We start from the raw sequence: 54428 nt of genomic DNA, 5'->3' as shown, positions 1-54428 counted from the left end.
ACCAAATCCGTCGAACAGTCGATCAAGGACACCGACGAGCCCGACTCCAAGCTCCGCAAGGACCTGACCGCGTGGGACCTCACCGTCTTCGGCGTGGCGGTGGTGATCGGCGCGGGCATCTTCACCCTCACCGCGCGGACCGCGGGCAACGTCGCCGGACCGTCGGTGTCGCTGGCGTTCGTCTTCGCGGCGATCGCCTGCGGGCTCACCGCGCTCTGCTACGCCGAGTTCGCCTCCACGGTGCCGGTGGCGGGCAGCGCGTACACCTTCTCCTATGCCACCTTCGGTGAACTCGTCGCGTGGATCATCGGCTGGGACCTGATCCTCGAGTTCGCGCTCGCCACCTCCGTGGTGGCCAAGGGCTGGTCGCAGTACCTCGGCGAGGTGATGGGCACGACGCCGATCGTGCACTTCGGCTCGGTGTCGTTCGACTGGGGCGCCGTACTGCTGATCGCGGTGCTCGGCGTGCTGCTCGCCACCGGAACCAAGGTCTCCTCGCGGGTGTCGGCCGTGGCCGTCGCGATCAAGCTGAGCGTGATCGCGCTGGTGCTGATCGTCGGCGTCACCTACTTCAAGTCGGAGAACCTGACGCCTTACGTGCCGCCGTCCCAGCCGGGGGCGGAAGGAGAGGGGCTGCGCCAGTCGCTGTTCTCTTTCCTGACCGGCGCCGGGCACAGCACCTTCGGCTGGTACGGCCTGCTCGCCGCGGCCAGCCTGGTGTTCTTCGCGTTCATCGGTTTCGACGTCGTCGCGACCACCGCCGAAGAAACCAAGAACCCGCAGAAGGCGGTGCCGCGCGGCATCCTCGGCTCGCTGCTCATCGTCACCATCCTCTACGTCGCGGTCTCGCTGGTGCTCACCGGCATGGTGTCCTACACCGAGTTGTCCGGTGAGAACGCCACTCTGGCAACGGCTTTCGCGATCCACGGCGATACCTGGGTGAAGAACATCATCTCGGTCGGCGCCCTCGCCGGGCTCACCACCGTGGTCATGGTGATGTTCCTCGGGCAGACCCGGGTGCTGTTCGCGATGTCGCGCGACGGGCTGATGCCGCGCAAGCTGGCGCACACCGGCAGCAAGGGCACGCCGGTGCGGATCACCGCGATCGTCGGCGTGGTCTGCGCGGTGCTGGCCGGCTTCGTCGACTTCGGCACGCTCGAGGAAATGGTCAACATCGGCACGCTGTTCGCGTTCGTGCTGGTCTCGATCGGCGTGCTCGTGCTGCGGCGCACCCGGCCCGACCTGCCGCGTGGTTTCCGCGTCCCGCTGGTTCCGGTGATCCCGGTGCTCGCCGTGCTGGCCTGCCTGTGGCTGATGCTGAACCTGTCCGTGGAGACCTGGCTGCGGTTCCTCGTCTGGATGGCACTGGGCTTCGTCATCTATTTCGCCTACAGCCGCAGGCACTCCCTGCTCGGCAACCCGCCTGCCGAATAGTCCGCCGAGTGGCGCGGGCCTGCGCCCGTGCCACTCCACGACTGGCGAACAAGTAGCGTGACACGGGTGTCGCAGCGGGAGCTCGTAGTGCTCGGTACCGCCAGCCAGGTGCCGACCAAGCAGCGCAATCACAACGGGTATCTGCTGCGCTGGGACGACGAAGGCGTGCTGTTCGACCCGGGCGAGGGGACGCAGCGGCAGATGACCTACGCCGGTGTCTCGGCCACCGACCTCACCCGGATCGCGATCACCCACTTCCACGGTGATCACAGCCTCGGGCTGGCCGGGGTGGTGCAGCGGATCAATCTCGACCGGGTGCCGCATCCGGTGGACGTATGCTTTCCCGCCTCCGGGACCGAGTATTACGACCGCCTCGTCAACGCCACCTCCTACTATCACCGGGCCGAGTTGCGGCCGCGTCCGATCGATCGGGCCGGTACCGTCGACTTTCCCGGCGCGCCGTTCGCGGTCACGGCGGTGCCGCTCGCGCACCCCGTCGACACCTTCGGCTATCGGCTCACCGAGCCGGACGGCCGGCGCATCCTGCCCGACCGGCTGCAGCACTTCGGGCTGCGCGGACCCGTCATCGCGCGGTTGCAACAGCAGGGCAGCGTCGAATCGGCCGGGCGCACCGTGACTCTCGACGAGGTCAGCGAGCCGCGCCGGGGTCAGAGCTTCGCCTTCGTGATGGACACCGGGCTCTGCGACGGCGTCTACGAACTCGCCGCCGACACCGACATGCTCGTCATCGAGGCCACCTTCCTCGACGCCGACGCGCGGCTCGCCGCCGAATACGGCCACCTCACCGCGGGCCAGGCCGGCCGGGTCGCCGCCGCGGCAGGCGCCCGCACCCTGGTGCTCACCCACTTCTCCCAGCGCTACCGCGACCTGTCCGTCCATCTGGCCGAGGCCCGAGCCCACTTCTCCGGCCCGATCCACGTCGCCACCGACCTCGCCCGCATCCCCTTACCGGCGCGGCGGTAAGCCCACTGGACAGCACCGGCCCAGACCGGCCCCGCTGACCCGGTTTCGTGCCGCCCGACCCCAAACCGGTTCGCAACCATGCCTTTTCAGAGCAACCGGTCGGCACGCCATTGGTCAACTGCCCGACTTCTCCGCCCCCTTACTCGACAATTTGCCCATCTTCAACCCTCAGAATTCCGGTACAACCGTACGACTCGGTAGTCTGTCCCGGACGGCCCCCATAGCCCAATTGGCAGAGGCAGCGGACTTAAAATCCGCCCAGTGTCGGTTCGAGTCCGACTGGGGGCACGCGAGGACTTCGGGACAGCCGCAGCTCGACAGGGTTTTCTGGCGTGTCGTCGAACGTCTGTTTATGAGCTGTAAAGCGAGAATCGGCTGGTCGTGCCGGTGTCGGTTCGAGTCGCCCCGGGGTGAGGTGGAGATGGTCGGGCTATGGGCGTCTGGTGTCGTTCGGGAGACATCTGATTTGTCTCCGGCCAGGTCATTCCGGCGTGGTGTGTGGACTACCTCGTCGCCTCGGATCTCAGGGGTTGTGTTTGTGCTCATTGCGAGTGAGGTCGGAGTGTGCCCAGAGCAGTAGTTCCTCGATGACGCAGGATATTTCGTGTCTGAGTTGCTCGCCTCCTGGTCCTCCGGCGTAGCTTACGTCGTATGTGAAGTTCCATTGTGGGACTGCCCCGAGTTCGGTTGACTCGCTGGCAGGTCAAGGAATCAACCAAACCGGGGGCAGTCCCGGGCGAGGTGTCGACACTCGCTGACCGCGGTCGGCCTGTTCAGGCGATTGCTGACGGCACTCGGCCTCGGTGAGTCGGCGAGGGTGATCTGTTGTGCTCGGCCTGCGGTTGCGCGTTCCGCGGCAGTCCACTCGGTACTGTTGTCGCCGTGGTGGAAAGCAAGTCCTCTCGAACGTACGACGGTGTTCTGGTGGCGGAGCGCCGTGCTGAGCGCCGTACACAGTTCTTGATCGCCGGCTTGGCTGTGTACGGCACCGAGGGGTACACCAGCAGCACGATCGCCATGGTGTGCAAGCGCGCCGGTTTGGCGCGCGCCCAATTCTACGAGCACTTCGAGAACCGGGAAGACCTGCTGTTGGCGGTGTACGACATGGTTCAGGCCGACGCCAGGTCCGCGGCCGCCGCGGCGGTAGAGGCGGCGCCCGAAGGTGATTTCCTGGCCCGCGCACGCGCTGCGATGCAGGCCTATGCGAACGCGGTGGGCTCCGATCCGAATCGTGCCCGGGTGTCCTATGTCGAGGTCGTCGGGGTGAGCGCGCGAGTCGAACAGCATCGCATCGACCAGCGTGAGATATGGGTGCAGTTCTTCATCGATGAGTTGAAACAGAATCTGGGATCCGATTTTGTCCCTCCGGGCGGATACCGCGCTGCGGCAACAGGATTCATCGGTGCCCTGATGGCGCTGGTGCATCAGTGGAGCATCAGCGAACCGCGAACCGACCTCGCGGCGGCGACCGAGGTACTCACCGCTTTCCTGGTCGGTCTCGTGCGCCGCTGAGCGGATGACTCGCCCTTGCTCATCAGCCCGTGCGGTGCACTTCGGCCCGGCGGCGGGCGCCGCAGTCGGCCCGACCCCCTCGCCGATCCTGGTGTGGTCGGCGCAGGCGATCGATGTCGATGTCTCACGAGCCGGTTTCGGATCTCGGCGCGACGACTGGCGTGCCGGTCAGTTGAGGGCTATGGAAGCCGGATCGGTGGTGACACAGCCGGGCTGGGCGGGAACTCCGGAGAATCGATCGCGCAGCCAGCGCATGATGGTGCCTCTGGCGATCGGTTCGAGAGTCACATGCTCGCTGAAGTGGTCTCGAACATAGGTGACCCGGCCGGCGGGGTCCCGGCAATATGTGTCCACCAGGGTGTCTGCAGGTCCGATCGGCGGGAGCCAGCCGAGTTGGGCATGGTAGAGGAAGACCGGCATGGCGGGGGTCTGCCTGCTCATGCGAGGGTGTCTTGAACTTCGAGGAAGAAGGCCGAGTTTCCCGGTTGACCGGTGATCGGGCCGGGAATCGACCACTGCTGTACCGCATACGACGGTGCACAGTACTGCGCGGTCGAATCCTCGGGCATCTGATAGGACAGCAGATCTCGGACGCCGCCGGATCCCGCGCCGCGCGGTGCGAGTAGGGGCGCCACAAAGCGATTGGAGTGCCGGGTAGCGCATGGGTTTCCTGTATGTCTTCTCGCGGTGAGGGTCGACAGCGGTAGCCGACCACGGGATGTGGTGCCGGAGTCAGGAGATGCTGTCGGCCGGTGCGTTGCGTGCGACCAGGGTGAATGAAGGATCTTGCGCCAGTGTCCAATTCGGTCCGACGAACACCTGATCGGCGGCGGTGTCGGTGCCTGCCAGATGTTCGATGAATGCCGTCGTCAGCGCTGCGGCCGGGTTGTCGGGCATCCCGTCCTTGATGCTGAAGTGGGTGCCGTTGACGACGGTGGCCAGATATGCGGGCGATTGCACGGTCGTGTAGTGCATCAGAAAGGCGTTCGGCATGGTGAAAGGGTCACGGGTGCCGGTGATCTGGAGTACCGGCACGGTTAGTGCCGGTCCGATCACGTCGCCCTGCGGGCCGGGTTCGACACTCATCGCGCCGATGACCCGCAGCCGTGGGTCGATGTCCGCGGCGATGGCCGGCAGAATCACTGCACCCCAATCGGCCGCGCCCGCCCCGCCGGAATGACCGCCGAGGACAGTGCGCCCGAAATCGACCCGGTTGTACAGCGGTGAGTCGGGTCGGCTCGCCTCTGCGATAACGGCCTGGGTGGCCCAGACATGGTCGGTGGGAAAGGAATTGATGAAGTTGTAGCCGATGGCGACAACGAAACCGCGACTGGCCCACAGGCTCGCGAGCATCTTGTAGTTCCCCGGATCGCTGGTGATGCCAGGGAACCACACGACCAGCGGCGCGGGCGCCAGCTGCGGCAGGTCGCTCGGATAGAAGTAGACGACTTTGACGGGAGCGTCGGTGCCGCTGGGAAAGGCGTGTGAGCAGTCGAGTTCGTCCGCGGCACGCGCGCCTGCCAATTCGGCGATCCGTGCTTTTATCGCACTGGCGGGCCCGGTACACGGCGTCAGCTCCTCAGAGACGCTCACCGGATGCGGACCTCGTGTACCGAACTGCGCCTGGATTCCGCCCTGCACGATCGGTGGATAGAGTGCGGCGAGCGGGCCCTGCCCCGGCGAAGGCGGACCGCTGGGATCATCCGACGGGGTCGCCGCAGCAAGTCCGGTAGCGCACACGAGCACGGACGTTGCGGCAAAAGCGGCTGATACCAACATTTTTCGCATCCCCGCAGTTATGGGGCGGGGGCGACCAGGAGTAAAGATGAGGTTCTCCTCTGCTCGATCACGGAACATATTCGGCTGATATTTCGCACTGCACGAACGGGATCTGTCCGAGCTGAACCCCGCGCGGCACGATGCCGCGTCATCGGACAATTGCCGGCCGTCGCCGACTGACTGGTTACTGCAATTGGTCTGCGAGGGTGTTTCGCTCGACGGCCATGAAGGCCGCGTCGGTGGACAGTCCCCATTTCGGTCCGACAAAGACTTTGTCGGCGTCGGGGTTTCCACCCGTCAGATGCTCGAGCCAGGCCATGGATGCTCCGGCGAACGGGTTGTTCGGGATGTCGTTGAACGAGCCGCCGTGTGTACCGTTGATGACGCAGGCGATATAGGCCGGAGCCTGAAAGGTAGTGCGAAAGTCGATGAGCCTGGGCCAGAGCATGTCCGGGGTGACCACGTCGAGGTTACCGGTGAGGCTGAGGGTTGGCACCTTGATGAACAGGCCTCCCGGCGCCTGGATGCCGGTGTTCATGCTCAGCGCGCCGATGACTTTCAGTCGTGGGTCGAGTAGAGGTGCGACCTCGGGGAGATAATTCGCGGCCCAGTAGGCCGCCCCTGCGCCGCCCGACTGTCCGGCGACGACGGTGCGACTGAAGTCCACGCGCCCGTGCAGCGGTGAATCGGGCCGGGCCTCCTCGGCCAGCAGCGCCTGTGTGCCCCAGATGGCATCGGTGGGAAGGGAATTGATGAAGTTGTACGGCATCGCCACCACGTAACCGCGGCTTGCCCACAACGAGGCGATGCTCGCGTAGTGCCCGGGATCGGTCAGCACCCCGCCCTCGAATTCGACCACCGGAGCAGGCGCCATGTTTTGAATGTCGGCGGGGTAGTAATACATCATCCCGATCGGCGAGTCGAGGCCGCGCGGGAATGCGGTGGTGCACTGCATGTTGCTGACATCTGTTCCACCCGCCAGCCACAGCACCAGGGGGCCGATGGGCAACCCGAGTTCGGTGCATGACTTGTGCAGCTGCTGCGATGTCGCCACCTTGTGTTCGCCGGGCTGGGCGAACTGGCGGTGAATGTCGCCCTGAACGGTCTTCGGATACAACCCGAGCGGGCCTCCGGCCACGGGCGGGGAATTCGGGTCGTCCGGCTGCGCGGCTGCCGGACCAGCCCCTGCCAGCAGCAATGCCAGACCCATCGCGGCAATGCCGATCGCGGTGCGATACATGAAAGTCCTCACTGACTCATAGTTAGGCATTTGCGTCTAACTATTGCAGGCTACGAAAATGAGACCTAGATCGCAACCCCCGACTGGTCGAGCGAGACAGTGTCGGGAGTCACTCGGCTGCCCCTCCCGGAATGCTGGACGGGCACGTCGGGAAGTTGCCGCTGCAGGGGCACAGCCATGCGTTCGGGGACGTCGTCGGCGTCAGCGAGCGGGTCGAACGTCATCGGATCGACCCGCGTGAGATCTGGATACGGTTCTTCGAGGAGAAACTTACCCGCAACCTGGGGGAGGATTTCGTTCCTCCGGGTGGATATGGTTCCGCCGCAACTGGATTCGTGGGAGCGCTGATTGCGCTGGTCCATCAGTGGAGCGTCACCCATCCGCGCGGTGACCTCGCAGCGGTGACCGACGTACTCACCAGCTTTCTTATGGGGCTCACGCGGAGCTGACCGCGGTCATTGGCACGAAATGAACGATGTGCTTCTGTGTGGAGCCGTCCTGGGGGCACTGAGCAGATGCTCGACGTGCGTGTCCGCGGCGCTCCGTTGTCGTTTCTGGGTTCGCGCGGGTCAGCGGCTCGGCCGGCCGAGGCACTTCGTGGGCGTGTACTCCACCGTCGCGCGCATGCCGGCGCGCGGCCTCAACGTTGTTCCCTTTCCAGCCTGTGCAGGTACCGCAGCGAACGGCCTCGCATATCGGTGCTGAGGGGGTAGGGGTCGTGCTCGTCGAGGATCAGCCTGCGGAGGAATTCGACCATGTTGCAGGGGAAACGGGTGAAACTTGGGTCGGTGTGCCGCCCGCAGACCAGAACCGGCCACCGGTCAGGGTCGGGATCGGTCGTCAGCCAGCACAGGATATCGGAACCCGATGTGACACCCCAGGCGAGAATGTCCTGCGGGTCGATGTCGAGGCCTTCCTGGCCGCCCAGCATTTCCCAAGTGTCACGGGCGTTCTCGGTCTCGGCCTCGAATGTTTGATCGTCCAGAAATCGGCTCTTCTTGGGCAAAGGCATGAGGATGGCCAGACCGGCGAACCCGTCGGCAGTGACGAACTCGCCGGCGCCATAGACGGACATGAACGCCATATAGTCATCTGGGAACCGTGTGTCCCATCGCAACTCGGCGGCGGGCCAGTCGATCTCCTCGTCCGCGCCTAGACCTGGCGGCAGGACTTTGGTGAGAGCGACGATGTCCGTCTGGTCTTCCACGGCAATCCGTTCGTCGAAACAGTGTTGGGTGCCAGGTGAGCCCGCGTGCGACGGCCGCTACTTGCCCTTGGAGCCGCTGGCGGACAGCGATTCCAGCAGGCAACTCCAGTGCGCCGCGCCACCGGGGCAGCCCGGGGAGGCCACCTGATCCGTCTGCTCGGTGGGCTGCAGCGGCAGTCCGGCGGCGGAGGCCGGGATCGCGGTCGCCAAGGGCGCCATCAGGAGTACACCGGCGAGCAGACCGACACGAAGCTTGGTGCGCATCACAATTCCTTTTCGGGCGGCCGGGGAGTGGATCGGCCAGCGCAGCGAAGTTACCGAGATAAACGTTCCGTCCGACAGACCTCGAGATGCCTGCCCCCGAAAGCGGGGGGCGGGACAGCGGCTTACGCCGCTACGCGGCACAGGCCGGTCATCTTCTGTGGGCTCGACCATCGCGGCCGGAAGCCGGGGCGGATCCACATCAGCATCTCAGTGTATGAGTATCCGCTCGTACCGAGGACCGTGCTGGACTGGATCACGGCTGGGTGCAGGCATGTTCGCGATTGAACGCGCCGACGCTTCCGGTGCCGGTGGGGAGGTTGCGGGTGGCGTCTGCGTACGCCTCACCCGGATTCGCCCCCTTACCGAAGCCCACGATCGGGAACCCTGCGACGATCGAGAGCGGGCTCGTGACGACTGCACCACAGCCGTTCGCGAACGTCACCATCATCCGGCAGTCGATGATGCCTTGACCCTTGCATGCGCGGTCGGCGGCTCGGATGGCGTCGGCTTCCGTCGGGTGGTTGACCGAAAACGCGTAGACGTTGCCCCATACGCTGAGGGAACCGGCGCCCCAGTTGACCGGGTCGGCGGCGGCGGGCGGCGCCGCGAAAACGACAGCGGCACTCACCGAAATCGCGGCGGCCGCAAAGAATTTGCTGAACATGTGGCGTGCTTCCTCTGCGCGCCGACCAGGGTGCGGCGATCGCATGGAAGATACCGCGGCACATGAACCCGAGATCGCCCCAAGTCTTGGGGGCACCGCAAAAATCGTGACGGAGTCCTCGGTCCACTGCTGCCCGTGGAGGTGCCATAGAGAGCGGTCAGTCATCAAAGCTGATGACTGTTGGGGGGCGTTCGACTACCTTTGCTCGTCCATGGACGACCGTCCACAGTCTTCTCGTCGTACGGCAGCAGCTAACAAGAAGACCATCAAGGATTTCCGAACGATCACGCTTCCACTTTGGCCGACACGGCAGCCCACGATCTGGTGGCCACCGATCGCAGTTCGGCGTGCTTCGTTTCAGCTTTGGTGGATGCTGTCGCGTCCGCGGGTCGAGGTCGAGGTCGGTGCCGACTTCTACGGCTCGTCTCAGTCGTCGGGTGTCGTCACCGATGTCTACTACCCGGTTGTCAGCAGCTGGCTGTATTTACTGTTGCTTGCTGCGCCGTTGGCTCTGGGGATCGCGATCGGAACTGCTTTGACACGCGCTGGCTGGAGTTTGTCTCGAGCGAGATGAGCCGTTGGTCTGCGGTGCGCGCACCCTGGTGCGGACGTGCCGCAGCACCGGGTCGAGAGTTTCAGGGTCGGCTTGCCCGGAACACGGTGGTGCTGAGGTATTTCAGGCCCGAGTCCACGGCAATGGTGGCGATGGTGGCGTCGGGACCTAGTCGGCGGCCGAGTTCGATCGCCGCGACAATGTTTGCGCCAGAGGACGTTCCGGTGAAAAGCGCTTCTTCCTTCGCGAGTCGTCGTGCCATGGCTTCGGCATCAGCGGTTGGCACGGGGATGATCTCGTCGGGGAGGTCGGGATCCCACATCGGGGGTTCATAACCGATGCCGATGCCTTCGATGAGATGCGCGCCAGGGTTCCCGCCGGAGAGCACCGCCGATTCGGCCGGCTCGACCGCGACCACCCGCAGGCGCGGATTGTGTTGTCGCAGCGGTGTGGTCGCCCCGCGCAGCGACGCTGCGGTGCCGACTGCTTGGACGAAGCCGTCGACGCGGCCAGCCGTCTGTGCCCAAATCTCCTCGCCCATGGAGTGGTAGCCGGCGATGCCGGCCGTGTTGGTGAGTTGATCGGTCCAGTAGGTATCGGGTCGGCGGCCGAATTCGGCTGCGGTGTCGATCATGTCGTGGATCAGCTGCTTGGTGATCTGTCCGTTCGCACTCGGAATCAGGGTGAGTTCCGCGCCGAGCGCGGCCATCTGGATCAGCTTGTCCTCGCTGAACACTGCCGAACTGACGATCCGCAGCCGGTATCCGCGCACCGCGCAGACCAGGGCCAGCGCGGCACCGGTACTGCCGCCGGTGTATTCGACGACGGTGCCGCCAGGCGGTAGCCGGCCATCGGCCTCGGCGGCGGCAATCATGGCCTGTGCCATCCGGTCTTTCATGCTGCCGGTCGGGTTGTGGCCTTCGACCTTGACCAGAATGGTCGCGCAGTCCGCGGGCACCACCCGCTGCAGTCGCACAAGCGGCGTGCGGCCGATCGCCGTCAGCATATTGGCGCCGATTTCCATGGATTACTCGCCCTTCCCGAGGCGTATACCGACGTTGTCGATCATCGGTACATCGTCGCGGAGCCGGAAGTTCAATTCTTGAACCGCGCACGCCGTCATGTGGCACGTACGCTGCGGGTATGGGTGGTTACGGACAGTTCTGCGCCGTGGCACGGGCACTGGATGTGCTCGGTGAGCGTTGGACGCTGTTGGTCGTTCGCGAACTGCTGCTCGGCGCGTCGAGCTTCGGTGACCTGTGCCGAGGGCTGCCGCGGATTCCCCGGGCAACTCTGTCGGCGCGGCTGCGGACGCTGCGCGCCGCCGGGGTCGTCGAGGATTATCGCCTCACCGACGCCGGCGCCGCGCTCGCCCCGGTGGTGCGCGAGTTGGCCAGATGGGCGATCACGACCGACAGCGCCGCCCTGACCGAGGACGATCTCGACACCACCGCCCTCACCTGGGACATGCACCGACGCGTCGATACCGCCGCGCTGCCCGACCGCCGAGTCGTGATCGCCATCGAATTCACCAACAGACCGGCCGCCGACCGCAGGTTCTGGCTACATCTGGATCGGACCGGCGTGGACCTGTGCCGAGACGACACCGGCGCACCTGTCGACATCTGGCTCACCACACCCACCCGGGCGGCAACCGAATGGTGGCTCGGGAATCTGTCCTGGCCGCAACTGCTTCGACAACCCGGAGTCCAGGTGCACGGTGACCTGGCATTGCAACGTCAGATACCGCGCTGGTTCACCGGCTACGTCTTCACCTCCGACTCCCTCGAAGCAAACTCGACCTGAGATGTCGTGACACCGAGGCGGTTTCGCGCGAGGCGGTTGTTGATGGCGGGGCCGAGTGCGAGCCGGTAGCCCAGCCGCCAGAGCGGCCGGAAGTGCTTGACGAAACGAAACGGCAGCCGCGGCGTGGTGGCCACGGTCCACACCAGTTCGGTGCCGCCCTCGGGGGTCGGCGTCAGGGTCATGTCCTCGGCGTACTGCTGCACCAGCAGGTAGTACATCCAGGTGCCGCTGATCGCGCGGTAGTTCATGCGGTGGGGGGCTTGGTGCCGCCAGAACTGTTCACGCTGAATCCACAACCCGCGAAACGGTTTTCGCACCGAACCCATTTCGCGGACCATGCCGGGTCCGCGCCGGCCGCCCTCGTAGACCACCCCGACGCCCGGTGCGGGCAGCCAGGTGAACATCTCGTCGCTGTCGATGATGTCCCACACCTGCTCGGGCGGTGCCGCGAAGGTGTGCACCGTGTCGAAGACCAGCGAGGCGGTGCCGAAGAAGGATTCGTCGATCGGGGGAACGGGTCGTTGCTCCCGGAAAACCTCGGTCACGTTCATGCTGTCTCTCCAGCTCGTTCAGGTGGTTGTCCCACGTCAGAGGGTCTGTGGGGTCGATGGCCGGTAGTTTCTGACGTTGCCGTCGACAAATTACCACTCAGATATCTAGAATATCCAGATCTTGTGATTTTCCCGATGGGAGAGGCGGCGGGGCAGGTCGACGCTGGTACGCGAGGCGGGACGATCTTCGCTTCGTCACCGAACGCCCAGGCTGCTTGTCCGGGTATCGGGTCGATCTGCGCCGCACCGAGCGAACTCGGTGAAACATCGACTTTCGAAGAGCCGATGTCGACCAGCGTGGAGTTCAATCACGCACCTGGCTACACCATGCACACCGATCATGCACCTGCCATAGCTTTGCTCATCGGAATCCTCGTCCTCACCACCCTCGTGGTGGTAACACTGCGATGGCGCGGCAAGTCTTGGCTTGTCGTGGTGCTCGGTGGCGTCGCGGCGGTGGTCATCGGCTACGTCGTGGGTCAGGAGGCGATCTTGCTGCTGTGGTGAAGGCGGGTTGCCCGCGGAGTCGGTGGACTGGACCCGAGAACAGCTTGCGGGCCTGTCGCTGTGTTCAGCTTCAACTGGGGACGGGACTACTGGACGCCTCCTGTTTCTGGATGTCACCATTCGGCATCACATATTCAGGGGGAATCATGCGTGTTTTCAAGCAACTTTCGATGATCGCGGCCGCTGTGGTGGTGGCCGGAGCTGTCGGCGGCGCGGTCGGCTCGGCGGACGTGACGGCGGCGCCGGTGGCGTCCACATACCATGTCAAGATGACGATCACCGGCCCAAATGTGGTGGGGCAGGTGACCACAGTGACCATTACGGGTGATTGCGTCGGCTACCCACCGTCCCAACGCATCGGTCTTCTGATCAATGGCGATTATTGGGCATCGTTCACCAATCCGACTTGCGATCCCGGTGATTCCCACTGGGGACAAGTCGGCTGGACTCCGACCAATCCGGGAGACCACACTCTCACGGCCTACATGACGATTTACGACGAGAAGGTCGAATCGGTGTCGGAGACGGTGACGATCGGCCCCGCGGTGCCCTGACGGTGGGTGCGGTCCGCGCGGGTACCGCACGCATTCGACGCCGACCCAAAGTCGTGCCCCTGCAGGCCGAGCGGGAGCGTGACCGGCCGGGCCGAAGCCGACAGTTATCCCCGAAGAACCCAACCCTGCGCGACGTCGCCCAGGTTCCACCACGAGACATAGTGCGCATCTTGTGATTCCAGCTCCCAGCCCTCCGTCAGCCGGTCGAAGAACGCATCATCACCAGTCTTGCCACCCTTCGGCTCGCCGACGAAGATCAAGCGAGTTCCGCCGCGGCGCTCGAACTCCCGCAGCGCCGTCGACGCCATCGAATCACCCCACCCCGGCGGCCAGCACAGGAACAACACCGACTCACCATCAAGCGCTGAGTCGAATTCCGCCGAACCGCCGACCGGATGCCACACATCCAACTGCCCAGCCGCGCCAGGAAACGACACATTCGAAGCGCTGTCCGGCGGCTCCATATCGAAAGCAGCCACATTCACGCCGCCGGCAGCCAGCTGTCCTGCCCAGTACCCGCGCCCGGCACCCAGCTCCAATACCTTTCGACCGGCACTGAACTGCCCGATCCAGTCGATCGTCTCCGGCGACGGCACCGCATATGCGTACGCGGCCTGCAAGATCGTCTGCGCGAACGCCAAACGGGCACTGCCCTTCTCACGTCCACCGTTCACCACTCGACTCCCCGCGTCCTCCGCGACAGAAGGCGCAACGATGTCCCAGTACGGATTCCCCGACGCCGCCGAGCCACCCGCCATGTAGTGCACAAACCTCAGATCGAATGCCGCATCCGCAGCCGGATCATCGGTCCCCGCCAACATCGGCGCCGTCTCCAAGTACTCCGCAACTTTCGGATACTCCCGCAGCAACCGCCGCTCGTCGTCCAGCAGCGCAGCCAGTTCCGTACGTCGCTCAGTCGTCAGCGAGAGCCCAGTCATGCACTCGATTCTCGCTGGCAGACAACGGGTTCGGTCTTATACGGTCAAACTGCTTCAGGTTGAAGCTGACTCACCGCGGTAGGCATCGCAAGAGCTGGGTTCTGATTCGGTCTCGGGTGGGTGGAAAGTCCGACGCGATGCCGCGCAATGTCATGCCTTGGGCGGTGTCGGTGAGCAGTTCGGCGGTGTCGGGGTCGGTGTAGTGGGCGTACATTGCGCGGGTGGCTGCGGTGAAGCGGTCTGCGATCGAGCGCAGGGCTGGTCGGCGGATGGCGGCCACATAGAGCTCGAGTTGGACGGTGGTCACGGATCGCTCGGTGTTGAAGCAGCCCACGAGCGCCTCGGCGGTTTGGTCGATGATCTCGGTGATGCCGTCGCCGGGTTGGGTCTCGGGGATGGCGGCCATGATCGTCTCGTAGTGGGTGACCGCGAGTTCGAGTGCGGCCGCGAGCAGTTCTTCCTTGTCCTTGTAGTGGTAGGTCGTGCCCGCGATCGGAACATCGGCGGTTTCGGCGACCGCGCGGTGGGTGAGGCCTTCGATGCCGCGTTCGCCGATGACGGCCAGGGCCGCCTCGGCGATGCGGCGCCGACGCTGGGGGTCGAACCTTCGCCGCCGCACCGGTCGCGAGTCCCTATCGGCGTTCTCGGCTTGCACACTGCTCCTCGTCCGTGCTGATCAGTAGACCTTCAAGGTACAGCTGTACTTAATGCGACGTGGGACGTGTGGCGCGTTTCGTACTGATCGAGTTCCGAGGTGATGACTTATCTCCCAGGCCGAGTAGCCGTTTGTTCCGGCACTGACCCCGCGAGCCGCTCGAGTGTGCTCCGGTTATGGCGTGGACGGCTTTTCCGGTTGGCCTGGGTTCTTGGCGGCGATGCTGGCGCATTGGTGCGCCGGGTCGGATAATTGGCGAAGGCGTATGTGGTTCGGGGCCTTCGGCTTTCAGCTGGGGTGCTGAGCAAGCACTCGTTATGCGCGGCTCGGAGTGCATGATTCGCGTCCGGCGGGGACGGCAGGTGAGAGGCCCTCGACCATGCTCGCAGCGGCCCATTCGACAGGCCGTGCCCCGGAAAGTAGGGGGCCGCGTGAGGGCTCAAACGTGGCGCTCGTCACATTTTTCGGTTTTGCACGGATCGTCGGATATGAATAACTCGTTCGATCTAGATCAACGCTTCGATTCGACTGGGGGACAGGGCGTTCCGTGGTGATCGGGGGCGGGAGAGAAATACATGTTCTATAAGAGTGTCACGCGCGCGGGTCGCCAGGTTCTTGCCGCTGCGGTCCTGCCCTTCGCGGTAGTGGCTACGCTCGCCAGCGCGGGTACCGCGTCGGCGACCGATTACACCGCGCAGCAGACGCGGTGGGCCGACAGCCTGACGGCGACCGGCAACGAGCAGGGTGTCGAGTTCAAGACCACCACGGCCCCTGACCTCAAGTCCATCTCCACCGAGCTGAACAGCGGCAAGTTCACCTTGACCGCGGATTCGTCGGCGGTGCAGGTGGAGTCGGCCACCGGTGCGAAGGTCACCGAGTTCCCGATGTCGATGAAGACGGCTGCGGGCAACACGATTTCGCTGGCTCCGCAGATCTCCCCGGACGGGAAGAAGCTGGTCGTCACCCCGCAGGTGACCAAGGAGGTCGAGGCTGAACTGCAGCCCATCGCCGCCGGCGAGCTGAAGCCCATCGCGACCAACCCGGACGCGCAGAACCACGACCCGGTTGCCAACGGCCTCGCGGCCGGTGCCCTCACCGGTCTCGGCATCGCCGCGATCCTGTGCATCCCCGCCATCCTGGTCTTCGTGATCGGCTACTTCGCCTGCATCGTGGCCAGCGGCATCAGCTACGTGGTGTTCGCCGCGGTGATCGGCGCGATCCTCGGTGCCGTCGCACCGGCCGTGATCCCGCAGGTGCTGCCCTGATAGTCGGCGATTCGCAGTGAAGGTCGCCGCCGCCCTCGAGTCGGCGACCTGACACTCGACCCACCCGGACGCCGGGTCGACTCCGCTCTCCAGCGGTTTCGACCCGGCGTCCGTCGTTTCCCGCCCACCCTGCTCCACTGACCGTCGGCGGAACCCGCCCATGTGCGGCAATGAATTCGGGCGAATTCGTGCGGAGAACGCCTCGGTGGCGGCAGGATCTGGAACCAGTGGGTTTCAGTATGGCCCGGATAGCCGCCCGTTGGGTTGGGGAGGAGTATCGATGTCGAACAAGGGCCTGCGGATGCTGGGGGTCGCGGTGGCGATCGTGTTGGCGGGGGTGGTGCGGGCGGCGGGTGCGCAGGCCGGGCCGGCGCCGCTGCCGGTGGACTACAGCACGCTGGTGGCGCTGGCGGACAGCATTCGCTATCCGGGCTCGGAACCGCCGGGGGTGAACGACTGGTCGTGTCGCAGCGCAAAGCATCCCGAGCCGGTGGTGCTGGTGCACGGGACGCACGCGAACATGCGAGTCAACTGGAATGCGTTGGCTCCCTTGCTGAAGAACGACGGGTATTGCGTGTTCGCGTTGAACTTCGGTGGGTTGAAGTTCGGGCAGATCGGTGGCACCGGCGACATCCGGGATTCCGTCGGCGAACTCGATCGATTCGTCGACCGGGTGCGCGCTGCCACCGGTGCGACCGTGGTGGATCTGGTCGGTCATTCGCAGGGCGGGCCGTTGATTCGCTATTACACAAGCGTGGTCGGCGGCGCGTCGAAGGTGCACGACGTGGTGGCGCTGGCGCCCACCTACCGCGGCTCCGACGCGCTCGGTCTCGATCCGTGGGTGGCGATGTGGCGCACCGCGCTGCCCGGATTGGCCGCCGCGCTGGACGAACTCGACACCGCCGCGATGCAGCAGTTCCGCAGTTCGGAATTCAACACCGCACTCGCGGGCCTGCCGGACACTGTGCCCGGCCTGCGCTACACGACGATCGTCTCCCGCTACGACATCGTGGCGACACCTATGACGGACCAGTTCCTGCACGGTCCCGAGGCCCGCAACATCGTCGTCCAGGACGTCTGCCCGAACGATTTCACCGACCATCTCGCGATGGCCTACGACCGGGTGGCGCTGCAGGAAATCCTCAACGGCCTGGACCCCGAGCACGCGGTCCGTCCCCCGTGCGAACAAATGGTGCTGCCGTATTTCGGCGGCTGAGCACGATTCGTCTCGTATCGGCAAGCTCATACCACATGAGCCGCGGACCTCGACGGTGGCGCGGTCGGCGTGCACTGCCACCCGCCGTTGACTGCGCTTCGGATGGATCGACCGATGTCGCCGGCTCGGCGCGGAGCTGGCAGTTAACCCGGCAGCCGTGTCGATAAACGGCGCCCGCGTTCGGGTTCTCGTCTAGTCCGGCGTGCACCAGATGGTGCGCACGAAGACGGCGGTGAGGGCGTCGACTCGGCGTTCGGTTTCCGCGGCGTCGGGTTCGTCGGCCGCGTACTCGTAGCCCGCCCGCCACATCATCGCCAGCAGAGCCGCGGCCAGTGCGCCGCTGTCCGGCGGGCCCGCCGGAGCGCGGTCCGCGGCGCGTTCGGTGTCGATCAGGGTGACGATGCGCTGCTGGATGTCGGCGTGGGTGTCCCGCCAGGTGTCGTCGAGGTGGGCGTCGCGGCTCGACGCCGGACCGAACGCGCGCAGCAGCGTGCCTTCCGTGCGCCACCGTTGCAGATACCGTGCGACGGCGTGCCGGATCGCCGCGCGCGGCGGGGTCGTACGGTCGAACTCCTCGACGATGGCGCTCAAACCGACCAGGCTGGCACCGACCAGCGCGTGCACGACCGCGTCGCGGGAGTCGAAGTAGAAGTAGAACGCCGAGCGGGACAGACCGGCGCCCTTGGCGAGTTGGTCGATCGTGATGGAGGAAAGCGGCTGCTCGGCGAGCAAGCGACGGGCCGTGTCGAGGATCGCGGCTTCGCGCTGGTCGCCTTTGCTGGGGCCGCGGCGGCCGGGCGACCCGGGTTGCCTCGTCCGCGCTGTCACGGACGAGAGCTTACCGATCGCGACGACGCGCAGATCAGCCGCGCGCTATCGCGGGGCAGGCAACCAGGGCGCACTGAGCAACCGGGTGGTCAGATGCGTGAGGTACCGGGTCTGGCGATGGGCGAGCGCCGGATCGAGCTTGTCGAGATCGCCGTTCTCACTCACCCGCACCAGGTAATTCGGCCCCGCGATGGCGGTGACGGTCGGGATCCCGCGCCGGTACGGCCCGGTCGCCTCGCCGTAGAGGTTGTCGGTGTACGGCCGGGCGACGAGGGTGCGATCCAGATCCGAGCCGGCCAATTCCGCGGCGACGGCTCGAGCGAGCTCCGCACTGTTGCCGACGCCGAGGACGAGGATCTCCTGCTTGCCGGTGGCGTGCCAGGCTCGGCCGGTGCCGCCGGCATCCCACTGCGTCGCGCCGAGATGCTCCGGCACCACCGCGGCCACGAGCCGGTCGGCGATCTCGGGGTGGTGGTCGAGCCACGTTTCGGGATGCACGGCACTGCTCGAGGCGGTCATGTGCGCGGGGGAGAGCACGAATACGATGTCTCGATCACGCTGTGCCACCGGCAGTCTCGTGAAATAGTCGGCCATCGCCAGCAGTGCGGCCGCGCCGTTCTCCTCGATCGCGTTCTGCCCGTCGGTGTGGGTCATGACCAGGATCGCGCCCGCACGGCTGCCGTTGCCGGGCAGTTCGGCGGCGAGATAGTCGATCGTGGCCTCGTCGTTCGTCTCGGCGGTGAGCGTGAGCGTCGCGGTGACCGGGCCGAGCCGCATCGCTTCGCGCAGGCGGTTGCCCTGCAACTGATCCAGGAGCAGGGCGGGCAACCCGTCGTGCGGTTGCTGGTGCGGAGTGAATTGGCCTGCGGCATCTGCCGGGTCGAAGGGGAGAATGCCGACCGCGCCGATCGCGCCGCGGTCGCGTAGGTCGCGCAGCTTCGGGCCTTGCGCGCCCAGCCACAGTCGCGAGGAGTCCTCCAGTGCGGCATCGAGCAGTAGCGAGCGCGGCTGCGCGTCTATCGCCACCGCGGCGAAGGCGCCCGCGACGAGTGGGGTGATCGGCCGATCGGCGAGCACTATCTTCCCGGTCGGGTCGGCTCCGGCCGCCTCGGTGAGTTCGCCGGTAATCCCTTGTGGCGGTGTGGTTCCCGAGTAAGGCCAGTAGTAGGCGACGGGAATGTCGTGTATGGCGCCGTGTGCATCGGTCACCGTCAGTGCCCAGAATTCGGCGTTCCAGTATTTCAGCGCCGTCGGGTACCGCCGCACCGGCAACCCGAACGTCTCGAGTTCGCCTGCGAGGTAATCGATCCAGCGACGATGGGCGTCGCTGCCGGTGAACCGGGGCCCGCCGGCGGTCATCCTGCGCACCCAGCTCCACAGGGTGTCGCTGTCGACGAGTTCGACGCCATCGGGCGCGGCCGCAGCGAATCCCGGCAGCGCCAAACCCCCGAGACCCGCCAATGCACCGCCGAGCACAGCTCGTCGGGACACGGCGGAAAGTGGGGCGCAGTCGCTCATGGCCACTCATTCTGCATCGGCCTAGACCACATAGTCAACATGTGTCGATAATTCTCGACAAGTGTCGATAATACTTGCCCGCTGGTCGCGGGCACTTGCCGCAAACGGTGTGATCGACGCCTAGGGCATGTTCGGGAATAGAAACGGGGTAAACTTCGGTTTTTAAACCCGACTGTGCATGCCCCTCCGATCGAAAGGACGCCGATGCGTATAGATGGAATAGTCGACCCCCGGATCACCTTGCAGCCGCCGCCGCTGGCAGAGCTGGACTTGACCGGCAAAGGGCTGATCGTGATCGGCGGAACCAACGGTCTGGGCCGGGCCGTCGCCCGGCAGGCTTGGATGCTCGGCGCCGAGGTCACCGTGGTCGGCCGCACCTTTCGTGACAGTCCGGCCGAGCGGCTGAATTTCCTCGAAGCCGACCTCTCGTCGCTGCGTGCGGCGGTCCGGCTCGGGAACGAACTGCCGGTGGAAGCCGCCGACGCGGTCTTGTTCACACAGGGAATCTTCGCGGCGAAGAGCCGGGAGGAAACCGGTGAAGGCATCGAACGCGATATGGCCGTCAGCCATCTTTCGCGCATCGCGATGTTGCCGGGACTGGCACCCCGCCTGGGCCGCGCGCGGACCGGAAACCGTTTTCCCGCAAGAATATTCATCATGGGCTCGCCCGGTACCGGAGAACTCGGCGACCCTGCCGACCTCAACGCCGAACGTGAGTACCGTGCCGTCAGGGCGCACCAGAACACGGTGGCCGCGAACGAAGCCCTCGTCCTCGCCGGTCGGGACCGGTGGCCGGGACCGGACTATTTCGGCTTGAATCCGGGCCCCACGAAGACCGACCTCCTGTCCCATCGCCTCGGCCGCGACACGCTCGCGAACCGGGCCACGCAAGCCTTGATCGGCCTGCTCCGTCCGTCACCGGAAACCTATGCCGAGCGCATTGTGCCGGTACTGGTCGCCCCCGACCTCACCGGGCAGTGCGGGTTGATGATCAATGGCAAAGGCCGGCCGATCCGGCCCACCCGGGGCATGGACGATGTGCGCGTCGACGAGTTCATGACCGCTTCGGAAAACCTGCTGCGCCGCGCTGTCGGCTGACCGAGGTGCCGGGCTCAGCCCATCCGCGGCGCGGTCGCGCGTTCGACTAGGACCTGCCAGCCTTCGGCCAGCCGGCGGAGCTGATGGGCGCTGTGCGCCGGGTCGTCCGACGACAGATAGAGCAGGATCGGGCCTTCCAACGCCGCGGTGAGCTGAACGGCCAGGGTGTCGAGGTCCGCGACGTCCGGGCAGGCGTGGCCCAGCAGCATCCGGATGTGGAACCGGGACAGGGTCGCGGCTCCGGCCGAAATCGGCTGTGCGCGGTCCAAGCCGGCGCGCGCGATGGCCTGGCGATCGAGCAGGAAAGTGATCCGCGCGCGACCGAACGCGATCAACCGCGGGATCGGGTCGGCGCCGGGGCCCAACGGCGGCGGCCCTGCCATCACCTGGTTCTGGAAGGCCCGCTCGTCCTCGTCCAGTAACGCGTCGAAGATCCCGGCGCGGGTGCCGAAATGCCGGAAGACGCTGCCCTTGCCCAACCCGGAACGTTCCGCCAGGCCGTCCATGGTGACCTTGTCGACCCCCACCTCCGCGATCAACGCCCGCGCCGCGGTCAGCAGGCGCTGCCGATTGCGCGCGGCATCGGCGCGCTCTGCGCGCGGCACACCCAGCGGCAGTGCACGTCTGTCCACGAGGGCCAATCTACCGCCGCCAGCCCGGCTCTCGATCTGCTCGACGCCACCGTGGCGCAGGTGCGGTGCTTCCGGCGCGCTCGTCGAACCGGCGGTCTCGCCCACGGTCCGCGCGCTCTGCGAGACTGCGGGGATGAGCGCTGGGGCTGCGGGGGACGGGATGTCGGGGGAGTTGTTGCTCGGTATCGATATCGGGACTACCGCGGTGAAGGTGGTCGCGTTCACCGTGGCGGGTGATCAGGTGGCGGCGCATACGACGCCGTATCCGACCAGCAGGCCGAAACCCGGTTGGGCCGAACAGGATCCGATGGACTGGTGGCGGGGCTGCGTTGACGGGATGCGTGCCGTGCTGTCGGCGGTGCCCGCGGGTGCGGTGCGCGCGATCGGCCTGGCCAGTCAGGTCAATACCCATGTGTGCGTGGATGATCGGCTGACGCCGCTGGCGCCCGCGATCATCTGGCAGGACCAGCGCTGTGCGGAGATCGCCCGGGAATTCGACGCCCGCTTCGACGACGCGGACAAGGTCCGGATCTGGGGATCGGCGATCACCCTCGACGCGTCGTTCGTCGGCGCGCGGGCGGAATGGTTCGCGCGCACCGACCCGGACCTGTGGGCGCGGACGCGCTGGGTGCTGGGGCCCAAGGATTTCGTCGCCGCGAAACTGACCGGGCGGGTCGCGACGGATCTGCTGGCGGCGGTACGGGTGGCGGGGCCGGACGGCTATCTGGCCGAGGCGGTGGCGCTCGTCGACGGACTCGGGGAGCGGTTGCCGGAGATCCTGGCTCCGGAGGACACGGTGGGACGGGTCGACGGCGCGGACGTGGTGGTGGGCACGATGGACGCCTACAGCGCGGTGTTCGGCACCCGCACCACCGAGCCGGGCCGCGGAATGATCTCGTGCGGAACGTCATTGGTGGTCGCGGGCGCGTCCGCGCAGGCACACCCGGCGGGCGGGATCGTCACCTTCCCGCCGCGCGCCGGGCTGTACGTCCATGCCGGGCCGACGCAGGCGGGCGGGGATGCCGTGCGCTGGTGGAGCCAGGTGTCCGGGCTGAGTCTGGCGGAAGTCTTCGAATCGGCTGCTGCGGGCGAGCCCGGCGTGCTGTTCACGCCCTACCTGGCGGGTGAACGAGCGCCGTTGTGGGACGCGGAGGTTCGCGCGAGCTTCCTCGGGATGAGTTCGGCGACAACGACGGCGGATATGTCGCTCGCGGTGCTGCACGGGGTGGCGATGTCGGCCCGGCACGTGCTCGAATCCGTCGAGACCGCCTGCGGATTCGAGCTTCCCGGCGTGGCGTTCTCGGGTGGTGGGGCGCGCAGCGCGTTATGGGGGCAGATCCACGCCGACGTGCTGGAACGGTCGGTCGAACGATTGCGGGTGCACGACAGCGCGGCGCTGGGCGCGGCTCTGCTCGGTGCGGTCGGCGCGGGCATCTACCCGGACGTGACCGCGGCGGCGCGCGCGGCGGTCGCGGTCGACCGGTCGTTCGTGCCGGCGGCGCCGGTCGGTCGGTTGCGTGGTTTGTACGAAACCTATCGATCCGTGCACGCCGCGCTGCGCGACCTGCACACGGATCTGGCGCAGTGGCACCGGCTCAGCTGAATTCGGCGACGCTCCAGGCGGCCTCGATCATCTGGAAGATCTCGTCCACCGCGGCGGCCGGATCGGGTGCCTCGCGGGCCACGGAATAGGCGTCGATCACGAATCTGGCGATGGTCCGGCAGGCCACCGGCGTCCGGGACAGGCCGAGATCGGTGGCGATGGCGGTGGCCAGCGACTCCGCGTGACGCAGCCGCATCGTTTTCTCGTACTCCCGCAGGGCGGCCGATTCGTCGATCATCTTCCAGATGGTCGTGACGTCCGGGCCGGTGCAGTGCTGCACCAGGGCGTGGATTTCGCGACGCAGCGCGTGCATGAGCGTTTCGTCCGCCGGCCGATCGGTGGCCGCCTGCAGCAGGCGCTGCTCGAAGTCGTCGTCCCGCTCGAAGACCAAGGCCTCTTTCGAGGCGAAGTGCGAGAAGAGGGTCGTGACGGCCACATCCGCCTCGGCCGCCACGTCCCGGATGCCGACCGCGTCGTAGCCGCGCTCGGAGAACAGCCGCAGCGCGGTATCGGCGATATTCTGGCGGGTCGCGGCCTTCTTACGCGCACGACGCCCGAGCGGCACGGTCATTTTCGGATGCTATCAAATACGAAAACTCAGCGGTTTCGAAACACTAACCGTTACGTGACGGCTGACCCGCTCGAACCCCTCAACTCATGAGGACGCCGGACCGGAAGCCGCCGCCGGTGGCGTAGAGCGAGAAGGCATGGCCTTTCGCGGTGCAGGATAGGCCGGGGCCGGAGTAGTGCCCGCCGGTCGCGACGCAGGTCGCGCCGCCGTGCGCGACCTCGATACTGGCGTAGCCCTCGCCGGTTTTGACATCGCTCATCCGCGGATTTCCACCCGGCAGGGTGAACGCCTTGGGCGTGACGCCTGGATGGGCGGGTAGTTCCGGCTGGTCGATGATGACCTGATTGATCGGGACCGGCAGCGGTACCCAGGTGTCGCCCACCGCGACGGCGGGCACGCGATTCGGTGTCACATCGCAGCCGACGATGCCGTCGGCGGTGATCGCGCAGTTCACCTCGTCGCCGTAGCTGAAATAGACGGTGTCGGGGGTGACGGCCTGCGCCGATGTCGTGCTCAGCAGGGGTGCCGCGGCGACCGTGACGGCGATTCCCGCCAGCTTTGCGGTGATGTTCATGCACACTCCTCGATCGGATCAAACGATGCTCGGGCGTCGAGTCGGGCAGTTCTGGTAGCTGAAACATAGCTGATATTCGCGTCGTGGCCCAGGGGCGGCGGGCGAGGGGTGGTGGACATGGGAAGTTGACAAGGGCTGTACGGGTTTTCGCGCGGCGCGCGGCGGGTCTGCGACGCTGGCGGGCATGAGTGAGATCGAGAGCCGGGTGGGCATTGCGCAGCCGGAGGACGTGATCGATGTGTTCGTCGACCTGGTGGCGGCGGGGGACGCGACGGGACTGGCCGCGCTGTACGAGCCCGACGCCGTGCTCGCGATACCCGGTGGCCCGGTGGTCCGCGGCATCCCGGCGATCCGCGAGGCCTACGCGCAATTCCTCGCTACCGGACCGGTTTTCGAGATCGGTGCGCGGCAGCAGCCGCTCGTGATGGGCGATATCGCACTGAGCGCGCATCAATGGCCCAACGGCGAGATCACCGTGGACGTGCTGCGTCGACAGCCCGACGGCACCTGGCTGTGTGTGATCAGCCAGCCGAAGGTCAACTGAGTTTTCCGCACAGACCCGTCTCGCACCGGCCGCTCGGCCGGTGCGGCGAGGGTCACAGTGCGGCGCCGAGCAGGCGAAATGCGCAGTGTCCCGAGAAAGGAAGTTTCGGGGCATGGCTCATGGCTACCCCTCAGAGAACGCCGGTGCCGACCGCCGCGGTGGCATGTCGACGGTCGGCCTGCGTTCCGGAGTCCGCCGCACCGGCTGACTCGCACGACAGCGGGAAGGAACCAGACATATGTTGATGCTCACCCCCACCGCCATCGAGGTTGTCCGCACCATCACCTCCGCCGACGGCACGCCGCAGGAGGCGGGCCTGCGCATCTCCACCACCGACGGCGCCGAGACCTTACAGCTCGAGGTCGCCGCGGCGCCGGGCGCCCAGGACCAGGTCCTGAACGCCGACGGCTCCCGAATCTTCCTCGACCAGCAGGCCGCCGCCTTCCTGGACGACAAGGTCCTCGACACCGGCACCGACGCCAATGGCGAGGGCGGCTTCGTCATCGCCATGCAGGGCGGCGCCGCAGGCGTCTGACCTGTCCTCAGCGCTCGGCGGCCACGGCTTCGAGCAGCGAGTAGGGCGCGGCCGCGAGCAGCGGTGTCACCGCGGTGAGCCGCAGCCCCGCCCGCGCGCACAGATCCGCGAAGTCCGCGCGGGTGCGTTCCCGGCCGCCGACATTGACCAGCATGTTGAGGTCGCTGAGATAGGTGATCCCGCCGTCGGCGCTGTCGGCGGTGGGATCGACGACGGCGGGCAGTACCGGTTCCACGATCAACACGACACCGTTCTGCGGCAGCGCCTCGCGGCAGTGTCGCAGGATGGTGACGGCCTGCTCGTCGGTCCAATCGTGCAGCACGCTCTTGATCAGGTAGAGGTCCGAGCCCGTCGGCACCGCACGGAAGAAATCACCGGCGCCGAGCGTGCAGCGGTCGCCGACACCGTTGTCCGCCAACGTTTTCGGTGCTTGGGCCAAGCCCTCCGCGGTATCGAAGACGACGCCGCGCAGCTCCGGATGCGCGGCCAGCACGGCGGCGAGCAAGGTGCCGTCGCCACCGCCGACATCGGTGACCGAGTGGAATCGGCCGAAATCGAATGCGGTCGGCAACGCGGCGGCGGTCTCCGCGACCGCCTGGCTCATCGCCGCATTGAATTCGGCGGACAGCTCGGGACGTTCGGCGAGATGGCTGAAGAAATCGGTGCCGAATACTCGGTCGAACGCGATGTCGCCGGTGCGGATGCTGCCGTCCAGATGTTCCCAGGCCCGGATGATCGCCGGGTCGGTGAACATCCGGACGAACGACGTCAGCGACTCCGGGGTGTCCGGATCGAGCAGCGCCCCCGCGGAAGTCGAGGTGAAGGAGCCCGGGTCGTGTTCGGTCAGCAGTCCCAATCCGGCCAGCGCGCGCAGCAGCCGGAGTGTGGGGTCGGGCGCGGTCCCGGCCGCCGCGGCCACCTCGGCGGCCTGCCGCGGCGTGCTGCCGAGCAGTGGCACTATCTTCAATTCGATTGCGCTGCGCAGGGTTTGCGCGGCGAAACTGCCGAAAGCGAGCCGGACGATCAGGTCGCGGTCGGCGCTTTCGGTGGCGCGGACATCGGTGTCGGACATGGGTGTACTTCCTGTCTTCTCGGGTTGGCAACGCGCACAACGCAGTACGAAGGCGCAGCAATAGGAGTGCGAGCCGGGAGCGGCTCAGCCCGCGGAGGTCACCCGCCCGGCCAGCGCGCTCGGCGTGCAGCCGGCCAATGCGAGCAGGTCCCGGTTCAGGTGCGGTTGATCGGCGTACCCACAGGTCACGGCGACTTCACCGGCGGTCTTGCCCGCGCGCAGCGCGCGAGCGGCATGGTCGAACCGGACCAGCATCGCGGCGCGTTTGGGGGACAGACCGATCTGATCATTGAACCTGGCCCACAACCTTTTTCGGCTCCAGCCGCAGGACGCGGCGAGGTCGTCCACCCGGATCTGACCCCGATGGGCGACGATGGTGTCCCACGAGGCCGCCACCTCCGGCGCCATCGGCGGCGCCGCCGCGCCCCGCTGCACGAGGAACGCACGGGTCAGTGCGAGCCGCCGCGACCAGGTCGTGGCGTCGGCGAGCTGCTCGCGCAGCCGCCGCTCCTGCGGTCCCCACAGCTCCCCGAGCCCGGTGACGGACCCGTTCAGTTCGCGGGGCGAGACGCCGAGCAGGCTGTAGGCGGACCGCGGCGACAGACGCACCTCGACGCATTCGACGCGATCCCCGTGGATCCGAGCCGGGCCGGGCGACAACGTGGCGACGAAACTCGGCAGCGCCCGGGATCCGGCCGCACCGTGCACCGTGACCGGGTTGTCCCCGATGCCGATGATGACGACGACCGTGGGCTGCGGCAGCACCCGCAGGTCCAGCCCGGCGCCCGCGCGATCGCGGAACCCGGCCATCAGCACGCCGTCGAGGGCGGCCTCGGCGGTCGGATGCACGACCTCCCAGCCGTCCTCGACATCACGGTCCATGGGGACGGTCCCCACCTCGTAGCTGCGCATATCTCTACTGTCGCCGATGTCGCGGTGTCCTGTCTTGAACAAATGTTCCCAGGAGATACCCAGGTGGCCCCGGTGGAATGCGCGCCGGGATGCCACTACCGTGGGGTGGCGCAAACGGAGTCCGATCGCTGGGAGTGAGTTTGTCGTCATCGACGATCGAGAACATCGAGACGTCGTCTGGGACCGAGCAGCACGAGCCGCGCACCATCGCACCGGTGGTGTGGTGGGCGATCGTCGTCGCCGGGTTCGTCGCGGGTGGCTACTACCTGGTGCAGGTGCTCGAGCACCGGCAGGTGATGCTGCATCTGATGGATTTGAGCGTCTACCAGATCGCCGGTGACCGGGTGAGCCATGGGGTTTCGGTCTATGACAGTCCGTTGCTCGGCAATACCCGCGGCGTCTGGGAATTCGTCTACACGCCGTTCGCCGCGCTGCTGTTCGTGCCGCTGCGCTGGCTGCACGGTGATCTGTACACCCTCGTCGGCGGCTTCGGGAACTTCGCCATGCTGGCCGGCTCCTGCTGGGCGGCGCTGTCGCTGCTCGGCTACCGGCGCGACCTGCGACTAGCGGTCGCGGCCGGCTCGATCGGCGGACTGCTGCTGTGGTGCGAGCCGATCCGGCAGACGATGGCGTTCGGGCAGATCAACATCCTGCTGTTGCTGCTCGTCATCGCGGACCTGGCACTGCCTGACACGTCGCGATGGAAGGGCGTGCTGACCGGTATCGCCGCGGGTATCAAGCTGACACCCGCCTTCTTCGTGCTGTACCTGCTCGTCACCCGGCGCTACCGGGCGGCCGCGACGGCCGCAGGCGCTTTCCTCGTCACGGTGGCGGTCGGTTTCGCTGTGCTGCCGAAGGATTCGGTGACGTTCTGGGGTGGCGCGTTCATCGATCCGGCCCGCGTCGGCGAGCCCGCCAACCTGTCGAACGAGTCCCTGCGCGGCATGATCGCCCGCTCGGTCGGCGTCGCGGGCGCACATCAGGTGCTGTGGCTGGCCGGGGCCGCGGCAATGGCGGCGGTCTGCCTGTACCTGGCACGCCGGCTGTCGCTGTCCGGACGGGAACTGCCCGCGGTGGTGTGCGTCGGCGTCACGATGACGGCGGTGTCGCCGTTCAGCTGGGTGCACCATTGGGTTTGGCTCGCGCCGTTGCTCATCTACCTGGGTGATCTGGCGCTGCGCCGTGGTGGTCTGGTCGTGCCGTCGGTATTCGTGGTGACGGCGCTCTTCGTCTCCGGTGGCGTACTGGCGTTTCTCGATCCGACGCTGGTGAGCGTGTTCGACTATGCCGCGCGCGGACATCCGGTCCTGTTCTACCGCAACGCCTACATCTGGCTCACCGTCGCACTGTTCGCGGCCATCGCTGTGGCCCTGCGTCGTAGCGCGAACCCGGCGGCCACCATCCCGGCCGAGAGCACCGCGGACAACGTCAAAGCGCCGGTGGCCCCGTAGTTTTCGAGAACGACGGCGTAGACCAGCGGTCCGGCGGCGGAGAGCAGAAAGCTGGGCAGCAGCAGTCGTCCGACGCGGGCCCCGTAGCCGTGCACCGGAAACAGGGCCAACGGCAACGTGCCCCGGGTGATGGTGGCCAGCCCGTTTCCGGCGCCGTACAGCGCGGCGCAGGCGGCGGCGAGCACCAGCACCCGCCCGCCGCCGAAGCCGACGAGAAACGAGAACAGCAGCAGCGCAAGGGAGATCAGGTTCAGATCCGGTGCCGCCAAGCTTCGTCCGAACAACACGTCACCGAGCCGGGCCGCGGACTGGGCGATGCCGCGCAGGGTCGACACCCACACCGCGGTGCCGACCGCCAAGCCGAGGCCGGTGAGTATGCCGATCAGATGGGCGGACAGTCCCGAGGCCAGAAAGCCCACCCCGGTCATGATCGCCGCGTACAAGACCGCCGCAACGCGGTCATCGCGGGCGGCGGCAACGGGTGCGGCTGCGGGAGAACGGGTTTCGACCGGTAGCGGAACGTGGCGCGGAATCGCGAGATGCATCGGCAGGGTCGACAGCGCGAATCCGGCGTAGACGAGCATCGCACCGCGCCAGCCCAGGGCCTCGGCCAGACCATGACCGATCGGCCAGAACACCGTGGACGCCAACCCGCCCAGCAGCGTGATCTGCGACATCGGCCGTTTCGCGTGTCCACCGCCGAGGCGGGCCAGCGTCGCGAACGCGGCATCGTAGAGCGTGCACCGCATGGCCGCGCCCAGCACGATCCACGAAAGGCAGTACCAGCCAACGCTGCTCGTCGTGGCGACACCCGCGCAGCCCAGCCCCGCCAGCACCGAACCGGTCGCGAGAACGGGCCTGCCGCCGAACCGGTCGATGCAGCGGCCGACCAGCGGCGAAGCGCAGCCCATCACCAGCAGCGCCACCGAAAACCCACCCTGGACCCGGGTTTCGCTCCAGCCGAGATCCGCGCCGATGCTGCCGCCGAAGATGCCCACGAGATAGTAGGTGACACCCCAGCAGACCAGCTGGGAAACACCGAGGCAGCGCACCGCCTTTCGCAACTTCGCGTCCATAGGCCCTCCGGTTCGCCGACCCTGCGGTTCGACGATAAGCAATGCTGATGACGCTGATACAGGACATAAGAAGGGCTTGGGTATGGGCGCGCTGGACCTCGATCAGCTGCGCACGTTCGTGCAAGTCGTCGAGTGCGGCAGCTTTTCGCGTGCGGCGCAACGGTTGGGCATCACCCAGCCGGCCGTCAGCCTGCGCCTGCGGCACCTCGAAAACCGTTTGGGCGTAACTCTGCTGGAGCGGGTGGGTCGACAGGTGCGCCCGACCGCGGCCGGGGCCGAACTGCTGGCGCACGCGGCCCGGATCGAAGACGCGGTGTCGGTCGCGGTGGACAGCCTCGCGCACTACACGGCGGGCACTGCCGGGCGAGTTCGGCTCGGTACCGGCGAGACCGCGTGCGTGTACCTGCTGCCGCCGGTCCTGCGCGGGTTGCGGCGCCGGTTCCCGGCGCTCGACCTCATCGTGCACACCGGTAACACCGACAATCTGCTGCACCTGCTCGCGGAGAACCGCATCGACCTGGGCTTGCTCACCATGCCCATTCCCGGCCGGGCCTTCGAGGTGGCCCCGGTCCGGCAGGACGAATTCGTACTGGTCGCGGCCGCGGACGCCGCCGCGCCGCCGGCCAGGACCACAGCCGCCGCGCTCGCGTCTCGGCCGCTGGTGCTGTTCGATCCCGGCGGTAACACACGTCGACTCGTCGATCGGTGGTTCGCCGCCGCGGGACACACCGTCAAGCCGGTGATGGAATTGGGCAGTGTGGCCGCGATCAAGGAATTGGTCGCTGCCGGCCTCGGCTACGCGATTCTGCCGCGCATGGCATTGCCCGCTCGCGACGACGGGCGCTTGACGGCCCGTTCGCTGACTCCGCCCCTGCACCGGACCATCGCCGTGGTCCTGCGCCGGGACAAACCCCGCACTCGGGCCCTGTCAGCGGTGATCGATGCCCTGACCACCTCCGACGCACAGCGCTGACCGTCGGCTTCGCGTCGCGCCCCGCAGCCGCGGGGCGGTGGACCGCGCTATCGTGGATTCGTGGGTGTTATGGGAGAACTGTTTCCGGGCCAGAAGCTGGCCGACGAGGGCAGCGAAGACAGTGCCGGGCAAGGGCACCGCCCCCGTGTCGACGTAGACTTGGAGGCCGGTGTGGTCCGGTTGTCCGGTACGGCCCCGCGTGCCGCGGACGAACCTGTCGAAGACGCCTGAAGCACTCGAGTTCTTACCTGGCTTTGCCGCTCGCCTCGCATTCTTCTGACGTCCGCCCCGCAGCATGGGTCGTGACGAAAGGAAGTGCCCGCCATGAGCATCTCGCTATCGACCGAATCGACCCGCGTACGCCCCGCGCTGCCCGCCGAGGTGACGGACTACTGGGCCGGACGCCACGTGGTGGTGACCGGCGGCAGTAGCGGCATCGGACTGGAGGTGACCGAACTGGCCTTGGCCATGGGCGCCAGGGTCAGCGTCGTCGCGCTCGAAGACCATGCCCTGCACCGTCTTTCCGAGGAAGCGGTCCACGGGGACCGGCCATTGGCGGTGTTCGCCGCCGATGTCACGCGCAAGGAGCAGGTCGGCGCCGCCGTCGACGCGGCACGCGCGCGGCACGGCGCGATCGGCGCGGTGATCGTGTGCGCCGGTATCGCGAAGCCGGACTATTTCGACCGGCTCGACGATGCCGACTTCACAAAACATATGGAAGTCAATTACTTCGGTGCGCTGCATGCGATCCGCGCGGCGCTGCCCGATCTCGACGCGGGCACCGGGAGCAGCGTCACGGTCATCTCGTCGCTGGCGGGCGTGCTGCCCTGCTTCGGTTACGGCGCATACAGTCCCAGCAAGTTCGCCGTGCGCGCGCTGTGCGAGGTATTGCGTCAAGAACTCAAGCCGCGCGGCATCACCGTCACCGTCGTCCTGCCGCCCGATGTCGACACCCCGCAGCTGGCCGCCGAGGCGGCGACCAAACCGCCGGAGCTGCGGGCGCTGAGCGCCGGAACGCCCATCAGCGCAGGCGAAGTCGCGCACGCCCTGTTGATCGGCGCGGCGCGCGGTCGGGCCACAGTCGTGCCCTCGTCGGCCGCCCGGCTGACGCGCTGGCTCGCGGGTGCGGTCCCCGGCCTGTTGGCCTGGGTGATGGACCGCCGCATCGCCCGTGTCCAGCGCAACCGCTGAACGGTTACCCGGGTGGGCTAGTCGCGGAAGCGGCAAGCACCGGCGAACGGCATGGTGTCCATCGAGGATTCGGTGACACCGGTGCCGTAGGTCGAGGCGTGGATGACCTTGCCGTCACCGGCGTACAGCGCGGAGTGGCCGCCGCCGTAGAACGACACCAGATCGCCGGGCTGCAATTCGTCCCGCGCGACGGGGGTTCCGGCGGCGAGCTGGTCGTAGCTGGTGCGTGGCACGTCGACACCGGCCTGCTCGTAGGACCATTGGACCAGGCCCGAGCAGTCGAACGAGTCGGGCCCCGCGGACGCGCCGTAGTCTGCGCCGAGCTTGGTGCGGGCGGCCTCGACCGCGACCTCGCCGGGCGACTTCAGCGGAGTCTCGTGCAGCAGTGACTGATTCGGCGTGCTGACGCCGGGAATGCCTGCCAGGCTGGGGTATTCGAATCCGGGGATCTCCGGCAGTGTGAATTCGATGCCGAAGGCGGAGAACTCGGTCGGTGCGGGAGCTGCGATCGGCGCGCTCTCCGGCTGCGGTGCCGGGTTTCCGGGAAGTCCTGCGGGAAGGGGCAATTCGTCTGGTACCTGCACGGTGCCGATGCCCGGCACGGTAATCGGTTGTGCCGTTGCCGTTCCGGAGGTGACCAGCAGTGCGGCGAGTGCGCCTGCGAGGGTCACGCCTGCGGCGAGTGCCCACCAGAGCACTCGGCGCAGGAAGCGGGTAGTTCGGACGTCGTCGGTCTGCGATGCCATGATCAAGTCCTCCGATGGTCGTCTCGAAGGCTCTGGCGGGTCGCGCGACGCCGCAGCTGAGGGCGAAACCGGACGGCACCAAAGTCTTCGAATACATTCGAGAACATCACGGTGATCTGTGTCCAAGCGGATCCGATTTACCATCATTCGACATAAATCGACGAATGCACATCAGGACACACATTAAAATAATAACGAAACGATAACTAAATATTCGAGAGTTGAAAATCAGCTATTTTGCGTGGTGTTTTCTTGCTGGGCGGATGCGGCGCTGACCGGCAGTTCTCCGGTGCTGCGCAGGGCCGCGAGCACGGTGTGCACCGCGGATCGGGGTGGCGCGCCGCGCCGGATGACGGCCGTGATCGTCCGCGTCACCGGGCTGCTCAACTCCCGGGTGGTGACCCGGTAGCGCGGATCGACGGCGAGGCCGGGCAGCAGGGTGATCGACAGTCCGGCTTCGACATGTTGCAGCGTCATCAGATAGTTGCTGAAGCGGCATACGACGCGGGGTTCGAAGCCGGATTCGCGGCAGAGCCGAGTCGCCAGGTTCGCCATATACGACTTCGGCATATCGAAGGCCCACGGCTCGTCGGCGTAGGCCGCGAGATCGGCGGGCCCGCGCGCCGACCGGCCCGGCGGCAGCACGAGCACGATCGGATCGGTCGCCAGGGGCACGATGTCGATGTCCGGGCCGAGCGGCTGATCGACGAAATCCGTTGTGGTGATGACGATATCGGCGTCGCCGACGCGCAGCGCGCGCATGCTCTCGTGCGGTTCCAACTCGTGCAGTTCCACCTCGAGGTGCGGGTGGGAGACCGCGAGCCGCCGTACCGCGGGCACACAGCGGGAATGGATGGCGCTTTGGAAGGCGCCGAGCCGGATCAGGCCGACCGGCTCGTCGCCGAGGCCGCGCAGTTCGGCTTCGACGGTGCCCATGTGGTCGAGCAGCGCGCGGGCGCGGCGCGCGAGCAGTAGTCCGGCGGGGGTGAGCCGGACCCGGCGGCCGGTGCGTTCCAGTAGCCGGGTCCGCGTCTCGGCCTCGAGCACCGCGAGCTGCTGGGAGACGCTGGACGGGCTCAGGTTCGCCGCCTGCGCCACCGCGCGCACGGTGCCGAGGGTGTCCAGTTGGCTGAGCAGGCGCAGTCGCCAGGGGTTGAGCATGGGTCCATTGTTGTTCGGCGCTGCCGTACAGCACAGCCGGAATTGTGAGATGGACGTGTCGCTCGCGCGGTTTTACCGTCGGAGGCATGGCTTCCTCCACCGCCGCGCCACTGTCCGCGACCGAATTCTGGCGCGATGCCGACCGTCATCTCGTGCGCTACGCGGGTGCGAGCGCCTTCAGTCCGGAGATCATCACCAGGGCCGCCGGCAGCTTCCTGTACACCGAAAGCGGCAGGGAGATACTGGATTTCACGTCCGGTCAGATGAGCGCGATTCTCGGCCACGCGCATCCGGAGATCGTCGCGACGGTCCGGCGGCAGGTGGGCGAGCTGGACCATCTGTTCAGCGGCATGCTGAGCCGCCCGGTCGTCGACCTGGCGCGCAGGCTGGCGGGCACGCTGCCCGAGCCGCTGACCAAAGCGCTGCTGCTGACCACGGGCGCCGAATCGAACGAGGCCGCGATCCGGATGGCCAAGCTGGTCACCGGGAAACACGAGATCGTCTCGTTCGCCCGCTCGTGGCACGGCATGACCCAGGCCGCGGCGGGCGCGACCTACAGCGCGGGACGCAAAGGCTACGGTCCGGCCGCACCGGGCAATTTCGCCATCCCCGCCCCGCACGCCTACCGGCCCGACTTCACCACGGCCGAGGGCGAACTCGACTGGCGCAGACAACTCGACTTCGCCTTCGACCTGATCGACGCGCAGTCGGTGGGCAGCCTGGCCGCCTGCCTGGTCGAGCCGATTCTCAGTTCCGGCGGCGTGATCGAACCGCCGCTCGGTTACTTCGCCCGGCTGCGTGACCTGTGCCGGGAACGGGGCATGTTGCTGATCCTGGACGAAGCGCAGACCGGGTTGTGCCGCACCGGCAACTGGTACGCGTTCGAACGCGACGGCGTGGTGCCCGACATCATCACCCTGTCCAAGACGCTCGGCGCGGGGCTGCCGCTGGCCGCGGTGCTCACCAGCGCCGATATCGAGCAGGCCGCGCACGAGCGCGGGTTCCTGTTCTTCACCACGCACGTCTCCGATCCGTTGGTGGCCGCGGTCGGCAACACCGTGCTCGACGTGCTCATCCGGGATCGGCTCGACGAGCGCGCCGCCGAACTCGGCGGGTTCCTGCGCCGCGGCCTGGAGCAAATCGCCGAGCGGCACAGCGTCGTCGGGGATATCCGCGGGCGCGGGCTGCTCGCCGGGCTCGAACTCGTCGTCGATCGCGAAACCAAAAGGGGCTCGGACGAACTCGGTGCGCTCGTCACGCGCCGCTGCCTGGAACTCGGCCTGCACATGAACATCGTGCAGTTGCCCGGCATGGGCGGCGTTTTCCGGATCGCCCCGCCGCTGACCGCCACGGAGGAGGAGCTGACCCTCGGTCTGTCCATCCTCGACGAGGCGATCGGCGACGCGGCCGCCCGGCTCTAGCGGCGGCGCCTCAGGTCAGGTTGCCGTCGATGCAGAGGCTCACCGACCGCGAGGACGGGCCGGGACGCGGGGAGTCCGGGTCGAATTTCCACTGCGAGATCGGGCCGGCCGCCTTCCATTGCAGCGATCCGTCGCGGGCGGCGACGACCTGGTAGATGTCCTCGTTGCCTTCGATGAGCTGGCTGCCGACGCAGTAGTCGTTGTACTCGGTGCCCGGCTGCCGCGCGCCCGGGCTGAACAGGCCCGCGGGCCTGGTGTACGCGCCCGGGTTGGGGACCGTGCTCGGCCGGTTGTCGGCGGGGCCGCGGGACCAGGACGCCGCGCCGCGGTCGGTCTCGCAGCGGAAGCTCTGGCCTCCGGCCACCACGGTCGCGCCCTGCGGATGGCTGGTGCCCGCCCACAGGCAGTGCACCCCGGAGCCCGCGGTGCTTGCCGCAGCGTTGCCCGCGCCGACGACCAGCCCGCCCGCGACGGCGGCCGCCGCGAGCAGTGCGATCGAGGTGCGTCCGAGGGCGGCGGCTCTCGTTGTCGTCGTGGTGTTCATCGATGTCTCCCTCTGTCTTCGACCGGTCCCGAGGTCGCTGGATCGCGGTCGATAAAGCAAGTGCAACAGCGCTTTTCGGTTACTCAGCACCAGCTGGCCGTGGGTTTGCACACCACCCAGCCCTCGCCGTCCGGTCGCGGCACGGAGGACCAGGTCGTGGTGCCGCCGCCCCCGCCGCTACCGGGTGCGGTCTCGGGTCGCTGCCTGTCCCAGTACTCACGCTGCGCCCGCTGGTGTTCGTTCTGGCGCAACGGGTTGGTGTCGGTGTGGTGGAAGCCCTGGGGGTCGGTGTGGTGCGCACCGGAGGTGTCGCGGCCCGGCGCGTCGTCGACGGCCGCGGTGGCGATACCGGACGTGAGCACCGTTGCGGTACCGAAGAATCCGACGATCAGGGCGAGCGCGGTGGCACGTCGGAAGGACTGCCGGTTACCGGTCGACCGCTGGGGGAGTCGCTGCATGGCGTCGTTGCCTCTCTGCTCATCTACTAAGTTAAACAGTAGGTAAAGAAGCTGAGAACAAGCTTATGGCCAGCATGATTGTCCCTGTGGGGAGAAACGCCATGATCAGATACGCAATTCAGCAGTAGATTGGGTGGACTCGGCCGTGCTCGCCCCGACAAGTCGGGGCAGCCCGAACGGAAACGCCGCCCGGAGCCTGCCCGATGTGCCCACCAGAACCTGTCGGAGGGTGGGGAGTGCGATGTCCAAGTCACTGCGGAGTGCGCTGCTGGTGGTGAGTGTCGTCGTCACCGTGCTCACCGGCATCGAAATCGGTTGCGGCGCAGCATCTGCCGCGCCTGATGCGCTGAAGCACTGCGCGGTGGCCGGCGGTAGGAAGCCGGCGACCGCGACACCGGAGGAGGTCGGGCTCGACGCGGCCGCGCTGCACCGGGCGGTCGCTTTCGCCGCGGACCCGACGCGACGCAATGTTCAGGTATTCCGCAACAACTGCCTGATCGCCGCGGGGCCGAACAACGAGCAGACCGGTGGTGTGGCGTGGAACCTGTGGAGCAGTACGAAGAGCGTGGTGTCGCTGGTCGCGGGCGTCGCCGTGGACCAGGGGCGCCTGCGGCTCGACGATCCGATCGGCCGCTATCTGCCGCCCGGGCTCGGTGACGACGCGCACCGGGCGATCACCGTCCGGAGCCTGCTCACCGAAACCTCGGGCTTGCAGGTCGCGGTGGCCTCCGAGGGCATCACCGGCCTGGCACAACTCGATCCGAACACGGTGGCGCAGGCCATGGCGATGCCGATCGAGAGTCCGCAGGGCACGGTGTGGCGCTACAGTCAGCGCGCCGTCGATCTGCTCGTCCATGTGGTGCAGCGGGCGGTCGGCCTCGACTTCCAGGACTACGCGCAGCGAAACCTATTCGATCCCTTGGGCATTCGGCGCACCGACTATCACTGGGGCCGCGACCGCAGCGGAAACACCTATGGTTACGCGCATCTGATCATGCCGCCGGACGATTTCGTCAAGCTCGGCCTGCTGGTGGTGAATCACGGTGCCTGGCAAGGCGATCAGGTGATCTCCGCCGACTATCTCGAGCAGGCGTCGCGGCCGACGCCGGCCAATCCGTGCTATGGATTTCTCTTCGTCGTCAACGGGCCCGGCTGTACCGCGGAACTGCCCGGCTTGCCGCCGGACGCGGTGAAGATGTCGGGGATGATGCGCCAGGACAACTTCATCGTCCCGAGTCTCGGGTTGCTGGTCACCTGGACCGGGGTGACCGTCCCCGGTAGTGCGGTGAGCTTTCCGCACGACGTGCTTCGCGGCATCATCGCGGCCTTTCGGGCGCCGGCGCTGCCCGATCCGGGACCCTATGTGCCGCAACCGGATATCAGCCTCGCCGATCCGATGATCTCGAATCCGGACGCGACTCTCGGCGCGCTCGGTATCGGGCCGTACGCGTATCCGGGCTGTGGCCCGCTCGAATGTCTCGGCGCACCGCTCGCGCCGCCCTTCGGGGACTGGCCGCCCGGCTGTTTCGTCCTCGGCTGCGTCGGGCCGCACCCGGCTACGCCCGGCATCCGCTAGACCGGGTGAGCGAGGTCCGGGTGAGCGACGTCACGTAATATTGCACTATCTGAAATTTTGCAGTTTGTGCTAAATTTTCGGCCATGTCGTCCCCCGCGAGCACCGAACCGCCGCTCGGCCTGCGCGAACAGAAGAAGCGCAAGACCAGGCTCGATCTCTGCATGGCCGCTCGGCGCCTGGCCGTCGAGCACGGGGTCGACGCGACCACCGTCGACGACATCGCGAAGGCCGTCGGGGTCTCGCCGCGCACGTTCTTCAACTACTACGACACCAAGCTCGACGCGATCGTCGGTCCCGTCGAGGAGATCGGCACGCCCGCGGCCCGGGCCGAGTTCGTCGCCGGTGGGCCGACCGGTGTGCTGATGGCGGACCTGACCTGGCTGTTCTCCTCCGCGATCGAGCCGGAAGAGGAAGTGCGCGAAGCCATCTCGTTGGTCATCGCGATCATCAAGGCCGAACCCCGGGTGGTCGCGTCCTTCATGGCCGCGGGGGTGCAGCAGGAGGCGATGGTCCGCGACCTGCTGACCGCCCGGTCGGGCGCGCCGGTCGCGCCCGAATTCGCCGCGCTCGCAGCGGGAGTCATGACCACCATCACCACCCGGGCGGTGTTGTCCGCCGCCGCCGATACGTCCCGGTCGTTCAAAGCGGCCGTGGCAGACCACTGTGCGATGGCCGCCCGGCTGTTCGACCAGCCTGATGACAGAACAAGGAGACGCGACCGATGACCTCGACGGCCGATTCGCCGCCAGCCCCGATTGTCCTGACCCAGAAGAGAATCTGGCTCATCTTCTCCGCGCTCATCGCGGGCATGTTCCTGGCCAGCCTCGATCAGATGATCGTCGGCACCGCCATGCCGACCATCGTCGGTGAGCTCGGCGGTGTCTCGCACATGGCCTGGACCGCGACCTCGTACCTGCTCGCCACCACCATCGTGATGCCGATCTACGGAAAATTCGGCGACATGTTCGGCCGGCGCTGGCTGTTCCTGTTCGCGGTGACCGCCTTCACCGCCGCGTCGGTCGGCGCCGCGGCCTCGACGAGTTTCTGGGAATTCATCGTCTTCCGCGGCCTGCAGGGTGTCGGTGGCGGCGGTTTGATGATCCTGGCGCAAGCCATCATCGCCGACGTGGTGCCCGCCAAGGACCGCGGCAAGTACATGGCGCCGATGGGTGCCGTCTTCGGCATCACCTCGGTGGCCGGCCCGCTGCTCGGCGGCTTCTTCGCCGACACCCTCGGCTGGCGCTGGTGCTTCTGGATCAACGTGCCGATCGGCATCGCGGCCCTGGTCATCGCCTTCCGCTACCTGAGCGTGCCCAGCCACCGGCCCAAGACCAAGCCGGACTACCTCGGCGTGCTGCTGATGTCGGCCGCGACCACGCTGCTGATCCTGATCACCGACTGGGGTGGCAAGCAGTACGCGTGGGGCTCGGCGACGATCGTGTCGATGATCGCCGCGCTGGTGATCGTGGTGGCCGCGTTCGTCATGGTGGAGGCCCGGGCCGAGGAGCCCATGCTGCCGCTGTGGCTGTTCCGCAACCGCACCTTCGTGCTGACCTCCGCGATCGGCCTGCTGGTCGGTCTGGTCATGTTCGCGGCGATCGGGTTCATCCCGACCTATCTGCAAATGGCCACCGGCGCTTCGGCTTCGGTCTCGGGCCTGCTGCTGATCCCGATGATGGCGGGCATGATGATCACCCTGATGGGGTCGATGACCGCGATCACCAAGACCGGCAAGTACCGGGTGTATCCGCCGCTCGGCGCGCTGACCATGCTGCTCGGCATGCTGTGGCTGACCAGGCTGGACGCGAACACCGAGATGTGGCTCGTCTCGGCCATGCTGTTCGTGATCGGCGCCGGGCTCGGCCTGATCATGCAGATCATCGTGCTCGTCGTGCAGAACGCGGTGGCGCCGGATCAGATCGGGACCGCGACCAGCGCCAACAACTACTTCCGCGAAATGGGTGGCGCGATCGGCGTCGCGATCTTCGGCTCGATCTTCACCAGCCGATTGACCGAGGGCCTCACCGACGCGTTCATGTCGCACGGGCCCGAGGTGCTGGCGGCGAAACTCGACCCGAGCGGGCTGGTGCCGTCGGTGGTCAAGAACCTGCCCGCGGACCTGCACGACGCGATCGTGGGCGCCTACGTGAACGCTCTGGTCCCGGGCTTCTGGTACCTCATCCCCGGCGCGATCGTCATCTTCGTGCTGGCGCTGTTCATTCCGCAGCTGAAGCTGTCCGACGAGGCGGGCATGGTCGCCCGCGGCGAGGCGGTGCTGGAGAAGACGGAGCCGGGCGCGACGACGGCGGTGGCCGCGTCGGAGGAGGATCCGGACGCACGGCTGGTGCGCGAACGCGCTTAGCGCGCGAGGAACGAGACGGGCGGTAAGGCGACAGCCTTACCGCCCGTCCTTGTCGCACCGGGCTATTCGCACGCGACGCCGGTGTAGCCGGGCTCGAGTGCGCGTTCGACGAGATAGCCGACGGTCGGCGACTGCGGCAGCGTGCCGTGGTCGAAAACGTCGGTGGGGCAGAAGTCCTGGACCCAGACATTGTCGACCGTCGCACCCGGACCCGCCTGCAGGAACGTGGCTTCCGGTGGGGTGGAGGCATCGTCGCGGGTGCTGGCGATCACGGTGTAGTCGATGCCCGGCTCGGTGTCGCCGCCCGCGTTGAGGGTGCGCAGGAAGTCGCTGCCGACGAGTTGTTGTGCCGCGGCGATTCCGGCGACCGGTGTCAGCACCGTGGGGAAGGCCGCCGCGATGCCCGGCGGGAGCTGGGTCGCGACGCCGCGCATCGTCGAACCGTGATTGGTGCCCGCGAGCGAGACGAGGTGCGCGACCTGCTCCGCGCCGCCACCGAAGCGCACATACTGGCGAGAAACGAGCGCACCCTGCGAATGACCGACGAGGTCGACCCGCGCCGCGCCGGTGGCGGCGCGGACCCGGTCGACGAAGGCGGCGAGTTCACCGGCCGAGGCGGGTATGTCGCCGGTGGCGTACATTCCCGGCAGCGCGCCGAGCACACTCGACGTATCGCGTCCGTAGTTGAGCGAAAAGACGCAGTAGCCTTCGGCTTTCAACCGCGGTGCGAGCACGTCCCAGTCGTTCTGATTGCCCCAGGTGCCGTGCACCAGCACGACCGGCCGGGGATGGGCCCGGGTGGGCAGGCAGGACCAGTCGTCCGACCCCGCGGGCGGGATGCTGCCGTCCGGGTCCTTGCCGAGCACCGCGCTGCCCGAGCCGGCCGGATTTGCGAGGGCCGGAACCGATGGTGCGCCGGCCGCGCAGAGTCCGCACACGAGGCCTGCCAGCAGCACCCTGCGCCACGTCGTCTTCATCGAAATCTCCTCTGCGCGAGCGGTTTCGCTGTGTCATCGGCGAATCATGCGGTGGTTCAGCGCGGTACGGTGACCGGATCGCTGCAGCTGGCCGGCGGATCGACCAGCGAGCACGGCTGGGGAGCGCGGGTCGGCCGGTAGTCGGCCGGGACACCGCCCTCGCGGGTGATGCGGGTGTAGGCGGCGACGGCGTCGGTGGGTTTGCGAGTGAGGCTCGGATCGGTCAGCACGTCTACGGTGTAGAGCCCGAACCGCGGTGTGTAGCTGCCCCACTCGTAGTTGTCGGTGAGACTCCAGTAGTTGTAGCCCATGATGTTCATGCCGTCGGCCCGGGCCCGCTGGATCCAGTAGATCGTGTCGCGCAGATCGTCGCCGCGGGCATAACCGTCGGGACGGGGCAGCCCGTTCTCGGTGGGCATGCCGTTCTCCACGATATAGAGCGGCTTGCCGGGGAAGGCGCGCGAATAGTGTTGCAGGGCATAGTAGATGCCCTCGGGCTGCAGCGGGTTCTGCCAGAGCCGGGTGAGGTTCTGCGCCATCGAGGTCACGGTATCGGGCGAGCTGCCGTAGTAGTAATCGATCCCGATGTAGTCGAGCCGTGCAGCGACCTGATCGACGAACGGCTTGTTGATCGCGTCCTCACCGCCGGGAATGTAGGCGACATTGCTGGTGACCAGCGCACCCGGCTGCACCCGGTGGATGTGGTCGTAGATGGCGTTGTGCGCCTGCGCCAACCTGTTCTGCATGCCGGGCACGTCGACGGCCGGGATCCCCCCGTGCCGTAATTCGTTGAGCCCGTAGAAGGTCGGCTCATTGAAGGTCACCCAGAGCGGGTCGGCGGCGGCGTAGCGGTCCACCACCGTGCGCGCGTTGGCCAGCCAATCCTCGACCATGCCCGGGTTGTGCCAGCCGCCGCGATCCACCTCCCAGCCGGGGAACACCCAGTGATCGAGCGTGATCATCGGGCGCATCCCCGCCGCCTCGATCTTCGCGATCACGTTGTCGTAGAAGCGGAATCCCTCGGCCGACCACACGCCGGGCTCCGGCTGCACCCGGGCCCATTCGACGCTGATCCGGAACACCCGGGTGCCGAGATCGGCGGCCAGGTCGATGTCGGTGGCGTAGCGGTTGTAGAAGTCGACCGAATTCCCGTACGGGTCCTCGGTTTTGCCCGCCTCCACGTAACGGCGCCAATTGCTGTCCGGCGCATGGCCTTCGGATTGGTAGCCGGAGGCGGCGACGCCCCACAGGAAGTCCGGACCCAGCGGCGCGACCTGTGTGGGCGGCTCCGGCCGCGCGGCGGCGGTGGCGGGCAGTCCCTGAATGAGCGTGGCGGCGGCCACCGCGGCCAAGCCGAGGCCGCGCAGACGGAGTCGCATCGGGTGGTGTGCTCCCGTTCGTAGAGGTGACCGCCGTCTTTTCGGTGGTTGGGGACGGTCCGTTACGAAAACCGTACAGCGCTCGGTTTTGGATGACAAGATTGCTCGACGGCTGACTACACTGGCTCGGTGGCGAAACGGGGCCCCTACGGCAAAGGCATCGAACGGCGCGAGCAGATCCTCGACGCCGCGCTGCGCACCATCGCCGAGCGGGGCTACCTGGCCACCTCCGTCGCCGAATTGGCCGACGCGGTCGGGTTGAGCCAGGGTGGGCTGCTGCACTATTTCGGCTCGAAAGAGGAGTTGTTCGTCGCGGTGTTGCGCAAGCGCGACGAACTCGATCTGCTGGCGATGAGCGGCGCCGCGCCGGCGGCCTTCGTGGCGGTGATCCGGCGGAACACGCAGGTGCCGGGACTGATCGAGTTGTTCACCCACATGCAGGCCGCCGCCGCGGACCCGCGCCACCCGGCGCACGATTACATGCTCGAGCGGTACCGCTTCGGCACCGCCGGGTTCGCGGGGGCGTTGCGTGCGATGCAGCAGGCGGGCACCCTGTCCGCCGAGATCGACGCCGAGGCCGCGGCCACCATGTTCTTCGCGCTTGCCGACGGTTTGCAGGCGCGCTGGCTGATCGACCCGACGATCGATATGGTCGCTGAGCTCGAGTCGTGCTGGCGTCGCTATGTCGGGGATGCCGCGCGATAGCGGAGTCCGCTTCGGCGCCACCTGTCGGAGCCGAATTGTATTGTGCGGATATGGGTCTAGCGAAGCTTGCCGAGGAGTTCTGGAACTGGCGGACCGCGACGGCGCCCGATTCGAGCGACGACCTGCCCCGGGTGGAACGTCCCGCGGGCTGGTTGCCCGACTGGTCCGCGGCGGCCATCGCGGACCGCCGGACGGTGCTCGCCGAGTTCGCCCGCAGGCATGCCGCGCTCGACCTGTCCGACGAGCCGGTCGCGGTGCAGGTCGACGGCAGGCTGCTCGGTTCGGCACTGGCGAAGGTGCACTGGGAGCTGGATCTGATCCGCGGCTGGGAACGCAATCCCGGTTTCTACGTGCAACAGAGTCTCGGCGCCGTCTATGCGGCCTTGCTGGCGCCGCCGCCGTTCGACGGCGCGCGGGCCGCTTCGATCAGCGCGTTGCTGCGGCACGTGCCGCTGGTGCTCGAACAGGCCAGGGCGAATCTCGCCGCGCACGCGAGCGCACCCTTCGCCCGCAGCGCGGTGCGCCTGCTCGACGAGTCGGCCGGTTCGCTCGAAGCGGCGCTGACCGCGCTGATCCCGTTCCTGCCCGCCGAGTACGCCGCCGAACTGCCCGCCGCGACCCGCGTCGCCGCCGATGCCGTTGCGGCCTATCGTGATTGGCTGGCGGAGCGGCTGCCCGAGCTGGGCGAGACCGAGCCGGTCGGGCCGGAGGCGCTGGCGTACTACCTGCACAATGTGGCGCTGCTGCCGTATTCCGCGCAGCAGTTGCGGGCGATGGGTCGCCAGGAATGGCACCGGGCGGTCGCGACCGAGACGGCGCTGCGCACCCGCTACCGGGATGCGCCGAGCCCGCCGCTGCCCGCCGACGCGCACGAGCACGTCGAACGGCAGCACAAGGACGAACTGGCGGTGCGCGAGTTCGCGGACGGACTGGGCCTGCTCGGTCAGCCGGAATCGTTGCGGCACTACCGATTCGCCCCGCTGCCGCCGTATCTCGCCCCGCTCACCTGGCTCGGCGTCACCGACGACCTGACCGGGCCGTCGCGCCGGGACGAGGACGCCCTGCGCTACGTCCCCGACCCGACACCGGATCTGCCCTACTTCGATCAGGCCGCGGCCTTCGACGCCCGCACCGCGATCGTGCACGAGGGGGTGCACGCGCAGCAGGTCGCGTTCGGCTGGCGGCACGACAATCCGGCCCGGCGCTGGTTCTACGACTCGGTGCCCAACGAGGGCATCGCGTTCTATTACGAAGAACTGATGTGGCAGGCCGGACTGTTCGACGAGGCGCCGGCCAGCGCGATCTTCGTGGCGAATGCCATGCGGCTGCGGGCGTTACGGGTCGAAGTGGATATCGCCCTGGCGCTGGGTGAGCTGTCCATCGAAGAGACGGCCGACCGGCTCGCGATCGATGTGCCGGTGGACCGCGAGACCGCGTGGGAGGAAGCCGTGTTCTTCGCCGGATTCCCCGGCCAGGCGCTCAGCTACCAGATCGGCAAATTGCAGATCCAGGATCTGCTCAGCACCGCGGTGCGCGAGCTGGGCGGCGAATTCGAGCTGAAGGCCTTCCACGACAGGCTGTGGCGTGAAGGGAACGTGCCGCTGGCCTTGCAGCGCTGGGAATACCTCGGCTTGCGCGATCATCTCGACGAGGCCGATCGACTGGCCGAAAGCGGTGCCGCCGTGGGTGATCGGCAGACGAACTAGGCGTTCGCCGGAAGGTCCGTGCCCGCCCCGCGACGGCGGATCGCGACCAGATCGTGGCGCGCGCCGGGCATTGCCTGATCGTCGCGCCTCGTCGCGCCTCGTCGCGCCTCGTCGCGCCTCGTCGCGTGTCGGCGCCTCGCGCCGGAATGCTTTGTCCAGTAACACACTCACCACCATCCGGTGGCGAGTTGCAGGGCGAGACTGGAGACGCCGAGGATCACCGCGAGCAGTCCGCCGAACAGCAGCGGACGTGTTCCGGCGCTGCGCAGCTGCCGCCAGGTGAGCGAGGTGCCGATCGCGGCGAGGACCGCGGCGATCAGCCATGCGCTGAGGTGGGCGAGCGCCGGAGCCGCCGCGCCGGGCAGCACGCCGAGTCCGGCGACCACGGAGGCGACGAGGAACAGCACCACGAACAGTGGAAAGGAGTGCAGGATGGTGCTTTTGGCGCTCGCATCCGCATCGGTGCGGCGCTTGGTGAAATACAACCCCAGGCACATCGGCACGATCATCAGGCTGCGGACGAGCTTCACGATCACCGCGAAGTGCGCGGCGGCGGGACCGAACATCACCCCGGCCGCCAGCACCGACGAGGTGTCGTTGATCGCGGTGCCCGCCCACAGGCCGAACGCTTCCTGGGACAGGCCAAGCAAGCGTCCCAGCGGCGGATAGGCCAGCACGGCAACGACATTGAAGACGAAGATGGTGCCGAGCGCGTACGCCACCCGGTCCCGGTCCGGTTTCAGCACCGCCGTCGCCGCCGCGATCGCCGAAGCGCCGCAGATCGTCGTGCCGACCGCCACCAGCGTCGCCGATTCCCGTTCCAGCGCAAGCATTCTCCCGATGACGGCGGCCGCAACGGCACCCACCACCAGGGTGCCGATCAGGACCACTGCGGTGTCCCGCCCGACCGTCAGCACCGATCCGACCGGCAGCCCCAGGCCCAGTAGCACGATCGCGGCCCCGAGCAGGCGCTTCCTGGTCGCGATCAAGCCTGCTCCGAACCGGCCCGTATCCGAAACGGCCCCCCGGCCGGCGGCGCTGACCAGCGCGCCGATGACCAGCGCGAGCACCGGAGCACCGATCACCGGCACCAGTCGGCCGAGCACGGTGGCCACCGTCGCTATCCCCGCCGCCAGCAGCAAACCCGGCCCGAACCGTCTAAAGCGCGTCACCCCTACAACATTCGATCCGTCCGGGAATTCGCAGTACCCACCGATCCGGCACTACCTCATAACCGGAGCTGATAAGTGCGGCTGATGGGGGTGTGGGCGGTTGTGGGGATGTCGGAGTGGTCGTCGTCACACATAATCGATGGTTATGAGGCTACCGCCGGGGACACCAGAGTTGGACGTGCTCGACCTACTGGTGTCCGTGGCGGAACTGGGCAGTCTGGGGGCCGCGGCGCGCCAGCACGGGATCAGTCAGCCCGCGGCGAGTATGCGGGTCAGCGCGTTGGAGCGGCGGTTGCGGTTGCGGCTGCTGGATCGCGGCCCCACCGGGTCGGAGCTGACCGAGGCCGGGCGCTCGGTGGTGGCGCATGCTCGGCTGGTGCTGGAGGCCGCGCGGTCCTTCAACGCCGGGGTCGCGGCGCTGCATGCGGCGGAGGTGCCGCATTTGCGGGTCGCCGCCTCGAAGACCATCGCGGATCATCGCATTCCGCAGTGGCTCAACGCGTTACGTGCCAGCTGCCCAGAGGTGGCGGTATCGCTGGAGGTGGACAACACCAGGCACGTCGAGGCGCTGGTTCGTGACGGGGTCGCCGATATCGGGTTCGTGGAGGGGCCGCATCCGCCGCCCGGCCTGAGCAGCCGGGTGCTCGGCGCGGACGAACTGGTGGTCGTCGTGGGGCAGTCGCACCCGTGGGCGCGCCGCCGGAAACCGGTGACGCTGCGCGAGCTGGCGACGACGCCGCTGCTGTGGCGCGAGCAGGGCTCGGGCACCAGGGACACGGTGTGGGAGATCCTCGGGGCGGAATGTCAGCCTGCCCGGCCCGCGGCGGAACTGGGGTCGGCGGTTGCCATCTGTGCCGCCGCGCGCTCGGCTGTCGCGCCCGCGGTGCTGAGCCGGTTGATCGCGGCGGGCGACCTCGCCAGCGGTGCCCTCGTCGAGGTGTGCGTGGCCGGACCGGTGGTGCTGAGCAGGAAGTTCCGGGCGATCTGGCGCAAACAGACGCCACCGGCCGGCGCGGCCGGGATCCTCGCCGAGCACGCCGCGCGACTCGAGTCACATGGCGCGCGTCACTGGTGAGCGGGGGATTCAGCGCCGCGGATCGGGGTAGGCAGTCGGTGACATGGCTCCGACAAGAAAGGCGTGAACGATGACTCAGCCCATCACCAGCACCCTCGACCCGGAACAGCAGAAGATCACGGGGGAGACGCTGCGCGCCACGGTGGTCGACCTGATCGATCTGTCCCTGATCGCGAAGCAGGCGCACTGGAACGTGGTCGGGCGGAACTTCCGGTCGGTGCACCTGGCGCTGGACGAATTGGTGACGGCGGCGCGCGACTTCACCGACGCGGCGGCCGAGCGGGCCACCGCGATCGGCGTCAGCCCGGACGGCCGGGCCGAGACCGTCGCCAAGGAGTCGGGCGCGGCGGGCTTCCCCGACGGCTGGCAGCAGGACACCGAGGTCATCAGCCAGGTCGTGGCGAACCTCGCGGCGGTGATCAGCCGGCTGCGCGAGCGGATCGCGACGACGGAGACGGCCGACCCGGTGACCCAGGATCTGTTCATCGGCTTCGCCGCCCGGCTGGAGCAGCTGCATTGGATGTGGCAGGCGCAGCTGGCGGGCTGAGCGCGCCGGGCTACCGCGACAGGCCGTGCACCCGGGCGATCAGTCGCTCCAGCACCGTGCGCGGCAGCAGTCGCCGTACCCCGAACATGATGGGCGCGTTGCTACCGACGGCGTAGAGCGGTTGCGGGCGGTCGGCTTCGATCGCCCGCACAATGGTGTCCGCCACCTTGTCCGCGGTGATCCCCTTACCTTGCGCCTCATCGAGTTTCGCGATGAAACGGGTGAAGTCGGCGGTGTGCGGCGACCCCTCGTCGAGGTATTTGGTCCGCCGCTCGCGCAGTCCGGTGTTGATCTGTCCCGGCTCGACGGTGGTGAGCCACACGCCGAACGGCGATTCTTCGAAGCGCGCCGCCACCGCGAAGCCCTTCAGCGCCGCTTTGGTCGCGCCGTAGGACGAGCGGTACGGCATCGGGAAGCTGGCGATCATCGAACCGACCATCACCACCCGGCCGTAGCGGCGCTCGCGCATGCCGGGCAGCACGGCCTGGGTGAGGGCGACCGGCCCGAGCACGTTCAGCCGGAACAGTCGCTCCACCGCGTCCGCCGGCAGCTCGGCCAGTGGCCCCGCCTGGCTCTCGCCCGCATTGTTGACCAGCACGTCGATCTCGCCGAGCCCCGCGACGAACGCCTCGATCGAGGCGTTGTCGGTCAGGTCGAGCGCGCGGTACTCCACGCCCGGCACCTGCGCGTCGGGCTCGATCCCCTCGGGTTTGCGGCTGGTCCCGATCACGCGATAGCCGCGCGTCACCAACGCCGCGGCGGTCGCCTTCCCGATTCCGGACGAAGCACCGGTGACAACTGCGGTCCGACCCATGAGCATCTCCTTGTTCCGCGACTGCTGCCGACGATAGCCGTTCGGCGCGTCCGCGCGCGCGGGCCGACTCGGCAAACGCGAGTGCAACGGAGGATGGCGGCCCGGCGAGGTTGTCCTGAATTTCTGCGGGCAGGCCCATTCGGCCGCCTTTTCCCTGCCTCGGTTGCGGCTAGGGTTGGCCGGCGCGACAGACCGGGCGGGCCGTCGCGAGACGTGATCCGATGGACGGGCCGAGGAGATTTGTGGTGGTTGCCGACACTGTTCGGGAGGAACAGGCGATCCGTCAGATGACGGAGCGGTTGGTCGAAAACTTCGGTGGCACATACTCGGCCGAACACATCGAAGCCGTGGTCGGGGCGGGGCGCAGGCGGTTCGACGGACATCCGGTGCGCCAGTTCGTGCCGATTCTGGTCGAGCGGTTCGCGCGCCGGCAGCTCGCGCCCGAGACGGTCCCGCCGACACCGGCCGCGTCGGCGGGAAAAGTGAAGATGCGCAAGGGACGCAAGGGAACTGCCGCGCACCGCGCCGTGTCGACCGCCGCCGTGGAATCCGACGACCTGCGTGAACCATGGTCGGCGAGTAAACGTTTCGTGCCTGCCGTGGTCGGCGCGGTGGTGGCCGCGCTGGTCGTGGTGACCGTCGTCGCCGTGGCATCGGCGGTGCGGCAGCCGAACTCGCCGTCGACGACCGCCGCGCCGGTGGCCCCGCTCGCGGTTGTGCGCGGCGTGGTCGGCTCGGAGAAGATGTCGTTCTTCCAGGACCCGAAGGTGGTCGACGTGCTCGCGCGCCACGGTCTGCGGGCAGCGGTGGATTCGGCGGGGTCGCGCCAGATCGCAACGTCGGTGGATCTGGCGAAGTACGACTTCGCCTTTCCGTCCAGCGAGCAGGCCGCCGAGCGAATCCAGCGGCAGCGCAATGTGAGTACGAAGTACATCCCGTTCTCCTCCCCGCTGGCCATCGCGACGTTCACGCCGATCGCCGAGCTGCTGGCCAAATCCGGTGTGGTGCATCAGGGCCCGGTGCCGACCTTCGACATGGGCCCCTACCTGCGGATGGTCGGCAACAACACGCGGTGGGATCAGCTCACGGCAAACGACGTCTACCCCACGAGCAAGAACGTGCTCATCTCCACCACCGACCCGCGCAGCTCCAACTCGGCCGCGATGTACCTCGCCATCGCGGGCTACGTCGCGAACAACAACACCATCGTGCAGGGCAGCTCCGCCGAGGAGAACATCTTGCCTACGGTGGCAAGGCTTTTCGTCGGCCAGGGGTACACCCAGAGCAGTAGCGAGGGGCCGTTCGAGACCTATCTCGCGACCGGGATGGGGCCGACGCCGCTGGTCTGGATGTATGAGGCGCAGTTCGTCGACGCCGCGGTGCGCGGGCTGCTGAAGCCCGAGATGACGATGCTGTACCCGACGCCGACCATCCTGTCCCGGCACACGCTGGTGCCGTTCGGCGAGCCGGGCGACCGGATCGGGCGCCTGCTGGCCACCGACCCCGAATTGCAGCGGCTGGCCGCCGAACACGGCTTCCGCACCGGTGCTGCCGACCAGTTCGCCGCGGTAGCCGCGGAGCACAATGTGCGGGTCGCGCCGGACCTGGCCGATGTGATCACCACGCCCACCTTCGACACGTTGGAGCGGCTGCTCGACGGAGTCGGCAGGTCCTACAACTGATCCGGTCGACGGGCGGCGATCCCGTCGAGCACGCAGTCCAGTCCGAACGTGAAGCGCTGCGCCGCATCGGGATCGGTGGCTTCGCGCACCCGCCTGGCGAACTCGGGGTAGTCGCCGCTGTCGAGAACACCGCGAATGTAGGGTGCGACCGACTGCTGCCACTGGTCCTCGGTGAGTCCCGTTCGGCGCTGGGCTTTTTCCTCCGCCAACTGCTGGGCCACGGCACCGGAGACGTAGGCCTGGACGGTGTCGACGATGGCCGCCGCGAGGGTGATGTCGCGGGTGAACGATCCGGCCGCCGTGAGCGCGAGGTCGTGCAGGCGTAGCGAATTCGCGCCGAGCGCGGGCCTGCCGGTGAGTTCGGTGCCGAGCCACGGATGCCGGATCAGGGTCGCGCGGGTGTGCTCGGCCACGGCGCGCAGGTCGGTGCGCCAGTCGCCGGTGAGCGCGGGCACCGGTGCCGCGCCGTGCACCGCGTCGATCATCAGGTCGAGCAGATCGTCGCGCCCGGCCACATAGCGGTACAGCGACGCGGTGCCGGAGGCGAGCGCGGCGGCGACCCGGCGCATGGACACCGCGTCGAGGCCCTCGCGGTCGGCGAGTTCGACGGCGGTGCGCACGATGCGGTCCACGCTGGGGGCGCGGCGGCTGGGGGCGCGCTGCTCCTTGGTCCAGACCAGCGCGGCCGGCTGCTGCGAGTGCGTCATCGTTTCCCTTCGTTGCGATCCGCCAGAAGCTATGGCTACAGTGTAGCCATAATGAGAACGATGTAGCCAGAAGGAGTGCGGATGTCCGACACGAGAGTTCCTGTGCTGATCGTGGGTGGTGGGTCGGTCGGGCTGCTCGCTGCGGTTTTCCTGGCGCAGTGTGGCATCGCGCCTCTCGTGGTCGAGCAGGCGGCGGAACTTTCGATCCATCCCCGGGCCACCGGGCTCGGCCCGCGCACCATGGAATTCCTGCGTCAGGCCGGGCTCGCCGATGCGGTCGACGCGCTCGCGGTGGACATGTCGGAGGGTAGCCTCGGCAAGCTCTCCGGCCCGACGCTCGCCGAGGTGCACCTGCCGGACGGCCCGGCTGCCCCGCCCACCTGGATCGGGTGGGGCCCCGGCCAGATCGGCCCGGCGATGATTCGCGGCATCTGCGCGCAGGACCGGCTGGACTCGGTGCTCGCCCCCGCCGCGGCGGAATACGGTGCCACCCTGCGGTATTCGACCCGGACGGAGTCGATCGAACAGGATGCGTCCGGTGTCACCGCGCAGTTGGACGACGGCACGACCGTCCGGGCCGAGTACCTGATCGCCGCCGACGGCGTCCGCAGCGGCATCCGCGCAGCGCTCGGCATCGGCACGACCGGCCCAGGCGCCCTGGGTAATCCGAAGATGAGCATGCTCTTCCGGGCCGATTTGAGCCCTTACACGCGAGGACGGCACTTCACCACCTGTGATGTCACCGGTCCGGCGCCGGGCATGTTCGTCACGGTGGACGGCGCGAAAGACTGGATCTTCCATACCGATTACCGCCCGGAGGACGGTCAGTCGGCCGAAGACTTCACCGCGGAACACTGCCGGGCGCTGATCCGCACGGCCGTGGGTGACCCGGCGCTGGAACTCGTGATTCTGAGCCGGTTGCCTTGGCGTGCACGGGGTCTACTCGCCGACGAGTTCCAAGTGGACCGGGTCTTCCTCGTCGGCGATGCGGCGCACGCGGTGCCGCCGCAGGGCGCGTTCGGGCTGAACACCGGCGCGGCCGACGCGCACAATCTCGCATGGAAGCTGGCCGCGGTGCTGCGCGGGCAAGCCGGACCCGGCCTGTTGGCGACCTACGCGATCGAGCGTCGATCGGTCGCGTCCGACACCTTGACGCAGGCGCTGCTGCGGGTGGCCCACCCGCGATTGCACTGGGATACCAGCTCCACGGCCGGACCGGCGCGGACCGCCGTCGGCATGGCCGCCGCGCCGGTGGTGCAACTCGGTTACCGCTACGCTTCGGCGGCCGTGATCGACCCCGATCCGCGCTTGCCGGACACCGAGGACGTGGCGCTGGTGCTGGACGGCACCCCGGGTTCGCGGCTCCCGCATCTCTGGATCGGCGCACAGCGCTCGACGCTGGACCTCGTCGGCGCGAACTTCGTGCTGCTCGCCGGTGCCGACGGTGTGGCTTGGGTGCAGGCAGCCGAAGAGGCGGCGGAAAGTCTGGGAATCCCGTTGTCGGCCATCGTGATCGAAGTGCCGGAGTGGCCGTCGCGGGTGGGTATCGACGCGACGGGCGCGGTTCTCGTCCGTCCCGACCAGGTCATCGCCTGGCGCAGCAGGGAAATGGTGGCGCGACCGGCCGAACGCCTCGCGGCGGTGCTGCGACAGCTGCTCGACCGGTGCTGAGGCGCGTGGGTGCATCTGCTGAGATGCGAGTGAAAGGTCGGTGAGACGTCCGGCCCGAAGTATCGGTGACAGCATCCGCTGTCCACTCCCGGAGGAACCGTCCATGAACCGCCGCATACTCTGCCCCCTCGCACTGGCCGCACTCGTCCTGACCGGCGCGGGTTGCTCCGCCGACCGCGGTACCGCCGCGAGCCCCGGCACGGTCGCCGGAACCACCAGCGCCGCAGCGGCATCCGCGAATGCGCTGCCCGGCGACTACTGCCAGGCGACGGTGGAACTGTCGCGCAGCACCCGGGAGCTGAGCACGAAGGCGGAGATCAAGCCGGAAGAATACGCCAGGGCCGCCGACCAATTCGATCAGTTGAAGGCGATCGCGCCCGCCGAAGCGGCCGGCGACCTGGGCACGATCGGTGCGAGCTACCGGGCCATCGCCAAGGGGGAGGCCACCATCGAATCGGTCGGGCCCGACCTCGCCCGGGCGAGCCTGCACCTGGCCGAGGTCAACCGGACCAAATGCCTGCCGCCCACACCGCGGTGACGATCGATACAGTCAGCCCAGGAGGTCGACGATGAACGCACCGAATTCCGATATCCGGCTGCACGTGCACCGCTGGGGCGACGGGCCGCCGGTGGTCCTGGTGCACGGCAGTATTCTCGGCGGTCGCGAAACCTGGCGCGCCCAGCGCCCGTTGACCAGCCGCTGGACCCTGCTCGCCCCGGACCGCCCCGGCCATGGTGAAACACCTTATGCCAGGCAGGATTTCGAGCCGGAAGCCCGATTGCTCGCGGCCCAGCTGCTCGACCGGCCGGTGCATCTCGTCGGGCTGTCCTACGGCGGGATCGTCGCGATGTACGCCGCCGCGCAACGACCCGAGAATGTCCGGTCGCTGACCGTCGTCGAACCGCCGCTCTACGGCGTCGCCCGCGGGAACCCGGAGGTCGACGCGATGAGCGCGGCCACCCGCGAGCTGATCGAACGGGTCGACCGCGCGCCCGAGCTCGCGTTGCGGCAGTTCTTCGAGGTCGTCGGTGTGCCCGCCCTGCCTGGCGCGTCGATCCCGCCGGTCCTGGTGGCCGGGATGCGGCAGTTGCAGGGTGCGCGCCCGCCCGACGAGGCGGCGCCGCCGCTGGACGTACTGCGTGACGCGGATTTCCCGATCCTGGCGGTGTCCGGCGGGCACTCGGCGGCGTTCGAGGCGGTCTGCGACGCGATCGCGGAACAGACCGGCGCCGAGCGCGCGGTCTGTCCGGGCATGGGCCATCTGGTGCCGGACACCGGCGAGCCGTTCAACGCGCTGCTGGAGAAGTTCTTCGAACGCGCCGCGTAGCGCTACCGGGTGCCGTGGCCCGCGCAGGCCGCGAGCGCGGTGTCCTTGGTGGCGTTGAACTTGTCGATGCTGGCGTTGAGCGTGTCCGTGTCCGCGCGCCGGGCCAGGGTGTCGGCGAGGGCGTTGGTGTCGTCGCGGTAGGCGTGCAGCACGTCCGCGATGTTCGACGGCACTTCCTTGGTCACCTTCTGGTCGACCGACCGCGCGCCGTCGTGCAGCGCGGTGACGGCGATATCGGCCTTGCCGTTCGCCTCCGGATCGTTACGGCCGCGGTCGTTGGTCAGCCCGATGTAATCGTTGAAGGCCTGGACCGAACGACCGTTGGCGGCCAGGAAGGCATCACAGGCCGACCCGGTCGCGCGTTCGATGGCGGCCGCGCGGGCCGAGGACGCCGCGATCGAGGAGGCCGTGACCTCCGAGGTGTACGCGGCCAGATCGGTGCGGTTCACCTCGGCAGTGCCGGAGACCTGCTGCGAACAGGCGCCGATGATCAATACGCCCGCCGCGGTCGCCGCGCCCGCGGCGAGCAGTCCGGTCCGTTCGAGTCCGTGCATGTCGGCCCCTTCCCTCGACAGATCCGGCCGGGCCGGTGCTGCCCGCTGCCGGACCTTTCGACCGTACGTCGTGACGGGCGGGGTCGTCACCTGCACAGACCTGGATAGATGAGCAATCGATACCTACGGGCCGAGC

58 protein-coding genes, 1 tRNA gene and 1 pseudogene (1 of these 60 running past the window's edge) are annotated in these 54428 nt (G+C 67.7%); 31 read left to right on the top strand and 29 right to left on the bottom strand.

The window, feature by feature from the left end; genetic code table 11:
- The 4 genes from NVU01S_RS23465 to NVU01S_RS23450 form a co-directional block, all read left to right on the top strand.
- Window positions 1–1434, top strand: the 3' portion of a protein-coding gene (locus NVU01S_RS23465) for an amino acid permease (protein WP_082032090.1). It extends 63 nt beyond the left edge of the window; 1434 of the gene's 1497 nt are visible here — the last part of the coding sequence; the start codon falls outside the window, past its left edge; it ends in the stop codon at window positions 1432–1434.
- Window positions 1435–1500: 66 nt separating this feature from the next.
- Window positions 1501–2418: a ribonuclease Z gene (locus tag NVU01S_RS23460; protein WP_043671703.1), complete on the top strand. Its 918-nt coding sequence runs from the start codon at window positions 1501–1503 to the stop codon at window positions 2416–2418.
- Between the two features lie 214 nt (window positions 2419–2632).
- Window positions 2633–2706: transfer RNA gene (locus NVU01S_RS23455), tRNA-Leu, on the top strand.
- A 594-nt stretch (window positions 2707–3300) separates the two neighbouring features.
- Window positions 3301–3930 (top strand): TetR/AcrR family transcriptional regulator, encoded by a 630-nt coding sequence (locus NVU01S_RS23450; RefSeq protein WP_043671700.1) that lies wholly within the window; start codon window positions 3301–3303, stop codon window positions 3928–3930.
- Window positions 3931–4098: 168 nt separating this feature from the next.
- On the opposite strand, the gene NVU01S_RS44275 is transcribed toward NVU01S_RS23450, so the two are convergent.
- From NVU01S_RS44275 to NVU01S_RS23430, 4 genes are all read right to left on the bottom strand, one after another.
- Window positions 4099–4371 (bottom strand): lipase family protein, encoded by a 273-nt coding sequence (locus tag NVU01S_RS44275; RefSeq protein WP_063048159.1) that lies wholly within the window; start codon window positions 4369–4371, stop codon window positions 4099–4101.
- On the bottom strand, window positions 4368–4565 hold the full coding sequence (locus NVU01S_RS44270) for a hypothetical protein (RefSeq protein ID WP_043671694.1): 198 nt from the start codon (window positions 4563–4565) through the stop codon (window positions 4368–4370). Before NVU01S_RS44270 ends, NVU01S_RS44275 begins: the two co-directional genes overlap by 4 nt.
- Window positions 4566–4662: 97 nt before the next feature.
- Window positions 4663–5523 carry a poly(ethylene terephthalate) hydrolase family protein gene (locus NVU01S_RS23435; protein WP_244896318.1) on the bottom strand — a complete coding sequence of 287 codons (861 nt, stop codon included), beginning with the start codon at window positions 5521–5523 and terminating at the stop codon, window positions 4663–4665.
- A gap of 370 nt (window positions 5524–5893) precedes the next feature.
- Entirely contained in the window at window positions 5894–6949 is a 1056-nt protein-coding gene (locus NVU01S_RS23430) for an alpha/beta hydrolase (RefSeq protein WP_244467276.1), read from the bottom strand.
- A 131-nt stretch (window positions 6950–7080) separates the two neighbouring features.
- On the opposite strand from NVU01S_RS23430, the gene NVU01S_RS23425 reads away from it, so the two are divergent.
- Window positions 7081–7398 carry a hypothetical protein gene (locus tag NVU01S_RS23425; protein WP_052280677.1) on the top strand — a complete coding sequence of 106 codons (318 nt, stop codon included), beginning with the start codon at window positions 7081–7083 and terminating at the stop codon, window positions 7396–7398.
- A gap of 191 nt (window positions 7399–7589) precedes the next feature.
- Here the strand turns inward: NVU01S_RS23425 and NVU01S_RS23420 are convergent, their stop codons facing one another.
- The 3 genes from NVU01S_RS23420 to NVU01S_RS23410 all read right to left on the bottom strand — a co-directional run bounded on the left by NVU01S_RS23420 (window position 7590) and on the right by NVU01S_RS23410 (window position 9084).
- Entirely contained in the window at window positions 7590–8156 is a 567-nt protein-coding gene (locus NVU01S_RS23420) for an SMI1/KNR4 family protein (RefSeq protein ID WP_052280676.1), read from the bottom strand.
- 57 nt (window positions 8157–8213) lie between these two features.
- Window positions 8214–8420 (bottom strand): hypothetical protein, encoded by a 207-nt coding sequence (locus NVU01S_RS23415; protein WP_043671689.1) that lies wholly within the window; start codon window positions 8418–8420, stop codon window positions 8214–8216.
- A 253-nt stretch (window positions 8421–8673) separates the two neighbouring features.
- Window positions 8674–9084, bottom strand: coding sequence for a DUF4189 domain-containing protein (locus NVU01S_RS23410; RefSeq protein WP_043671686.1), 411 nt, complete (start codon window positions 9082–9084; stop codon window positions 8674–8676).
- A 211-nt stretch (window positions 9085–9295) separates the two neighbouring features.
- Between NVU01S_RS23410 and NVU01S_RS43535 the strand changes: the two genes are divergently transcribed.
- The gene (locus NVU01S_RS43535; protein ID WP_156161605.1) at window positions 9296–9658 is read left to right on the top strand and encodes a hypothetical protein; all 363 of its coding nucleotides are present in this window, start codon (window positions 9296–9298) and stop codon (window positions 9656–9658) included.
- A gap of 61 nt (window positions 9659–9719) precedes the next feature.
- On the opposite strand, the gene NVU01S_RS23400 is transcribed toward NVU01S_RS43535, so the two are convergent.
- Entirely contained in the window at window positions 9720–10661 is a 942-nt protein-coding gene (locus NVU01S_RS23400) for a PLP-dependent cysteine synthase family protein (RefSeq protein WP_043671680.1), read from the bottom strand.
- A gap of 119 nt (window positions 10662–10780) precedes the next feature.
- Here NVU01S_RS23400 and NVU01S_RS23395 point away from each other — a divergent pair, with 119 nt between their 5' ends.
- A complete protein-coding gene (locus NVU01S_RS23395) occupies window positions 10781–11443 on the top strand; it encodes a winged helix-turn-helix transcriptional regulator (protein WP_052280675.1) in 663 nt (220 codons plus the stop codon).
- On the opposite strand, the gene NVU01S_RS23390 is transcribed toward NVU01S_RS23395, so the two are convergent.
- Complete coding sequence (locus NVU01S_RS23390) at window positions 11401–11994, bottom strand: SRPBCC family protein (RefSeq protein WP_052280674.1); 594 nt, start codon at window positions 11992–11994, stop codon at window positions 11401–11403. The genes NVU01S_RS23395 and NVU01S_RS23390 overlap by 43 nt on opposite strands.
- Window positions 11995–12279: 285 nt before the next feature.
- On the opposite strand from NVU01S_RS23390, the gene NVU01S_RS23385 reads away from it, so the two are divergent.
- The gene (locus NVU01S_RS23385; protein WP_043671677.1) at window positions 12280–12501 is read left to right on the top strand and encodes a hypothetical protein; all 222 of its coding nucleotides are present in this window, start codon (window positions 12280–12282) and stop codon (window positions 12499–12501) included.
- Window positions 12502–12647: 146 nt separating this feature from the next.
- Entirely contained in the window at window positions 12648–13055 is a 408-nt protein-coding gene (locus NVU01S_RS23380) for a hypothetical protein (RefSeq protein WP_043671674.1), read from the top strand.
- A 104-nt stretch (window positions 13056–13159) separates the two neighbouring features.
- Here NVU01S_RS23380 and NVU01S_RS23375 read toward each other — a convergent pair whose 3' ends face one another.
- Both NVU01S_RS23375 and NVU01S_RS23370 read right to left on the bottom strand, forming a co-directional pair.
- Window positions 13160–13993 carry a hypothetical protein gene (locus tag NVU01S_RS23375; protein ID WP_043671671.1) on the bottom strand — a complete coding sequence of 278 codons (834 nt, stop codon included), beginning with the start codon at window positions 13991–13993 and terminating at the stop codon, window positions 13160–13162.
- Window positions 13994–14063: 70 nt separating this feature from the next.
- The gene (locus NVU01S_RS23370; protein ID WP_052280673.1) at window positions 14064–14612 is read right to left on the bottom strand and encodes a TetR/AcrR family transcriptional regulator; all 549 of its coding nucleotides are present in this window, start codon (window positions 14610–14612) and stop codon (window positions 14064–14066) included.
- Between the two features lie 611 nt (window positions 14613–15223).
- Here NVU01S_RS23370 and NVU01S_RS23365 point away from each other — a divergent pair.
- Window positions 15224–15913: a DUF8020 domain-containing protein gene (locus NVU01S_RS23365; protein WP_043671668.1), complete on the top strand. Its 690-nt coding sequence runs from the start codon at window positions 15224–15226 to the stop codon at window positions 15911–15913.
- Between the two features lie 280 nt (window positions 15914–16193).
- Window positions 16194–17129 carry an esterase/lipase family protein gene (locus tag NVU01S_RS23360; RefSeq protein WP_043671665.1) on the top strand — a complete coding sequence of 312 codons (936 nt, stop codon included), beginning with the start codon at window positions 16194–16196 and terminating at the stop codon, window positions 17127–17129.
- A gap of 192 nt (window positions 17130–17321) precedes the next feature.
- Here the strand turns inward: NVU01S_RS23360 and NVU01S_RS23355 are convergent, their stop codons facing one another.
- Window positions 17322–17957, bottom strand: coding sequence for a TetR/AcrR family transcriptional regulator (locus NVU01S_RS23355; RefSeq protein ID WP_052280671.1), 636 nt, complete (start codon window positions 17955–17957; stop codon window positions 17322–17324).
- 45 nt (window positions 17958–18002) lie between these two features.
- Window positions 18003–19448, bottom strand: coding sequence for a hypothetical protein (locus tag NVU01S_RS23350; protein ID WP_156522231.1), 1446 nt, complete (start codon window positions 19446–19448; stop codon window positions 18003–18005).
- A gap of 231 nt (window positions 19449–19679) precedes the next feature.
- On the opposite strand from NVU01S_RS23350, the gene NVU01S_RS23345 reads away from it, so the two are divergent.
- Window positions 19680–20573: a Rossmann-fold NAD(P)-binding domain-containing protein gene (locus NVU01S_RS23345; RefSeq protein WP_244467275.1), complete on the top strand. Its 894-nt coding sequence runs from the start codon at window positions 19680–19682 to the stop codon at window positions 20571–20573.
- Between the two features lie 14 nt (window positions 20574–20587).
- Here the strand turns inward: NVU01S_RS23345 and NVU01S_RS23340 are convergent, their stop codons facing one another.
- A complete protein-coding gene (locus NVU01S_RS23340) occupies window positions 20588–21205 on the bottom strand; it encodes a TetR/AcrR family transcriptional regulator (RefSeq protein ID WP_244467274.1) in 618 nt (205 codons plus the stop codon).
- Window positions 21206–21338: 133 nt separating this feature from the next.
- Here NVU01S_RS23340 and NVU01S_RS23335 point away from each other — a divergent pair, with 133 nt between their 5' ends.
- Window positions 21339–22808 (top strand): xylulokinase, encoded by a 1470-nt coding sequence (locus NVU01S_RS23335; RefSeq protein ID WP_244467273.1) that lies wholly within the window; start codon window positions 21339–21341, stop codon window positions 22806–22808.
- Here NVU01S_RS23335 and NVU01S_RS23330 read toward each other — a convergent pair.
- Complete coding sequence (locus NVU01S_RS23330; protein ID WP_043671656.1) at window positions 22801–23379, bottom strand: TetR/AcrR family transcriptional regulator; 579 nt, start codon at window positions 23377–23379, stop codon at window positions 22801–22803. The genes NVU01S_RS23335 and NVU01S_RS23330 overlap by 8 nt on opposite strands.
- A 79-nt stretch (window positions 23380–23458) precedes the next feature.
- Window positions 23459–23953 (bottom strand): hypothetical protein, encoded by a 495-nt coding sequence (locus tag NVU01S_RS23325; protein WP_052280669.1) that lies wholly within the window; start codon window positions 23951–23953, stop codon window positions 23459–23461.
- Window positions 23954–24137: 184 nt separating this feature from the next.
- On the opposite strand from NVU01S_RS23325, the gene NVU01S_RS23320 reads away from it, so the two are divergent.
- Both NVU01S_RS23320 and NVU01S_RS23315 read left to right on the top strand, forming a co-directional pair.
- Complete coding sequence (locus NVU01S_RS23320) at window positions 24138–24497, top strand: YybH family protein (RefSeq protein WP_043671654.1); 360 nt, start codon at window positions 24138–24140, stop codon at window positions 24495–24497.
- Window positions 24498–24735: 238 nt separating this feature from the next.
- The gene (locus tag NVU01S_RS23315) at window positions 24736–25032 is read left to right on the top strand and encodes a hypothetical protein (RefSeq protein ID WP_014988125.1); all 297 of its coding nucleotides are present in this window, start codon (window positions 24736–24738) and stop codon (window positions 25030–25032) included.
- A gap of 7 nt (window positions 25033–25039) precedes the next feature.
- Here the strand turns inward: NVU01S_RS23315 and NVU01S_RS23310 are convergent, their stop codons facing one another.
- A complete protein-coding gene (locus NVU01S_RS23310) occupies window positions 25040–26104 on the bottom strand; it encodes a methyltransferase (protein ID WP_043671652.1) in 1065 nt (354 codons plus the stop codon).
- Window positions 26105–26188: 84 nt separating this feature from the next.
- A complete protein-coding gene (locus NVU01S_RS23305) occupies window positions 26189–27016 on the bottom strand; it encodes a helix-turn-helix domain-containing protein (RefSeq protein WP_043671649.1) in 828 nt (275 codons plus the stop codon).
- Between the two features lie 77 nt (window positions 27017–27093).
- On the opposite strand from NVU01S_RS23305, the pseudogene NVU01S_RS44960 reads away from it, so the two are divergent.
- A pseudogene (locus tag NVU01S_RS44960) lies at window positions 27094–28116 on the top strand (glycosyltransferase 87 family protein); the annotation flags it as partial.
- Between the two features lie 224 nt (window positions 28117–28340).
- Here the strand turns inward: NVU01S_RS44960 and NVU01S_RS42625 are convergent.
- Window positions 28341–29543 (bottom strand): MFS transporter, encoded by a 1203-nt coding sequence (locus NVU01S_RS42625; protein WP_082032084.1) that lies wholly within the window; start codon window positions 29541–29543, stop codon window positions 28341–28343.
- A gap of 82 nt (window positions 29544–29625) precedes the next feature.
- Between NVU01S_RS42625 and NVU01S_RS23295 the strand changes: the two genes are divergently transcribed.
- The 3 genes from NVU01S_RS23295 (at window position 29626) to NVU01S_RS23290 (ending at window position 31707) form a co-directional block, all read left to right on the top strand.
- Window positions 29626–30516 carry a LysR family transcriptional regulator gene (locus tag NVU01S_RS23295; protein WP_043671646.1) on the top strand — a complete coding sequence of 297 codons (891 nt, stop codon included), beginning with the start codon at window positions 29626–29628 and terminating at the stop codon, window positions 30514–30516.
- Window positions 30517–30576: 60 nt separating this feature from the next.
- Entirely contained in the window at window positions 30577–30747 is a 171-nt protein-coding gene (locus NVU01S_RS43530; protein ID WP_156161604.1) for a hypothetical protein, read from the top strand.
- Between the two features lie 93 nt (window positions 30748–30840).
- The gene (locus NVU01S_RS23290) at window positions 30841–31707 is read left to right on the top strand and encodes an SDR family NAD(P)-dependent oxidoreductase (RefSeq protein WP_082032083.1); all 867 of its coding nucleotides are present in this window, start codon (window positions 30841–30843) and stop codon (window positions 31705–31707) included.
- 17 nt (window positions 31708–31724) lie between these two features.
- Here NVU01S_RS23290 and NVU01S_RS23285 read toward each other — a convergent pair whose 3' ends face one another.
- Together NVU01S_RS23285 and NVU01S_RS23280 are read right to left on the bottom strand one after the other, a co-directional pair.
- Window positions 31725–32453 carry a C40 family peptidase gene (locus NVU01S_RS23285; RefSeq protein ID WP_052280668.1) on the bottom strand — a complete coding sequence of 243 codons (729 nt, stop codon included), beginning with the start codon at window positions 32451–32453 and terminating at the stop codon, window positions 31725–31727.
- A gap of 228 nt (window positions 32454–32681) precedes the next feature.
- Window positions 32682–33614 carry a LysR family transcriptional regulator gene (locus NVU01S_RS23280; protein ID WP_043671642.1) on the bottom strand — a complete coding sequence of 311 codons (933 nt, stop codon included), beginning with the start codon at window positions 33612–33614 and terminating at the stop codon, window positions 32682–32684.
- A gap of 86 nt (window positions 33615–33700) precedes the next feature.
- Here NVU01S_RS23280 and NVU01S_RS23275 point away from each other — a divergent pair, with 86 nt between their 5' ends.
- Complete coding sequence (locus NVU01S_RS23275; RefSeq protein WP_052280667.1) at window positions 33701–35035, top strand: aspartate aminotransferase family protein; 1335 nt, start codon at window positions 33701–33703, stop codon at window positions 35033–35035.
- Window positions 35036–35045: 10 nt separating this feature from the next.
- On the opposite strand, the gene NVU01S_RS23270 is transcribed toward NVU01S_RS23275, so the two are convergent.
- Window positions 35046–35579: a hypothetical protein gene (locus tag NVU01S_RS23270; RefSeq protein ID WP_043671639.1), complete on the bottom strand. Its 534-nt coding sequence runs from the start codon at window positions 35577–35579 to the stop codon at window positions 35046–35048.
- 83 nt (window positions 35580–35662) lie between these two features.
- Complete coding sequence (locus NVU01S_RS23265) at window positions 35663–36037, bottom strand: hypothetical protein (RefSeq protein WP_043671635.1); 375 nt, start codon at window positions 36035–36037, stop codon at window positions 35663–35665.
- 241 nt (window positions 36038–36278) lie between these two features.
- On the opposite strand from NVU01S_RS23265, the gene NVU01S_RS23260 reads away from it, so the two are divergent.
- The 3 genes from NVU01S_RS23260 to NVU01S_RS23250 all read left to right on the top strand — a co-directional run bounded on the left by NVU01S_RS23260 (window position 36279) and on the right by NVU01S_RS23250 (window position 39975).
- On the top strand, window positions 36279–37613 hold the full coding sequence (locus NVU01S_RS23260; protein ID WP_043671632.1) for a serine hydrolase domain-containing protein: 1335 nt from the start codon (window positions 36279–36281) through the stop codon (window positions 37611–37613).
- A gap of 83 nt (window positions 37614–37696) precedes the next feature.
- Window positions 37697–38338: a TetR/AcrR family transcriptional regulator gene (locus tag NVU01S_RS23255; RefSeq protein WP_052280666.1), complete on the top strand. Its 642-nt coding sequence runs from the start codon at window positions 37697–37699 to the stop codon at window positions 38336–38338.
- Window positions 38335–39975, top strand: a complete 1641-nt coding sequence (locus NVU01S_RS23250; protein ID WP_043671631.1) for an MDR family MFS transporter — start codon at window positions 38335–38337, stop codon at window positions 39973–39975. Before NVU01S_RS23255 ends, NVU01S_RS23250 begins: the two co-directional genes overlap by 4 nt.
- Window positions 39976–40037: 62 nt before the next feature.
- On the opposite strand, the gene NVU01S_RS23245 is transcribed toward NVU01S_RS23250, so the two are convergent.
- A complete protein-coding gene (locus NVU01S_RS23245) occupies window positions 40038–40952 on the bottom strand; it encodes an esterase/lipase family protein (RefSeq protein ID WP_052280665.1) in 915 nt (304 codons plus the stop codon).
- Between the two features lie 56 nt (window positions 40953–41008).
- A complete protein-coding gene (locus NVU01S_RS23240) occupies window positions 41009–42331 on the bottom strand; it encodes a family 1 glycosylhydrolase (protein ID WP_043671625.1) in 1323 nt (440 codons plus the stop codon).
- A gap of 129 nt (window positions 42332–42460) precedes the next feature.
- Here NVU01S_RS23240 and NVU01S_RS23235 point away from each other — a divergent pair, with 129 nt between their 5' ends.
- On the top strand, window positions 42461–43036 hold the full coding sequence (locus NVU01S_RS23235; protein ID WP_052280664.1) for a TetR/AcrR family transcriptional regulator: 576 nt from the start codon (window positions 42461–42463) through the stop codon (window positions 43034–43036).
- 50 nt (window positions 43037–43086) lie between these two features.
- Window positions 43087–44742: a DUF885 family protein gene (locus NVU01S_RS23230; RefSeq protein ID WP_052280663.1), complete on the top strand. Its 1656-nt coding sequence runs from the start codon at window positions 43087–43089 to the stop codon at window positions 44740–44742.
- Between the two features lie 167 nt (window positions 44743–44909).
- Here NVU01S_RS23230 and NVU01S_RS23225 read toward each other — a convergent pair whose 3' ends face one another.
- Complete coding sequence (locus NVU01S_RS23225) at window positions 44910–45914, bottom strand: YeiH family protein (protein WP_043671623.1); 1005 nt, start codon at window positions 45912–45914, stop codon at window positions 44910–44912.
- A gap of 145 nt (window positions 45915–46059) precedes the next feature.
- Here NVU01S_RS23225 and NVU01S_RS23220 point away from each other — a divergent pair, with 145 nt between their 5' ends.
- Together NVU01S_RS23220 and NVU01S_RS23215 are read left to right on the top strand one after the other, a co-directional pair.
- On the top strand, window positions 46060–46989 hold the full coding sequence (locus NVU01S_RS23220) for a LysR substrate-binding domain-containing protein (RefSeq protein ID WP_043671620.1): 930 nt from the start codon (window positions 46060–46062) through the stop codon (window positions 46987–46989).
- 70 nt (window positions 46990–47059) lie between these two features.
- On the top strand, window positions 47060–47536 hold the full coding sequence (locus NVU01S_RS23215; RefSeq protein ID WP_043671617.1) for a Dps family protein: 477 nt from the start codon (window positions 47060–47062) through the stop codon (window positions 47534–47536).
- A 10-nt stretch (window positions 47537–47546) separates the two neighbouring features.
- Here NVU01S_RS23215 and NVU01S_RS23210 read toward each other — a convergent pair whose 3' ends face one another.
- Complete coding sequence (locus NVU01S_RS23210) at window positions 47547–48350, bottom strand: SDR family oxidoreductase (RefSeq protein ID WP_043671877.1); 804 nt, start codon at window positions 48348–48350, stop codon at window positions 47547–47549.
- Between the two features lie 245 nt (window positions 48351–48595).
- Here NVU01S_RS23210 and NVU01S_RS23205 point away from each other — a divergent pair, with 245 nt between their 5' ends.
- Window positions 48596–50032 (top strand): three-helix bundle dimerization domain-containing protein, encoded by a 1437-nt coding sequence (locus NVU01S_RS23205; RefSeq protein ID WP_244467272.1) that lies wholly within the window; start codon window positions 48596–48598, stop codon window positions 50030–50032.
- Here NVU01S_RS23205 and NVU01S_RS23200 read toward each other — a convergent pair.
- Window positions 50023–50739 (bottom strand): TetR/AcrR family transcriptional regulator, encoded by a 717-nt coding sequence (locus NVU01S_RS23200; RefSeq protein ID WP_043671612.1) that lies wholly within the window; start codon window positions 50737–50739, stop codon window positions 50023–50025. The two genes, NVU01S_RS23205 and NVU01S_RS23200, sit on opposite strands and share 10 nt — an antisense overlap.
- Window positions 50740–50820: 81 nt before the next feature.
- Here NVU01S_RS23200 and NVU01S_RS23195 point away from each other — a divergent pair, with 81 nt between their 5' ends.
- From NVU01S_RS23195 to NVU01S_RS23185, 3 genes are all read left to right on the top strand, one after another.
- A complete protein-coding gene (locus NVU01S_RS23195; protein ID WP_043671609.1) occupies window positions 50821–52410 on the top strand; it encodes an FAD-dependent monooxygenase in 1590 nt (529 codons plus the stop codon).
- A 103-nt stretch (window positions 52411–52513) separates the two neighbouring features.
- Entirely contained in the window at window positions 52514–52948 is a 435-nt protein-coding gene (locus tag NVU01S_RS23190; RefSeq protein WP_043671606.1) for a hypothetical protein, read from the top strand.
- Between the two features lie 31 nt (window positions 52949–52979).
- Window positions 52980–53738 (top strand): alpha/beta fold hydrolase, encoded by a 759-nt coding sequence (locus NVU01S_RS23185; protein ID WP_043671604.1) that lies wholly within the window; start codon window positions 52980–52982, stop codon window positions 53736–53738.
- Window positions 53739–53740: 2 nt separating this feature from the next.
- Here NVU01S_RS23185 and NVU01S_RS23180 read toward each other — a convergent pair whose 3' ends face one another.
- A complete protein-coding gene (locus tag NVU01S_RS23180) occupies window positions 53741–54292 on the bottom strand; it encodes an Rv2240c family protein (protein ID WP_043671601.1) in 552 nt (183 codons plus the stop codon).
- Window positions 54293–54428 lie beyond the last annotated feature (136 nt).

This window comes from Nocardia vulneris, from assembly GCF_001613425.1.
GTDB lineage: Bacteria > Actinomycetota > Actinomycetes > Mycobacteriales > Mycobacteriaceae > Nocardia > Nocardia vulneris.
The sequence above is the reverse complement of the archived record's forward strand: the minus strand, read 5'-3'. Positions and strand labels throughout refer to the sequence as shown.

Bases quoted from the DNA above. Each gene is read 5' to 3' on its own strand.
- NVU01S_RS44275 (WP_063048159.1), bottom strand. From the start codon at position 4,371: ATGAGCAGGCAGACCCCCGCCATGCCGGTCTTCCTCTACCATGCCCAA.
- NVU01S_RS23430 (WP_244467276.1), bottom strand. From the start codon at position 6,949: ATGTATCGCACCGCGATCGGCATTGCCGCGATGGGTCTGGCATTGCTG.
- NVU01S_RS23425 (WP_052280677.1), top strand. From the start codon at position 7,081: ATGCTGGACGGGCACGTCGGGAAGTTGCCGCTGCAGGGGCACAGCCAT.
- NVU01S_RS23415 (WP_043671689.1), bottom strand. From the start codon at position 8,420: ATGCGCACCAAGCTTCGTGTCGGTCTGCTCGCCGGTGTACTCCTGATG.
- NVU01S_RS23410 (WP_043671686.1), bottom strand. From the start codon at position 9,084: ATGTTCAGCAAATTCTTTGCGGCCGCCGCGATTTCGGTGAGTGCCGCT.
- NVU01S_RS43535 (WP_156161605.1), top strand. From the start codon at position 9,296: ATGGACGACCGTCCACAGTCTTCTCGTCGTACGGCAGCAGCTAACAAG.
- NVU01S_RS23400 (WP_043671680.1), bottom strand. From the start codon at position 10,661: ATGGAAATCGGCGCCAATATGCTGACGGCGATCGGCCGCACGCCGCTT.
- NVU01S_RS23395 (WP_052280675.1), top strand. From the start codon at position 10,781: ATGGGTGGTTACGGACAGTTCTGCGCCGTGGCACGGGCACTGGATGTG.
- NVU01S_RS23390 (WP_052280674.1), bottom strand. From the start codon at position 11,994: ATGAACGTGACCGAGGTTTTCCGGGAGCAACGACCCGTTCCCCCGATC.
- NVU01S_RS23385 (WP_043671677.1), top strand. From the start codon at position 12,280: ATGTCGACCAGCGTGGAGTTCAATCACGCACCTGGCTACACCATGCAC.
- NVU01S_RS23380 (WP_043671674.1), top strand. From the start codon at position 12,648: ATGCGTGTTTTCAAGCAACTTTCGATGATCGCGGCCGCTGTGGTGGTG.
- NVU01S_RS23375 (WP_043671671.1), bottom strand. From the start codon at position 13,993: ATGACTGGGCTCTCGCTGACGACTGAGCGACGTACGGAACTGGCTGCG.
- NVU01S_RS23365 (WP_043671668.1), top strand. From the start codon at position 15,224: ATGTTCTATAAGAGTGTCACGCGCGCGGGTCGCCAGGTTCTTGCCGCT.
- NVU01S_RS23360 (WP_043671665.1), top strand. From the start codon at position 16,194: ATGTCGAACAAGGGCCTGCGGATGCTGGGGGTCGCGGTGGCGATCGTG.
- NVU01S_RS23345 (WP_244467275.1), top strand. From the start codon at position 19,680: ATGCGTATAGATGGAATAGTCGACCCCCGGATCACCTTGCAGCCGCCG.
- NVU01S_RS23335 (WP_244467273.1), top strand. From the start codon at position 21,339: ATGAGCGCTGGGGCTGCGGGGGACGGGATGTCGGGGGAGTTGTTGCTC.
- NVU01S_RS23330 (WP_043671656.1), bottom strand. From the start codon at position 23,379: ATGACCGTGCCGCTCGGGCGTCGTGCGCGTAAGAAGGCCGCGACCCGC.
- NVU01S_RS23325 (WP_052280669.1), bottom strand. From the start codon at position 23,953: ATGAACATCACCGCAAAGCTGGCGGGAATCGCCGTCACGGTCGCCGCG.
- NVU01S_RS23320 (WP_043671654.1), top strand. From the start codon at position 24,138: ATGAGTGAGATCGAGAGCCGGGTGGGCATTGCGCAGCCGGAGGACGTG.
- NVU01S_RS23315 (WP_014988125.1), top strand. From the start codon at position 24,736: ATGTTGATGCTCACCCCCACCGCCATCGAGGTTGTCCGCACCATCACC.
- NVU01S_RS23310 (WP_043671652.1), bottom strand. From the start codon at position 26,104: ATGTCCGACACCGATGTCCGCGCCACCGAAAGCGCCGACCGCGACCTG.
- NVU01S_RS23305 (WP_043671649.1), bottom strand. From the start codon at position 27,016: ATGCGCAGCTACGAGGTGGGGACCGTCCCCATGGACCGTGATGTCGAG.
- NVU01S_RS42625 (WP_082032084.1), bottom strand. From the start codon at position 29,543: ATGGACGCGAAGTTGCGAAAGGCGGTGCGCTGCCTCGGTGTTTCCCAG.
- NVU01S_RS23295 (WP_043671646.1), top strand. From the start codon at position 29,626: ATGGGCGCGCTGGACCTCGATCAGCTGCGCACGTTCGTGCAAGTCGTC.
- NVU01S_RS23290 (WP_082032083.1), top strand. From the start codon at position 30,841: ATGAGCATCTCGCTATCGACCGAATCGACCCGCGTACGCCCCGCGCTG.
- NVU01S_RS23285 (WP_052280668.1), bottom strand. From the start codon at position 32,453: ATGGCATCGCAGACCGACGACGTCCGAACTACCCGCTTCCTGCGCCGA.
- NVU01S_RS23280 (WP_043671642.1), bottom strand. From the start codon at position 33,614: ATGCTCAACCCCTGGCGACTGCGCCTGCTCAGCCAACTGGACACCCTC.
- NVU01S_RS23275 (WP_052280667.1), top strand. From the start codon at position 33,701: ATGGCTTCCTCCACCGCCGCGCCACTGTCCGCGACCGAATTCTGGCGC.
- NVU01S_RS23270 (WP_043671639.1), bottom strand. From the start codon at position 35,579: ATGAACACCACGACGACAACGAGAGCCGCCGCCCTCGGACGCACCTCG.
- NVU01S_RS23265 (WP_043671635.1), bottom strand. From the start codon at position 36,037: ATGCAGCGACTCCCCCAGCGGTCGACCGGTAACCGGCAGTCCTTCCGA.
- NVU01S_RS23260 (WP_043671632.1), top strand. From the start codon at position 36,279: ATGTCCAAGTCACTGCGGAGTGCGCTGCTGGTGGTGAGTGTCGTCGTC.
- NVU01S_RS23255 (WP_052280666.1), top strand. From the start codon at position 37,697: ATGTCGTCCCCCGCGAGCACCGAACCGCCGCTCGGCCTGCGCGAACAG.
- NVU01S_RS23250 (WP_043671631.1), top strand. From the start codon at position 38,335: ATGACCTCGACGGCCGATTCGCCGCCAGCCCCGATTGTCCTGACCCAG.
- NVU01S_RS23245 (WP_052280665.1), bottom strand. From the start codon at position 40,952: ATGAAGACGACGTGGCGCAGGGTGCTGCTGGCAGGCCTCGTGTGCGGA.
- NVU01S_RS23240 (WP_043671625.1), bottom strand. From the start codon at position 42,331: ATGCGACTCCGTCTGCGCGGCCTCGGCTTGGCCGCGGTGGCCGCCGCC.
- NVU01S_RS23230 (WP_052280663.1), top strand. From the start codon at position 43,087: ATGGGTCTAGCGAAGCTTGCCGAGGAGTTCTGGAACTGGCGGACCGCG.
- NVU01S_RS23220 (WP_043671620.1), top strand. From the start codon at position 46,060: ATGAGGCTACCGCCGGGGACACCAGAGTTGGACGTGCTCGACCTACTG.
- NVU01S_RS23215 (WP_043671617.1), top strand. From the start codon at position 47,060: ATGACTCAGCCCATCACCAGCACCCTCGACCCGGAACAGCAGAAGATC.
- NVU01S_RS23210 (WP_043671877.1), bottom strand. From the start codon at position 48,350: ATGGGTCGGACCGCAGTTGTCACCGGTGCTTCGTCCGGAATCGGGAAG.
- NVU01S_RS23200 (WP_043671612.1), bottom strand. From the start codon at position 50,739: ATGACGCACTCGCAGCAGCCGGCCGCGCTGGTCTGGACCAAGGAGCAG.
- NVU01S_RS23195 (WP_043671609.1), top strand. From the start codon at position 50,821: ATGTCCGACACGAGAGTTCCTGTGCTGATCGTGGGTGGTGGGTCGGTC.
- NVU01S_RS23190 (WP_043671606.1), top strand. From the start codon at position 52,514: ATGAACCGCCGCATACTCTGCCCCCTCGCACTGGCCGCACTCGTCCTG.
- NVU01S_RS23185 (WP_043671604.1), top strand. From the start codon at position 52,980: ATGAACGCACCGAATTCCGATATCCGGCTGCACGTGCACCGCTGGGGC.
- NVU01S_RS23180 (WP_043671601.1), bottom strand. From the start codon at position 54,292: ATGCACGGACTCGAACGGACCGGACTGCTCGCCGCGGGCGCGGCGACC.